At 54.6% G+C, this 55,783-nt stretch carries 58 protein-coding genes, 2 tRNA genes, 3 pseudogenes and 1 riboswitch (1 of these 64 cut by a window edge); of the genes and pseudogenes, 36 read left to right on the top strand and 27 right to left on the bottom strand.

What is annotated here, in order from left to right; genetic code table 11:
• The 3 genes from RDY34_RS05810 to ilvE form a co-directional block, all read left to right on the top strand.
• Nucleotides 1-94: the 3' end of an NTP transferase domain-containing protein gene (locus RDY34_RS05810; RefSeq protein ID WP_308074605.1), read on the top strand. It extends 599 nt beyond the left edge of the window; the window shows 94 of its 693 coding nt (coding positions 600-693); its start codon lies off the left edge, out of view; it ends in the stop codon at nucleotides 92-94.
• A 110-nt stretch (nucleotides 95-204) separates the two neighbouring features.
• Nucleotides 205-1,008, top strand: coding sequence for a LicD family protein (locus RDY34_RS05805; RefSeq protein WP_308074606.1), 804 nt, complete (start codon nucleotides 205-207; stop codon nucleotides 1,006-1,008).
• A gap of 85 nt (nucleotides 1,009-1,093) precedes the next feature.
• Nucleotides 1,094-2,092, top strand: coding sequence for a branched-chain-amino-acid transaminase (ilvE, locus tag RDY34_RS05800; RefSeq protein WP_308074614.1), 999 nt, complete (start codon nucleotides 1,094-1,096; stop codon nucleotides 2,090-2,092).
• A 243-nt stretch (nucleotides 2,093-2,335) separates the two neighbouring features.
• Here ilvE and fabI read toward each other — a convergent pair whose 3' ends face one another.
• The 4 genes from fabI to pgi all read right to left on the bottom strand — a co-directional run bounded on the left by fabI (nucleotide 2,336) and on the right by pgi (nucleotide 5,950).
• Entirely contained in the window at nucleotides 2,336-3,121 is a 786-nt protein-coding gene (gene fabI / locus RDY34_RS05795) for an enoyl-ACP reductase FabI (protein ID WP_002223367.1), read from the bottom strand.
• A gap of 154 nt (nucleotides 3,122-3,275) precedes the next feature.
• Nucleotides 3,276-4,097, bottom strand: coding sequence for a 2,3,4,5-tetrahydropyridine-2,6-dicarboxylate N-succinyltransferase (gene dapD / locus RDY34_RS05790; protein ID WP_002224875.1), 822 nt, complete (start codon nucleotides 4,095-4,097; stop codon nucleotides 3,276-3,278).
• Between the two features lie 9 nt (nucleotides 4,098-4,106).
• Nucleotides 4,107-4,337, bottom strand: a complete 231-nt coding sequence (locus RDY34_RS05785) for a hypothetical protein (protein WP_025458514.1) — start codon at nucleotides 4,335-4,337, stop codon at nucleotides 4,107-4,109.
• Nucleotides 4,307-5,950 (bottom strand): glucose-6-phosphate isomerase, encoded by a 1,644-nt coding sequence (pgi, locus tag RDY34_RS05780; protein ID WP_308074607.1) that lies wholly within the window; start codon nucleotides 5,948-5,950, stop codon nucleotides 4,307-4,309. The genes RDY34_RS05785 and pgi overlap by 31 nt, the downstream gene beginning before the upstream one ends.
• 317 nt (nucleotides 5,951-6,267) lie before the next feature.
• Between pgi and RDY34_RS05775 the strand changes: the two genes are divergently transcribed.
• The 5 genes from RDY34_RS05775 (at nucleotide 6,268) to RDY34_RS05755 (ending at nucleotide 10,832) form a co-directional block, all read left to right on the top strand.
• Complete coding sequence (locus RDY34_RS05775; protein ID WP_025456642.1) at nucleotides 6,268-7,587, top strand: MFS transporter; 1,320 nt, start codon at nucleotides 6,268-6,270, stop codon at nucleotides 7,585-7,587.
• A 242-nt stretch (nucleotides 7,588-7,829) separates the two neighbouring features.
• Nucleotides 7,830-9,062 (top strand): type 4 pilus assembly protein PilG, encoded by a 1,233-nt coding sequence (pilG, locus tag RDY34_RS05770; RefSeq protein WP_096109151.1) that lies wholly within the window; start codon nucleotides 7,830-7,832, stop codon nucleotides 9,060-9,062.
• Nucleotides 9,063-9,135: 73 nt separating this feature from the next.
• The gene (locus tag RDY34_RS05765; RefSeq protein ID WP_308073240.1) at nucleotides 9,136-9,996 is read left to right on the top strand and encodes a prepilin peptidase; all 861 of its coding nucleotides are present in this window, start codon (nucleotides 9,136-9,138) and stop codon (nucleotides 9,994-9,996) included.
• Between the two features lies 1 nt (nucleotide 9,997).
• A complete protein-coding gene (gene coaE, locus RDY34_RS05760) occupies nucleotides 9,998-10,630 on the top strand; it encodes a dephospho-CoA kinase (RefSeq protein WP_308073239.1) in 633 nt (210 codons plus the stop codon).
• A complete protein-coding gene (locus RDY34_RS05755) occupies nucleotides 10,623-10,832 on the top strand; it encodes a DNA gyrase inhibitor YacG (protein ID WP_002247322.1) in 210 nt (69 codons plus the stop codon). Before coaE ends, RDY34_RS05755 begins: the two co-directional genes overlap by 8 nt.
• A gap of 84 nt (nucleotides 10,833-10,916) precedes the next feature.
• Here RDY34_RS05755 and pilB read toward each other — a convergent pair whose 3' ends face one another.
• The 4 genes from pilB to ispB form a co-directional block, all read right to left on the bottom strand.
• Nucleotides 10,917-12,593: a type IV-A pilus assembly ATPase PilB gene (pilB, locus tag RDY34_RS05750; RefSeq protein ID WP_308073238.1), complete on the bottom strand. Its 1,677-nt coding sequence runs from the start codon at nucleotides 12,591-12,593 to the stop codon at nucleotides 10,917-10,919.
• 246 nt (nucleotides 12,594-12,839) lie between these two features.
• Nucleotides 12,840-12,911: transfer RNA gene (locus RDY34_RS05745), tRNA-Arg, on the bottom strand.
• A gap of 20 nt (nucleotides 12,912-12,931) precedes the next feature.
• Nucleotides 12,932-13,378 (bottom strand): DUF441 domain-containing protein, encoded by a 447-nt coding sequence (locus tag RDY34_RS05740; RefSeq protein ID WP_003750326.1) that lies wholly within the window; start codon nucleotides 13,376-13,378, stop codon nucleotides 12,932-12,934.
• Nucleotides 13,379-13,381: 3 nt separating this feature from the next.
• Complete coding sequence (ispB, locus tag RDY34_RS05735) at nucleotides 13,382-14,356, bottom strand: octaprenyl diphosphate synthase (RefSeq protein WP_003750327.1); 975 nt, start codon at nucleotides 14,354-14,356, stop codon at nucleotides 13,382-13,384.
• A 223-nt stretch (nucleotides 14,357-14,579) separates the two neighbouring features.
• On the opposite strand from ispB, the gene rplU reads away from it, so the two are divergent.
• The 4 genes and pseudogenes from rplU to RDY34_RS10645 all read left to right on the top strand — a co-directional run.
• Nucleotides 14,580-14,888 (top strand): 50S ribosomal protein L21, encoded by a 309-nt coding sequence (rplU, locus tag RDY34_RS05730; RefSeq protein ID WP_002216394.1) that lies wholly within the window; start codon nucleotides 14,580-14,582, stop codon nucleotides 14,886-14,888.
• A gap of 24 nt (nucleotides 14,889-14,912) precedes the next feature.
• Nucleotides 14,913-15,185 carry a 50S ribosomal protein L27 gene (gene rpmA, locus RDY34_RS05725; RefSeq protein ID WP_003689821.1) on the top strand — a complete coding sequence of 91 codons (273 nt, stop codon included), beginning with the start codon at nucleotides 14,913-14,915 and terminating at the stop codon, nucleotides 15,183-15,185.
• 234 nt (nucleotides 15,186-15,419) lie between these two features.
• On the top strand, nucleotides 15,420-16,604 hold the full coding sequence (ubiM, locus tag RDY34_RS05720; protein ID WP_025456643.1) for a 5-demethoxyubiquinol-8 5-hydroxylase UbiM: 1,185 nt from the start codon (nucleotides 15,420-15,422) through the stop codon (nucleotides 16,602-16,604).
• A gap of 54 nt (nucleotides 16,605-16,658) precedes the next feature.
• A pseudogene (locus tag RDY34_RS10645) lies at nucleotides 16,659-16,855 on the top strand (hypothetical protein); the annotation flags it as partial.
• Between the two features lie 99 nt (nucleotides 16,856-16,954).
• Here RDY34_RS10645 and rpmG read toward each other — a convergent pair.
• The 4 genes from rpmG to RDY34_RS05700 all read right to left on the bottom strand — a co-directional run bounded on the left by rpmG (nucleotide 16,955) and on the right by RDY34_RS05700 (nucleotide 20,347).
• Nucleotides 16,955-17,110, bottom strand: coding sequence for a 50S ribosomal protein L33 (gene rpmG / locus RDY34_RS05715; protein WP_002212306.1), 156 nt, complete (start codon nucleotides 17,108-17,110; stop codon nucleotides 16,955-16,957).
• Nucleotides 17,111-17,141: 31 nt separating this feature from the next.
• Nucleotides 17,142-17,375 carry a 50S ribosomal protein L28 gene (rpmB, locus tag RDY34_RS05710; protein WP_002216391.1) on the bottom strand — a complete coding sequence of 78 codons (234 nt, stop codon included), beginning with the start codon at nucleotides 17,373-17,375 and terminating at the stop codon, nucleotides 17,142-17,144.
• A 249-nt stretch (nucleotides 17,376-17,624) separates the two neighbouring features.
• Nucleotides 17,625-19,151: a fatty acid resistance MFS efflux transporter permease subunit FarB gene (gene farB / locus RDY34_RS05705; protein ID WP_025456603.1), complete on the bottom strand. Its 1,527-nt coding sequence runs from the start codon at nucleotides 19,149-19,151 to the stop codon at nucleotides 17,625-17,627.
• A gap of 23 nt (nucleotides 19,152-19,174) precedes the next feature.
• Nucleotides 19,175-20,347: an HlyD family secretion protein gene (locus RDY34_RS05700; protein WP_003749982.1), complete on the bottom strand. Its 1,173-nt coding sequence runs from the start codon at nucleotides 20,345-20,347 to the stop codon at nucleotides 19,175-19,177.
• 231 nt (nucleotides 20,348-20,578) lie between these two features.
• A riboswitch (PreQ1 riboswitch) is annotated at nucleotides 20,579-20,623 on the top strand.
• 3 nt (nucleotides 20,624-20,626) lie between these two features.
• On the opposite strand from RDY34_RS05700, the gene queF reads away from it, so the two are divergent.
• Nucleotides 20,627-21,100 (top strand): preQ(1) synthase, encoded by a 474-nt coding sequence (gene queF, locus RDY34_RS05695; RefSeq protein WP_002224865.1) that lies wholly within the window; start codon nucleotides 20,627-20,629, stop codon nucleotides 21,098-21,100.
• Between the two features lie 74 nt (nucleotides 21,101-21,174).
• Complete coding sequence (locus RDY34_RS05690) at nucleotides 21,175-21,861, top strand: 7-cyano-7-deazaguanine/7-aminomethyl-7-deazaguanine transporter (protein WP_003749978.1); 687 nt, start codon at nucleotides 21,175-21,177, stop codon at nucleotides 21,859-21,861.
• Nucleotides 21,862-22,402: 541 nt separating this feature from the next.
• Here the strand turns inward: RDY34_RS05690 and RDY34_RS05685 are convergent.
• A complete protein-coding gene (locus RDY34_RS05685; RefSeq protein ID WP_025456602.1) occupies nucleotides 22,403-23,695 on the bottom strand; it encodes a DD-carboxypeptidase/endopeptidase Mpg in 1,293 nt (430 codons plus the stop codon).
• A 77-nt stretch (nucleotides 23,696-23,772) separates the two neighbouring features.
• Between RDY34_RS05685 and RDY34_RS05680 the strand changes: the two genes are divergently transcribed.
• A complete protein-coding gene (locus RDY34_RS05680; RefSeq protein ID WP_308074514.1) occupies nucleotides 23,773-24,741 on the top strand; it encodes a hypothetical protein in 969 nt (322 codons plus the stop codon).
• A gap of 72 nt (nucleotides 24,742-24,813) precedes the next feature.
• On the opposite strand, the gene dxs is transcribed toward RDY34_RS05680, so the two are convergent.
• Together dxs and xerC are read right to left on the bottom strand one after the other, a co-directional pair.
• Nucleotides 24,814-26,718: a 1-deoxy-D-xylulose-5-phosphate synthase gene (dxs, locus tag RDY34_RS05675; protein WP_308074513.1), complete on the bottom strand. Its 1,905-nt coding sequence runs from the start codon at nucleotides 26,716-26,718 to the stop codon at nucleotides 24,814-24,816.
• A gap of 82 nt (nucleotides 26,719-26,800) precedes the next feature.
• Nucleotides 26,801-27,718 carry a tyrosine recombinase XerC gene (gene xerC / locus RDY34_RS05670; protein ID WP_308184491.1) on the bottom strand — a complete coding sequence of 306 codons (918 nt, stop codon included), beginning with the start codon at nucleotides 27,716-27,718 and terminating at the stop codon, nucleotides 26,801-26,803.
• Between the two features lie 183 nt (nucleotides 27,719-27,901).
• Here xerC and fba point away from each other — a divergent pair, with 183 nt between their 5' ends.
• From fba to RDY34_RS05625, 9 genes are all read left to right on the top strand, one after another.
• Nucleotides 27,902-28,966 (top strand): class II fructose-bisphosphate aldolase, encoded by a 1,065-nt coding sequence (fba, locus tag RDY34_RS05665; RefSeq protein WP_061370366.1) that lies wholly within the window; start codon nucleotides 27,902-27,904, stop codon nucleotides 28,964-28,966.
• Nucleotides 28,967-29,122: 156 nt separating this feature from the next.
• Nucleotides 29,123-29,962 (top strand): factor H-binding protein, encoded by an 840-nt coding sequence (locus RDY34_RS05660; protein WP_308184484.1) that lies wholly within the window; start codon nucleotides 29,123-29,125, stop codon nucleotides 29,960-29,962.
• 138 nt (nucleotides 29,963-30,100) lie between these two features.
• The gene (tsaB, locus tag RDY34_RS05655; protein ID WP_308184483.1) at nucleotides 30,101-30,778 is read left to right on the top strand and encodes a tRNA (adenosine(37)-N6)-threonylcarbamoyltransferase complex dimerization subunit type 1 TsaB; all 678 of its coding nucleotides are present in this window, start codon (nucleotides 30,101-30,103) and stop codon (nucleotides 30,776-30,778) included.
• Complete coding sequence (rimI, locus tag RDY34_RS05650; protein ID WP_308184482.1) at nucleotides 30,775-31,215, top strand: ribosomal protein S18-alanine N-acetyltransferase; 441 nt, start codon at nucleotides 30,775-30,777, stop codon at nucleotides 31,213-31,215. The genes tsaB and rimI overlap by 4 nt, the downstream gene beginning before the upstream one ends.
• Nucleotides 31,209-31,949 carry a uracil-DNA glycosylase family protein gene (locus RDY34_RS05645; RefSeq protein WP_308184481.1) on the top strand — a complete coding sequence of 247 codons (741 nt, stop codon included), beginning with the start codon at nucleotides 31,209-31,211 and terminating at the stop codon, nucleotides 31,947-31,949. The genes rimI and RDY34_RS05645 overlap by 7 nt, the downstream gene beginning before the upstream one ends.
• A gap of 61 nt (nucleotides 31,950-32,010) precedes the next feature.
• A complete protein-coding gene (pyrE, locus tag RDY34_RS05640) occupies nucleotides 32,011-32,652 on the top strand; it encodes an orotate phosphoribosyltransferase (protein ID WP_002223035.1) in 642 nt (213 codons plus the stop codon).
• 73 nt (nucleotides 32,653-32,725) lie between these two features.
• On the top strand, nucleotides 32,726-33,160 hold the full coding sequence (locus tag RDY34_RS05635; protein WP_003708290.1) for an MJ0042-type zinc finger domain-containing protein: 435 nt from the start codon (nucleotides 32,726-32,728) through the stop codon (nucleotides 33,158-33,160).
• The gene (gene argA, locus RDY34_RS05630) at nucleotides 33,157-34,467 is read left to right on the top strand and encodes an amino-acid N-acetyltransferase (RefSeq protein ID WP_118811086.1); all 1,311 of its coding nucleotides are present in this window, start codon (nucleotides 33,157-33,159) and stop codon (nucleotides 34,465-34,467) included. The genes RDY34_RS05635 and argA overlap by 4 nt, the downstream gene beginning before the upstream one ends.
• 95 nt (nucleotides 34,468-34,562) lie before the next feature.
• Complete coding sequence (locus tag RDY34_RS05625; RefSeq protein ID WP_003708292.1) at nucleotides 34,563-36,581, top strand: prolyl oligopeptidase family serine peptidase; 2,019 nt, start codon at nucleotides 34,563-34,565, stop codon at nucleotides 36,579-36,581.
• 56 nt (nucleotides 36,582-36,637) lie between these two features.
• Here the strand turns inward: RDY34_RS05625 and RDY34_RS05620 are convergent, their stop codons facing one another.
• The 3 genes from RDY34_RS05620 to msrC form a co-directional block, all read right to left on the bottom strand.
• A complete protein-coding gene (locus RDY34_RS05620) occupies nucleotides 36,638-36,964 on the bottom strand; it encodes a rhodanese-like domain-containing protein (RefSeq protein WP_308073229.1) in 327 nt (108 codons plus the stop codon).
• Between the two features lie 79 nt (nucleotides 36,965-37,043).
• On the bottom strand, nucleotides 37,044-37,700 hold the full coding sequence (locus RDY34_RS05615; protein ID WP_308073228.1) for a protein-L-isoaspartate O-methyltransferase family protein: 657 nt from the start codon (nucleotides 37,698-37,700) through the stop codon (nucleotides 37,044-37,046).
• 101 nt (nucleotides 37,701-37,801) lie between these two features.
• Complete coding sequence (gene msrC / locus RDY34_RS05610; protein WP_308074507.1) at nucleotides 37,802-38,305, bottom strand: free L-methionine (R)-S-oxide reductase MsrC; 504 nt, start codon at nucleotides 38,303-38,305, stop codon at nucleotides 37,802-37,804.
• Nucleotides 38,306-38,488: 183 nt separating this feature from the next.
• On the opposite strand from msrC, the gene tpiA reads away from it, so the two are divergent.
• From tpiA to RDY34_RS05590, 4 genes are all read left to right on the top strand, one after another.
• Nucleotides 38,489-39,262 (top strand): triose-phosphate isomerase, encoded by a 774-nt coding sequence (gene tpiA, locus RDY34_RS05605; protein ID WP_003752859.1) that lies wholly within the window; start codon nucleotides 38,489-38,491, stop codon nucleotides 39,260-39,262.
• Nucleotides 39,263-39,268: 6 nt separating this feature from the next.
• A complete protein-coding gene (secG, locus tag RDY34_RS05600; protein WP_003708304.1) occupies nucleotides 39,269-39,631 on the top strand; it encodes a preprotein translocase subunit SecG in 363 nt (120 codons plus the stop codon).
• A gap of 13 nt (nucleotides 39,632-39,644) precedes the next feature.
• A tRNA-Leu gene (locus RDY34_RS05595) sits at nucleotides 39,645-39,730 on the top strand.
• A 99-nt stretch (nucleotides 39,731-39,829) separates the two neighbouring features.
• Complete coding sequence (locus RDY34_RS05590) at nucleotides 39,830-40,153, top strand: propanediol utilization protein (protein ID WP_308074506.1); 324 nt, start codon at nucleotides 39,830-39,832, stop codon at nucleotides 40,151-40,153.
• A gap of 269 nt (nucleotides 40,154-40,422) precedes the next feature.
• Here the strand turns inward: RDY34_RS05590 and RDY34_RS05585 are convergent, their stop codons facing one another.
• From RDY34_RS05585 to leuS, 5 genes and pseudogenes are all read right to left on the bottom strand, one after another.
• Nucleotides 40,423-41,157, bottom strand: coding sequence for a M48 family metallopeptidase (locus tag RDY34_RS05585; protein WP_003712641.1), 735 nt, complete (start codon nucleotides 41,155-41,157; stop codon nucleotides 40,423-40,425).
• A 236-nt stretch (nucleotides 41,158-41,393) separates the two neighbouring features.
• A pseudogene (locus RDY34_RS05580) lies at nucleotides 41,394-41,504 on the bottom strand (leucyl-tRNA synthetase); the annotation flags it as partial.
• A gap of 13 nt (nucleotides 41,505-41,517) precedes the next feature.
• Nucleotides 41,518-41,694, bottom strand: a pseudogene (locus tag RDY34_RS05575) (DNA adenine methylase); the annotation flags it as partial.
• Nucleotides 41,658-42,449, bottom strand: coding sequence for a DpnI domain-containing protein (locus RDY34_RS05570; RefSeq protein ID WP_003712643.1), 792 nt, complete (start codon nucleotides 42,447-42,449; stop codon nucleotides 41,658-41,660). The gene RDY34_RS05570 and the pseudogene RDY34_RS05575, both read right to left, overlap by 37 nt.
• Nucleotides 42,450-42,585: 136 nt before the next feature.
• On the bottom strand, nucleotides 42,586-45,216 hold the full coding sequence (leuS, locus tag RDY34_RS05565) for a leucine--tRNA ligase (RefSeq protein ID WP_308074517.1): 2,631 nt from the start codon (nucleotides 45,214-45,216) through the stop codon (nucleotides 42,586-42,588).
• Between the two features lie 272 nt (nucleotides 45,217-45,488).
• Here leuS and RDY34_RS05560 point away from each other — a divergent pair, with 272 nt between their 5' ends.
• From RDY34_RS05560 to RDY34_RS05545, 4 genes are all read left to right on the top strand, one after another.
• A complete protein-coding gene (locus RDY34_RS05560; protein WP_308073831.1) occupies nucleotides 45,489-46,004 on the top strand; it encodes an outer membrane protein assembly factor BamE in 516 nt (171 codons plus the stop codon).
• A gap of 6 nt (nucleotides 46,005-46,010) precedes the next feature.
• The gene (locus tag RDY34_RS05555) at nucleotides 46,011-46,454 is read left to right on the top strand and encodes a hypothetical protein (RefSeq protein WP_003751571.1); all 444 of its coding nucleotides are present in this window, start codon (nucleotides 46,011-46,013) and stop codon (nucleotides 46,452-46,454) included.
• Nucleotides 46,455-46,622: 168 nt separating this feature from the next.
• A complete protein-coding gene (gene ppk1, locus RDY34_RS05550) occupies nucleotides 46,623-48,680 on the top strand; it encodes a polyphosphate kinase 1 (RefSeq protein ID WP_025456747.1) in 2,058 nt (685 codons plus the stop codon).
• A gap of 24 nt (nucleotides 48,681-48,704) precedes the next feature.
• On the top strand, nucleotides 48,705-48,974 hold the full coding sequence (locus tag RDY34_RS05545; protein WP_081456195.1) for a hypothetical protein: 270 nt from the start codon (nucleotides 48,705-48,707) through the stop codon (nucleotides 48,972-48,974).
• On the opposite strand, the gene dnaN is transcribed toward RDY34_RS05545, so the two are convergent.
• Both dnaN and dnaA read right to left on the bottom strand, forming a co-directional pair.
• Entirely contained in the window at nucleotides 48,943-50,046 is a 1,104-nt protein-coding gene (gene dnaN / locus RDY34_RS05540) for a DNA polymerase III subunit beta (RefSeq protein WP_003751565.1), read from the bottom strand. The genes RDY34_RS05545 and dnaN overlap by 32 nt on opposite strands.
• Nucleotides 50,047-50,125: 79 nt before the next feature.
• Nucleotides 50,126-51,682, bottom strand: coding sequence for a chromosomal replication initiator protein DnaA (gene dnaA / locus RDY34_RS05535; protein ID WP_003751562.1), 1,557 nt, complete (start codon nucleotides 51,680-51,682; stop codon nucleotides 50,126-50,128).
• Between the two features lie 291 nt (nucleotides 51,683-51,973).
• Here dnaA and rpmH point away from each other — a divergent pair, with 291 nt between their 5' ends.
• The 4 genes from rpmH to yidC all read left to right on the top strand — a co-directional run bounded on the left by rpmH (nucleotide 51,974) and on the right by yidC (nucleotide 54,565).
• Nucleotides 51,974-52,108 carry a 50S ribosomal protein L34 gene (gene rpmH / locus RDY34_RS05530; RefSeq protein WP_002214728.1) on the top strand — a complete coding sequence of 45 codons (135 nt, stop codon included), beginning with the start codon at nucleotides 51,974-51,976 and terminating at the stop codon, nucleotides 52,106-52,108.
• 2 nt (nucleotides 52,109-52,110) lie between these two features.
• Entirely contained in the window at nucleotides 52,111-52,476 is a 366-nt protein-coding gene (gene rnpA / locus RDY34_RS05525; protein ID WP_308073835.1) for a ribonuclease P protein component, read from the top strand.
• 49 nt (nucleotides 52,477-52,525) lie between these two features.
• The gene (gene yidD / locus RDY34_RS05520; protein WP_003676181.1) at nucleotides 52,526-52,747 is read left to right on the top strand and encodes a membrane protein insertion efficiency factor YidD; all 222 of its coding nucleotides are present in this window, start codon (nucleotides 52,526-52,528) and stop codon (nucleotides 52,745-52,747) included.
• A gap of 171 nt (nucleotides 52,748-52,918) precedes the next feature.
• Nucleotides 52,919-54,565: a membrane protein insertase YidC gene (gene yidC / locus RDY34_RS05515; RefSeq protein WP_308030714.1), complete on the top strand. Its 1,647-nt coding sequence runs from the start codon at nucleotides 52,919-52,921 to the stop codon at nucleotides 54,563-54,565.
• An 80-nt stretch (nucleotides 54,566-54,645) separates the two neighbouring features.
• Here yidC and RDY34_RS05510 read toward each other — a convergent pair whose 3' ends face one another.
• Nucleotides 54,646-55,356, bottom strand: a complete 711-nt coding sequence (locus RDY34_RS05510; RefSeq protein ID WP_115178344.1) for an SAM-dependent methyltransferase — start codon at nucleotides 55,354-55,356, stop codon at nucleotides 54,646-54,648.
• Nucleotides 55,357-55,418: 62 nt separating this feature from the next.
• A partial coding sequence (locus RDY34_RS05505) for a Maf family protein (RefSeq protein ID WP_308184480.1) occupies nucleotides 55,419-55,783 on the bottom strand: 365 nt, incomplete at its 5' end.

The raw sequence follows: 55,783 nt of genomic DNA, 5'->3' as shown, positions 1-55,783 counted from the left end.
CATCCGCACCGAGCTGCTCGGCAGCGGCGACATATTTGAAATGGATGACCAAGAAGACTACCGCGCCATCTTGCGGCAGCTCGCCCCCCCTTAAAGAGCGGCAATGCCCCGACGCGCAAGGCGGTGCATAAAACGCGCCCCTGCCGTATTGCCCGACGGGTTTGCCGCTGAGGCCGGCGGCGTTTCAACCGGAAAGGAATTTAGATGAACAAACTGACACTCAGAGAACAACAGCTTGTCTGCCTCGACATTTTGGACGATTTCCACGCCCTGTGCGAACGGCACGGCATCCGCTATTCGCTCGGCGGCGGCACACTGATCGGCGCGATACGCCACCAAGGCTTCATCCCTTGGGACGACGACATCGACGTTTATATGCACTTCGACGAATACCAAAAATTTGTCGATGCTTGGCAAAAAACCGCGCACCCGCACTATTTTTTGGAAACCATCGAAGACATACGCGCCCGGCACAGCGGCGAAATGGCAAAAATCTTCGATCCCCGTGCGGAACTCATCGACGCATACGGCAAAAAAAGCCCTTTATTTATCGACATTTTCATTTATGACGGCGTACCTGACGAACCAAAAACCATTTTCCGTATGATGAAAAGACACCGCCGCATCAAGCTGCGTTTTTCTTCCTGCAAAAAAAGGTGGCTGAGGGCAAAAGAAGGCAGCCTGAAACACAAAATTTTTGCCGTTTTAAGTCGTTTCCTGTTTGACAAAATGACAAAAAACCTTCAGCAATTTCGAGCCGCCTATCCCATTCGGGAATGCGGTTTCATCGGCTTGGTTTTGTCCGATTACGGCGGCTGGCGGAAATCCTATATGCCCAAAAAATATTTCGACAACGTCGTCTATAAAACATTCGAGGGCAGGCAGTTTCAAGTGATGAACGGCTACCACGAACACCTGACGCAATATTACGGCGACTATATGCGGCTGCCGCCCGAAGAAGAACGGAAACCGCACCATACGTCCGAAGCATACCTGTTGTCCGAATGAGCGCGGGCGGCGGGCAGATTGTCATCCGTCCCCGATACGGATTAAAATGTCCGAGTACATATCCGAACAAGAAAGGCTTTACATCATGAGCAGACCCGTACCCGCCGTATTCGGCAGCGTTTTTCACAGTCAAATGCCCGTTCTCGCCTACCGCGAAGGCAAATGGCAGGCTGCCGAATGGCAATCCTCGCAAGACCTCACCCTCGCACCCGGCGCGCACGCCCTGCACTACGGCAGCGAATGCTTTGAAGGTTTGAAGGCCTTCCGTCAGGCAGACGACAAAATCGTGCTGTTCCGTCCGACTGCCAATATCGCGCGCATGCAGCAAAGTGCGGACATTTTGCACCTGCCGCGCCCCGAAACCCAAGCTTATCTCGACGCACTAATCGAATTAGTCAAACGTGCGGCAGACGAGATTCCCGATGCGCCTGCCGCCCTGTACCTGCGTCCGACCTTAATCGGTATCGATCCCATTATCGGCAAGGCCGGTTCTCCTTCCGAAACCGCCCTGCTGTATATTTTGGCTTCCCCCGTCGGCGACTATTTCAAAGTCGGCTCGCCCGTTAAAATCTTGGTGGAAACCGAACACATCCGCTGCGCCCCGCATATGGGCCGCGTCAAATGCGGCGGTAACTACGCTTCCGCCATGCACTGGGTGCTGAAGGCGAAAGCCGAATACGGCGCAAATCAGGTTCTGTTCTGCCCGAACGGCGACGTACAAGAAACCGGCGCGTCCAACTTTATCTTGATTAACGGCGATGAAATCATTACCAAACCGCTGACTGACGAGTTTTTGCACGGCGTTACCCGCGATTCCGTACTGACGGTCGCCAAAGATTTGGGCTATACCGTCAGCGAACGCAATTTCACGGTTGATGAACTGAAAGCTGCGGTGGAAAACGGTGCGGAAGCCATTTTGACCGGTACGGCCGCGGTCATTTCCCCGGTAACTTCTTTCGTGATTGATGGCAAAGAAATCGAAGTGAAAAGCCAAGAACGCGGCTATGCCATCCGTAAGGCGATTACCGACATCCAGTATGGTTTGGCGGAAGACAAATACGGCTGGCTGGTCGAAGTGTGCTGATGCTTTAAATAAAAAATGCCGTCTGAAACCCGTTTGGCGTTTCAGACGGCATTTTCGCGTTCGGACCATTTCCGCCGCACCTGCAGCAAGTCGGCACAAAGGCAATCGGTTAAAACAAGCGTCCGCATTTCCCATCCCGCCTGCCGCAAGTCGGGCATTTCCCTGGAAATACGCTTCAGACGGCAAAACGCCGCCCGAAACCGATACGCGGTACGGACGGCGCACGAATTTGAAAACGGCGGATTATCCCTCGGTGCTCAAGGCATTGATGCTGTAACCGCCGTCAACGTAAGTGATTTCGCCGGTAATGCCGGACGACAGGTCGGACAGCAGGAAGGCGGCGGTATTGCCGACTTCTTCGATGGTAACGTTGCGGCGGAGCGGGTTGTGGGCGGCGACGTGTCCCAAGAGTTTGCCGAAATCGGCGATGCCGGAGGCGGCGAGTGTTTTGATCGGACCGGCGGAAATGCCGTTGCAGCGGATGCCTTCTTTGCCCAAACAGGCGGCGGTAAAACGGATGCCCGCCTCAAGGCTGGCTTTTGCCATACCCATCACGTTGTAATTCGGAATCGCGCGTACCGCGCCCAAGTAGCTCAGGGCGACGATGGCGGAATTTCTGCCGCGCATCATCGGACGGGCGGCTTTTGCCAATGCGGGCAGGCTGTATGCGGAAATTTCGTGTGCGGTGTTGAACGCTTCGCGGCTGATGCTGTCGAGGAAGTCGCCGCTCAAGGCTTCTTTCGGTGCGAAGCCGATGGAATGCACCAAACCGTCCAAGCCGTCCCAATGCTTGCCCAAGTCGGCGAACACTTGGTTGATTTCGTCATCGCTGGCGACATCGCAGCGGAATACGAGTTCGGAATCCAATTCCGCCGCCATTTTGCGGACGCGCTCTTCCAGTTTGTCCACAACGTAGGTAAACGCCAGTTCCGCACCTTGTTCGCGGCAGGCTTTGGCGATGCCGTAAGCGATGGAACGCTCGGAAATCATGCCGGTAATCAGAATTTTTTTGCCTTGCAGAAAACCCATTTTGTATCCTTCAAATAGTGTTCGGTTCGTTCTAAACCGTTGATTATAGCAAATTGTCCCTGTTTCTGTGTTTTCACATTGCAGCGTGCAAACGGCAATGCCGTCTGAAGCGGATTTCAGACGGCATTGGACGTTTCAAATACGGTTTAAGGCATCAGATGCCGCGCAACAATTCGTTCACGCTGGTTTTGGCGCGTGTTTGCGCGTCCACGCGTTTGACGATGACGGCGCAGTAAAGGCTGTGGCTGCCGTCTTTGGAAGGCATACTGCCGGACACGACGACCGAACCTGCAGGTACGCGTCCTTGATAAATTTCGCCGGTAGTGCGGTCGAAGATTTTGGTGGATTGACCGATGAACACGCCCATCGAAATCACGCTGCCTTCTTCGACAATCACGCCCTCAACGATTTCAGAACGCGCACCGATGAAGCAGTTGTCTTCAATGATGGTGGGGGCGGCTTGCAGGGGTTCGAGTACGCCGCCGATGCCGACGCCGCCGCTCAAGTGGACGTTTTTACCGATTTGCGCGCAAGAGCCGACGGTCGCCCAAGTATCGACCATCGCACCTTCGTCAACGTATGCGCCGATGTTGACGTAAGACGGCATCAGCACGACATTTTTCGCCACAAAGCTGCCGCGTCGGGCAACCGCACCCGGAACTGCGCGGAAGCCTGCGTTTTTGAACTCGTCTTCAGACCAATCGGCAAACTTGGTCGGCACTTTGTCGAAGTATTTATTCACGCCGTCGTTGAGGACTTCGTTGTCTTGGATGCGGAAGGACAGCAACACGGCTTTTTTCGCCCATTCGTTGACTTTCCACTCGCCCACGCCCAAACGCTCGGCAACGCGCAGTTTGCCGGAATCGAGTTGGCGGATGGTTTCCAACACGGCTTCTTTAACTTCGGGAGTAACGGTGGTCGGGGTGATGTCCGCGCGGTTTTCAAAGGCGGTTTCGATGATGTTTTGCAAAGACATAAAGTTTCCTTATGTGAGATGTTTCGTGGGACGTTTGCCGGTATTTTCGGGCAGTATGTTCATTTGAAATGAATGCGCTATTGTGCCACGCAAACGCATATTCGTCAGCAATACGCGGGCGGTTGCCGAACATTGGCGTTTCGGAATCGGGCGGGCGGCAGGTATTGCCTTTTCCGCACCCGAATCAATACAGAACGGCGGCGGCACTTTTATGCCGCGCCGCCGCCTTTCAGACGGCATTCGCGGTAAAACGCCATCAGCCCTTCGGTCGAGGCATCGTGTACGGACGTGCCGCCTTCCAGTTCGCCGATGATGGTTTTCGCCAACTGTTTACCGTATTCCACACCCCACTGATCGAAGGGGTTGATGTCCCAAATTACACCCTGCACAAAGGTTTTGTGTTCGTAAGCCGCCATCAGCATACCCAGATTGTAGGGCGTGAGGCGGTCGAGCAGGATGCTGTTGCTGGGGCGGTTGCCGGGGAACTCTTTGTGCGGCGCGAGGCGTTCACGTTCCGTTTCAGGCAAATCTGCCAGTTCGGCGCGTGCTTCGTCCAAGGTTTTGCCCTTCATCAGAGCTTCCGCTTGGGCAAAGGCGTTGGCAACGGTAAAACGGCTGCGTCCGTCCTCCACACCCTGCGCCGTCATCGGGACGATAAAGTCGCAGGGAATCAGGCGTGTGCCTTGGTGGAGCAGTTGGAAATAGGCGTGCTGGCAGTTGACCCCTTCCCCGCCGAACACGATGCCGCCCGTTTTGCACGCGGCGGGGCTGCCGTCTGAAGCGTGGCTCTTGCCCAAACTCTCCATATCGAGCTGGTTCAGCCACGCCGGCAGCAGGCGCAGGTTGTGGCTGTACGGAACGGCGGTCTGCCCGTCCGCGTGTTGGAAATTGTTGTACCACACGGCAATCAGCGCCATCAGAACGGGAATGTTGCGGCGCAGCGGCGTGTGGAAAAAATGCCTGTCCATCGCGTGCGCCCCCGCCAACAACTCGCGGAAACGCGCCCCGCCGACCGCAACCATCACGGGCAGACCGACGGGCGACCAGACGGAATAGCGTCCGCCCACCCAGTCGTACATCGCAAACACACGTTCCGCCGCAATGCCGAAACTTTGCGCCGCTTCCGTATCGGCAGACACCGCGCAAAAATGGCGCGCCGTTTCGGATTCCGAAAACCCCGCACCGCGATACCACGCCTTGACCGCCTGTGCATTGAGCAGGGTTTCCGGTGTTTTAAAGGACTTGCTGGCAACGCAAAACACCGTCGTTTCGGGGTTCAGACGGCATAAAACCGCATCCAGGCAGGCAGGGTCGGCGTTGGCGGCAAAATGGACGGCGATATGCCGTCTGAACGGCTCAAGTGCCTGCACGCACATTGCCGGCCCGAGGTCGGATCCGCCTATGCCGATGTGGACAAAATCCGTAATCCGTTTTCCGGTTATCCCCTGATACGAACCGTCGTCCAAACTGTGTGCAAACTTCAACGCACGATTTAACTCGCGGCGGATTTCGGGCAACACGTCCCTGCCGTCCGCATAAACGGCATCCGCACCGTCGGGCAGGCGCAAAGCCGTATGCAGCGCGGCACGCCCCTCGCTGCCGTTGACTTTCGCACCCGTCCGCAAATCATGCATTTTCCGTCCGAGCCCTGCCGCATCTGCAAGGTTACAGAGCAGTTGCAGCGTATCTTCCCCAAGCCGGTTCTTGCTGTAATCGAACAACATGCCGCCCAGCCGTTCGTGCATACGGTCAAAGCGGTCCGGTTCGCAGGCAAAGCGGTCGCGCAAAAGGACATAACGCGTATCCTGATTGTGGCGTTCAAGAGCATGCCATGCACGGGTAAAAGCATCCATCTGTTTTCCTTGATTTTTCAGAACCGGATTAAAATGTAGCAGAATGTAGTTTAACAAACGGCAGCGGCTTTGGCGAATTACGGAAACACTACTCCCCGCTTTCAGACGGCAGCAGAATTGATTTTTATCAAGCAGGATACCGATGAAGGTGCAGGATGCAAAAGACTTGTGCTATTCTTTGTAATCGAATGAAAGACGGGGGTTATCGTCTGTAAGATACCTACAAGATGCCGCACGACGGCACGGTTGGCAAAAGAAAGCGGCACACCGCTTCGCAAATTGTTGTTTCTTCCCATTTTCCTCAGGAGCAGGTCGATATGAAGGTTTCCCCACAAACGGCAATGACGCTTCGCCAAATCATGCTGATGAACTTCGGATTCTTCGGCATCCAATACAGCTTCGGTTTGCAGCAGACCGCCATCAACCCCATCTTCAGCTTTCTTCAGGCCGACCCCGCACAACTGCCCGTCCTCAATATGGCCGGCCCGATTACCGGACTGCTCGTGCAGCCCATCATCGGCGCAATGTCCGACCGCACTTGGATACCCGGCCTGGGTCGCCGCCGTCCGTATTTCCTCATCGGCGCAATCGGGTGCAGCCTCTGCCTCTTCATCTATCCGCACGTTACCGCCCTGTGGGTCGCCGTCATGCTGCTCTGGCTGCTCGACATCAGCAACAACACCGCCATGGAACCCTTCCGCGCCTTCGTTGCCGACACCGTTCCCGAGAAACAGCAGCCTACCGGCTTTCTGATGCAGTCCGTGTTTACCGGATTGGGCATCACGCTGGCAAACGTCTCCCTCTACATCTTCCAACAAATCGGCTGGCTCAAACAAACCTCCGAAGCAGGCATCCCCTACTGGGTATTCGGTTCCTTCTACATCGGCGCGGCCTGTTCCATCGGCTCGGTGCTCATTACCATCCTCTCCACGCAGGAAAAAATGCCTACAGGCAAAGAAGCCGCCGAGTTGAAAGCCAAAACGGGCAATCCCTTGGGGGCAGTCAAAGACATCTTCGCCGCCATCAAAGAAATGCCCAAAACCCTGTGGCAGCTCGCCCTTGTGTACCTCTTCCAGTGGTACGCCCTCTTCATCTACTGGCAATACATCTCCCACAGCATCGTCCAATCCGTCTGGCACTCGACCGCCGCCAACAAAGCCGCCTACGAACAGGCAGTCGCCTGGACGGGTCTGGTCAACGGTTTCTACAACATCGTAACCTTCGTTTCCGCGTTTGGACTGATGTGGCTCGCACGCAAATACGCCGCCAAATACGTCCACGCCTTCGCCGTTTCCCTTGCTGCCGCCGCACTATTGGCAATTCCCCATATTTCCGACAAATACCTCATGTTCGCACCCATGATCGGTTTCGGTGTAGGTTGGGCAAGCATGATGGGCGTGCCGTTCATGATTGTCGTCAACTCCATCCCCAAAGCGCGTTACGGCGTGTACATGGGCATCGTCAACATGATGATCGTCATCCCCATGCTGATCGAAACCGTAACCTTCGGTTGGGTTTACAACACCTTTCTCGGCGCGGATCCCGCCAACGCCATGACCTTTGCCGGCATTTTCCTCGCCGTCGCCGCCGTCCTGACGCTGGGCATCAAAATCAAAGGCAAACTGTCCGAATCCTGACGAATCCCGCCCCTGCCGTGCCGTCTGAAGGCAGCCGCCCTGCAAACGGCAGCCGGCCGGATTAATTACAGGCGAATAAATGCCGGACAGCCGCCTAATAAGGTATAATCGCACCCGATTCCGTCCCGTTTGCCGCCCGCAGGCGGGATGTCGGCGGCCTCCGCCTTGCCGGGAACACGCCGATACTGTTTTTTAACGATATTTCTTACATCTTAATTCCAATTACTTTACGGGGCTAGAATATGGCTAAAAATGGGGGATTTTCTTTGTTCGCAAAGAAAGAAAAACGCTTTATCTTTGAAGGCAGGCATTCCGCCTCCGACAAACTGGTCAACGGCGAAGTATCCGCGTTTACCGAAGAAGAGGCGCGCAAAAAACTGGCAAAACGCGGCATCCGCCCGCTGCAGGTTACCCGTGTGAAAACAAGCTCCAAGCGCAAAATCACACAAGAAGACATCACCGTCTTCACCCGCCAGCTGTCCACTATGATCAAGGCGGGCCTGCCGCTGATGCAGGCATTTGAAATCGTGGCGCGCGGACACGGCAACCCGTCTATGACGGAAATGCTGATGGAAATCCGCAGCAATGTGGAACAGGGCAGCACGTTGAGCCGCGCATTCTCGAACCACCCTAAATATTTCGACCGCTTCTACTGCAACCTGGTTGCGGCGGGCGAAACGGGCGGCGTGTTGGAAAGCCTGTTGGACAAATTGGCGGTTTACAAGGAAAAAACCCAGGCCATCCGCAAAAAGGTAAAAACCGCGCTGACCTATCCGGTATCCGTCATCGCCGTCGCCATCGGTTTGGTATTCGTGATGATGATTTTCGTGCTGCCCGCCTTTAAAGAGGTTTACGCCAATATGGGCGCGGAGCTTCCCGCACTGACCCAAACAGTGATGGATATGTCCGACTTTTTCGTCTCATACGGCTGGATGGTGCTGATCGCACTGGGCTTTGCCATATACGGCTTCCTCAAATTGAAGGCGCGTTCGATTAAAATCCAACGGCGTATGGATGCCATACTGCTGCGTATGCCGATTTTCGGAGACATTGTCCGCAAAGGGACGATTGCCCGCTGGGGCAGGACGACGGCGACACTGATTGCGGCAGGCGTGCCTTTGGTCGATGTATTGGACTCCACCGCAGGCGCGGCGGGCAATTTAATCTATGAAGAAGCCACCCGGGAAATCCGTACGCGCGTCATCCAAGGCCTGTCTATGACTTCGGGGATGCGTGCGACGGAACTGTTCCCCAATATGATGGTGCAAATGTCCTCCATCGGCGAGGAATCGGGTTCTTTGGACGATATGCTCAACAAAGCCGCCGAATTTTACGAAGACGAGGTGGATAATGCGGTCGGCCGACTGTCCGCTATGATGGAGCCGATTATTATTGTGATTTTGGGCTTGGTCATCGGTACGCTTCTGGTCGCTATGTATCTGCCGCTGTTTAATTTGGGCAACGTGGTCGGCTGACCCGTCATACGGATCCGGCGCGGATTGGTTCTGCGCCGGTTTGTTTTTGCTTTGAATATATCGAGGGCAAAATATGTTTGCTTTGTCTATACTGCCTCCGTTTGCCGTACCTTTGGCAGCGGTGTTGGGACTGCTGGTCGGCAGTTTCCTGAATGTCGTCATTTACCGCGTACCCGTGATGATGGAGCGCGGTTGGACGGTATTTGCCAAAGAACATTTAAACCTGCCGCTGACCGAAGAGGAAAGCCGTACCTTCAACCTGATGAAGCCGGATTCCTGCTGTCCGAAATGCCGTGTGCCGATACGCGCGTGGCAGAACATCCCGATTGTCAGCTACCTGCTCCTGCGCGGCAAATGCGCCTCCTGCCAAACCAAAATCAGCATACGCTACCCCTCTATCGAGCTGCTGACCGGCGTATTGTTCGGGCTGGTCGCCTGGCAATACGGCTGGTCTTGGATTACGCTGGGCGGATTGGTACTGACCGCGTTTCTGATTTCCCTGACCTTTATCGATGCGGACACCCAATACCTGCCCGACTCGATGACACTGCCCTTGATTTGGCTGGGGCTGATATTTAATTTGGACGGCGGCTTCGTGCCTTTGCAGTCTGCCGTTTTAGGTGCGGTTGCCGGCTATGGTTCGATATGGCTTTTATGCGCGGCATATAAACTGATTAAAGGCGAAATCGGTATGGGCAACGGAGATTTCAAACTGATTGCCGCATTGGGCGCGTGGCTCGGCATATCCGCATTGCCCGTGCTGATTTTTGTTTCCTCGCTGATCGGTTTGGTCGCGGCAATCGTTATGCGCGTCGCCAAGGGGCAGCATTTTGCCTTCGGCCCCGCACTGACAGTTTCAGGCTGGATAATTTTTACGGCAAACGATTCCGTATGGCGGGCGGTCAACTGGTGGCTGACCCATCCGGTGCTGTAAGATGACGGTATGGGTCGGACTGACCGGCGGAATCGGCAGCGGCAAATCGGCAGCCGCGCAATGTTTTGCCGATTTGGGCGTGCCGCGCATCGATGCGGACGCGGCGGCGCACTCGCTGACGGCTTCAGACGGCATCGCCCTGCCGGAAATCAGGCGGCTGTTCGGCGATACCGTTTTCGACACACAGGGTTTGTTGCGGCGCGACATATTGCGTAAAGAAGTCTTTGCCTCCCCATCGCGAAAAGCCTTGCTCGAATCCGTGATGTTGCCGCTGATTTTCTTAGAAATCAAAAAGCAGCAAGAAACCTTTACCGATGCGGCCTACGGCATTGTCGAAATTCCGCTGCTGACGGAAAAGCGTCAATTTATCAGCCTGATACGGCGTGTCCTGACCATAAGCGCACCTTTGGAAAAACGTATCCGCAGGGTGATGGCCCGCAGCGGGCTGACGCGCGGCGAGGTGGAAACCATCATCAGCCATCAGGCATCCGAATCCGAACGCCTGCTGCTTGCAGACGATGTGCTGCTCAATGACGGCAGCCTCAAAAGCCTGCGTGAGAAAACAATGCGCCTGCACGCGTTTTATTCAGGGATTTTCGCCTCAAAACCAACACAAGGAAAACACAATGACTGAATCGCGGCAAACACGCCTTCAAGTCAAATGTCCGACCTGTCAAACAGCAGTAGTATGGGAACCCGAAAACGCATTCCGCCCCTTCTGTTCGCAACGCTGCAAACTGATCGACTTGGGCGGATGGGCAGACGGGAAATATACGGTTTCCGACCAAACGGAAAGTTTGCCGGAAATATCCGAACCCGACGGAGCATACCGCTGACCGCCCCGCCTTCCCGGCAAACACCCTGAAAGTCAAATGCCGTCTGAAACAAATACGCTTCAGACGGCATTTTCATTCTCAAACCTAATCGTTGGTATTTGCCGTTACCTCTTCCAATGAAGTAATGCCCTGCATAACTTTCAAAATACCGGCCCGGCGCAAATCCACCATACCCTCCTTATAGGCAACGTCCAAAATATCCACTTCCGTACCGTTGTTCATAATCACACGCTGCATTTCTTCGCTGATGGGCATAACCTCATACACGCCCGCACGCCCCTTGTAACCCTGACCCCGGCAACGGTCGCAACCGACGGCATGGTAAAGTTTCCAATCTTTTGCAAGATCCTCATCGGTGAAGCCGATTTCCTTCAGAGCAGAAGCAGACGGGCGTTCCACTTCCTGTTTGCAGCTCGAACACAACCTGCGTAAAAGACGCTGCGCCATAATCAGGCTGACCGAACTGGCAATATTAAACGGCGCGACACCCATATTCAGCATACGCGACAACGTCGCCGGCGCATTATTGGTGTGCAGGGTGGAAAACACCATATGCCCTGTTTGTGCCGCCTTAATCGCAATATCGGCAGTTTCCAAATCACGAATCTCACCGACCATAATGATGTCCGGATCCTGACGCAGGAAAGACTTTAAAGCAGCGGCAAAAGTCAGACCCTGCTTCTCATTGACGTTGACCTGATTGATGCCTGGCAGGTTAATCTCGGCAGGGTCTTCCGCCGTTGCAATATTTACCGACTCCGTATTCAAAATATTCAAACAGGTATAGAGCGACACCGTCTTACCCGAACCCGTCGGACCGGTTACCAGCACCATCCCGTAAGGACGGTGAATCGCCTCCAACAACAATTTTTTCTGAAACGGCTCAAAACCGAGCTGGTCGATGTTCAAAGACGCGGCATCGGAATTCAAAATCCGCATCACAACCTTTTCGCCAAACAGCGTTGGCAATGTGCTGACACGGAAATCGACAGGCTTGCCGCCCTTTTGAAAGGTCAGCTGCATCCTGCCGTCCTGCGGTATCCGTTTTTCGGAAATGTCCAAACGCGACATTACCTTAATCCGGGAAGCAAGCTGCCCCCTTACCGCAATGGGCGGCTGAACCACCTCGCGGAGCTGCCCGTCCACACGGAAACGGATACGGGCATTGTGTTCGTAAAACTCAAAATGGATGTCTGATGCCCCGCTGCGCAAGGCATCAGACAAAGTTTTATGTATAAACCTCGGAACAGGGCCGTCCTCAGCCTCCTCATTGTCGATATACAGGGTGTGGCTTTCCTCTTCCTCCTGCTCCTCCCCAAGCTCCTGAAGCAGCGATGTCGAACGCGAACCCACCCAATCGAGCAAACCCGCCAACTGGTCATCCTCGACAATGACCAACTCAACCTCAATCCCTGCGGCAGAAACGGTTTTCTGAATTTGCGGCATCTGTGTCGGGTCGGAAACCGCAAAAAATACTTTGTTGCCCCGACGGAAAACCGGCACACAGTGGAACTCCACCATCTGCTCCTCCGTCAACACCCCCATCAGCACCCTGTGGCGCGGATAGTAGCGCAAATCGAAAACCGAATAACTGAACACCCTTGCAATCAATGCCGCAAGCGACTTGGGCGAAATGACGCCGTCTGAAAACAGTATCGGCAACACTTCCTTACCCGCCTGCGACTCCTTGTAGTAATGCTCGGCCTGCTCAACAGTAACCACCTGGTTTTGAACCAGAATCCTCAGCAAACCTACGCTCATACGACCTTATCCCCAAATTTATTCATTGTTATACCTGTACAGCTTTTATCATAAAACAACAGATTTCCAAACCGGAACATCTTTATACGGAACCTGAAAATCATTTCATGATTCTACCGTCCTAAAGGTCGGTTTTTCAAGCAGGAAGAAAAAGTTTTCAGATGGCAAAAAAGCCTTCCAACACTGAAAGGCCTTATATCGGAAACTTCCCGCAACACGAGAAACAGACAAATGCAAATCGTCAAACCTCGCCAACAGGAATCGAACCTGTATTTTACGCTTAGGAGGCATACGTTCTATCCGTTGAACTATGGCGAGCCGAAATGAAAGTGGGGATTTTAACCCTTTCCGACGACAAAAGACAAGATGCCGGCCGCAATCAGCGGACCGACAGGGATACCGCCCATAAATGCCACCCCGATGACCGTACCGATCAGCAAGCCCGTTACCAATACCGGCTGCTGTCCCATCAAAGGCACGCCGCGTCCCGCCAGCCAAGCCACGAAAATACCGATAAAAACGGCGGATATCATTTTAAAATTCAAAAATTCGGCAACAGAAGGCACCTGCGCCTTTCCTGAAACCAACGGACTCAAAACCCCTATGGTCAAAAGAATGATACCGAGATTCAACCCATGCTTCTCGACCAACGGGACAAACTGTACCAATGCCGTCTGCTGCATCAGCAGCAATATGGTTGCCGAGACGGTAATCGAATTGTTGTTGCTGACCACCCCCAACAGAATCAGCGTAACCAAAAACAGGGGAACAAAACTGAAATTCATCGGTTACGACACCCTGACCAAAGATTCCTTCGCCAGCTGAATCATGGCATCCTTCACTTCGCTGTCGGGCAGGGCATCCAACGCGGCAACGGCACAATCGACTGCTTTGCGCGCCTCACCTATCGAATATGCCAAAGCATCCGAACGGACGACATAATTGTGGATTTTCTCAAAATAGCTGCGATCTGCATTCTCCAAAGCAGTACGCACATCGTTCGCAACCTGTTCGGAACCCTGACGCATCAGATAAATCAAAGGCAAAGTCGGTTTTCCTTCCGCCAAATCGTCGCCGACGTTTTTGCCGGTTTCTTCGGTTTCGCCAGAATAGTCCAGCACATCGTCAATAATTTGGAATGCCGTGCCGACGTACATACCGTAGTCTTTCAACGCCTGTTCGTGTTCGGGGGAAGCCTTGCCCAAAATTGCGCCGACTTGAGCGGCAGCTTCAAACAATTTTGCCGTTTTATATTGGATGACTTGGATATATTGTTCTTCGGTAATGTCCGTATTGCCGATGTTCATCAGCTGCATGACTTCGCCCTCGGCAATAATGTTGGTTGCATCCGCCATCACTTCCAAAACGCGCATACTGTCCGAGTCAACCATCAGTTGAAAGGCGCGCGTGTATAAAAAGTCGCCAACCAACACTGCCGCCGCATTGCCGAACAGATTGTTTGCCGTTGCCCGTCCACGGCGCAAATCGCTTTCATCGACCACATCATCATGCAGCAGCGTCGAAGTGTGGATAAATTCGACCATCGCCGCCAGCGAATACAGTTTCCCGTCATCATAACCGACCGCCTTACCCGCCAAAATCGTCATAATCGGACGCAGGCGTTTGCCGCCCGCGCTGATGATATATGTACCGATTTGCGAAATCAGTGCGACATCGGATTGCACCGCACGGTTGATGACTTCATTGACTTTGGCAAGGTCTTCAGGCAGATGTCGCTGGAAATAGGGCAGATTCTCGAGCATGGCAGACTCTCAGGTTTACGTTTCCGTCAAACGGCAGATACCGCTTGAAAGCTGATTCAAATAGCGGGCAATTATATCAGCAAAGCCATCAGGGTACATCTTTTCAGACGGCATATGGTTATCCGAACCGCGCAAACTTTGACAAAACAGGCAAATAACAATACAATGCCAAATTTCGCACAATGGTGTGCGGATATTAACCATAACCCTTATGGAGTTGAGTATGTACGCGGTCGTAAAAACCGGCGGCAAACAGTATAAAGTTTCCGTCGGCGAAAAATTGAAAGTAGAACAGATACCAGCCGAACTCGACAGCCAAATCGAACTGACCGAAGTTTTGATGATTGCTGACGGCGAATCTGTAAAAGTTGGCGCACCTTTTATCGAAGGTGCGAAAGTAACGGCTAAAGTAGTGGCACACGGTCGTGGCGAGAAAGTCCGCATCTTCAAAATGCGCCGCCGCAAACACTACCAAAAACGCCAAGGCCACCGCCAAAATTTCACCCAAATCGAAATCGTGGCAATCGCCTAACCTTAAAACTTAGGAGCATTACAAATGGCAAGTAAAAAAGCAGGCGGCAGCACCCGCAACGGTCGCGATTCAGAAGCCAAACGCTTGGGCGTTAAAGCCTACGGCAACGAGCTGATTCCCGCAGGTTCCATCATCGTACGCCAACGCGGTACCAAATTCCACGCAGGCGACAACGTAGGCATGGGCAAAGATCACACTTTGTTCGCCAAAATTGACGGTTATGTCGAATTCAAAACCAAAGGCGCGCTGAACCGTAAAACTGTCAGCATCCGTCCTTACACCGGTTCTGAAGAATAATCCAACCGATACCTGAAGCCGCATCTTTTCACGATGCGGCTTTTTACATACCCCACACCCGATTTGATACACATTAAGCTGAAAGTAAAAATCCGCATACACCCTCCCCTGCATATTTCTTCAACAGCGGGTTTTGATATAATCGCCTATCTATTACAGATAGTTCAAACGGCATTCAACCCCTTACAAATGCCGTCTGAAATCATCGGCATCCGCCTATGCAAAGGATATTTTATGAGTTTACACAGCGACATCCTCGTCGTCGGCGCAGGCCCGGCGGGTTTAAGTTTTGCAGCCGAACTTGCCGGCAGCGGTTTGAAAGTTACCCTGATCGAACGCAGCCCACTGACTGTTCTGCAAAATCCTCCATATGACGGACGCGAAATCGCCCTGACCCATTTTTCCCGCGAAATCATGCAGCGTTTGGGTATGTGGGACAAAATTCCCGAAAACGAAATCTACCCTTTGCGCGATGCCAAAGTGCTGAACGGACGTTCCGACTACCAGCTCCACTTTCCCCAACCGACTGAAGCGCGCGGCGAACCTGCCGACTGTTTGGGCTATCTGATTTCCAACCACAATATCCGCCGCGCCGCCTATGAAGTCGTATCACAACTCGACAATGTCAGCATTCTGACCGATACGGTTGTCAAAGAAGTCAAAACATCTGACAACGAAGCACAAGTCATTTTGGAAAACGGCAAAATCCTGACTGCACGCCTGCTTTTGGCGGCAGACAGCCGCTTCTCGCAAACCCGTCGACAACTCGGTATCTCCTCCGATATGCACGATTACAGCCGAACCATGTTCGTCTGCCGTATGAAACATACCCTTTCCAACCAACATACCGCTTACGAATGCTTCCATTACGGACGCACCATCGCACTGCTGCCGCTGGAAGAGCACCTGACCAATACCGTCATTACCGTCGATACCGATAAAATCAACAGCGTTCAAAACCTTTCGCCCGAAGAATTGGCTGCAAGCGTAAAAGAACAGCTCAAGGGCAGGCTCGGCGATATGGAACTGGTCAGCAGCATCCACCATTACCCCCTTGTCGGTATGATTGCCAAACGTTTCTACGGCAAACGCAGCGCGCTGATCGGCGATGCCGCCGTCGGTATGCACCCCGTAACGGCACACGGCTTCAACCTCGGGCTTTCCAGCGCGGATATTCTGGCAAAACTGATACTCGAAGCCGAACAGCGCGGTCAGGACATCGGCGCGGCTTCCTTGTTGAAAAAATACAGCAGCAAACATATGTTGCACGCCCATCCGCTTTATCACGGCACCAACATGATGCTGAAGCTGTTTACCAACGAAACCGCACCTGCAAAACTGCTGCGCGGTTTGGTATTGCGAGCCGGCAACAACTTCCCGCCGCTGAAAAAGCTGATTACCAAACAACTGACCGGTTAAAATCATATATATAAAAAATGCCGTCTGAAACATGTTCAGACGGCATTTTTGTATTATAGTGGATTAAATTTAAATCAGGACAAGGCAACGAAGCCGCAGACAGTACAAATAGTACGGAACCGATTCACTTGGTGCTTCAGCACCTTAGAGAATCGTTCTCTTTGAACTAAGGCGAGGCAACGCCGTACTGGTTTAAAGTTAATCCACTATATGAACCGTTTTGCGGTTTCCATATCCCTGGCAGACGGTTTGCAGCAGATTCGCATACGGCAGATGTTTCAAGCAGAAAGGAAACACGATAAAAATAAAAAAGCCTCCGAACAATCGGAGGCTTTGCTTTCAAACTGAAATTATTTCAGTTTGGTTTCTTTGTACACTACGTGTTTGCGGGCAACTGGGTCAAATTTTTTAATTTCCAGTTTGCCGGGCATAGTGCGTTTGTTTTTGGTAGTGGTGTAGAAGTGACCAGTACCTGCACTGGATTCCAGTTTGATTTTATCGCGCATTGCAGTAATCCTTAATTAAATAGTGTTTAAATTAAGCTTCGCCGCGAGCACGCAAATCAGCCAATACGACATCAATGCCTACTTTGTCGATGGTACGCAATGCAGCGTTGGAAACGCGCAGGCGGACCCAGCGGTTTTCACTTTCTACCCAAAAACGACGTGATTGCAAGTTGGGCAAAAAACGGCGTTTGGTTTTGTTGTTGGCGTGCGATACGTTGTTGCCGGACATCGGGCGTTTGCCGGTCACTTTGCAAACTCGTGCCATAATCAGTCTCCAAACTTCTAAAATAGTAAAACGCGATTTATACCACGAAAAACAATACCGTTTCAAGTGTTTTAAAGAAAAACAGATGTTTTGCGCGGGTAAGCCGCCCGAGTGTCGCATCTGCGGAACGTTTGCAGGTGCGAAACAGATGGGGCGCGATTATAGCGGATTTCGGGAACTGCTGCATTCAAAATGCCGTCCGAACATATTTCCAGTATTTTCATACGGTATTTCAAGTTTTCAAATCTCTCAATGTCCACCACCGCCACTGCTGTGGAACGGCGGTTTTGCCAGCCATATGACAGGAATCATGATGATGAACAGCAGGCTGCCTGCCATAAAGATTTCATTCGATCCGATGATGAAGCCCTGTTGCGTGATGGTGTTGTTGATGATGCCTAGGGTTTGACTGTCGGAAATGCCTTGTTGAGACAAATGCGCCGCCGTTTCGTGCAATGTTGTGGAATAGGGCGTGATGTGTTCGGCAAAACGCGTGTGGTGCAACGCTTCGCGCCGTTCCCACAGGGTGCTGACGACGGATACGCCGACACCGCCCATCAGCACGCGCAGGAAATTCGACAGGCTGCCGGCGGCGGCAATCTGCCCGCCCTTCATGTGCGACAGTGTGATGGTGGTCAGCGGCAGGAAGAACATGGCAACGCCTACCCCCTGCCAAAACTGAGGCCAGATGACGTTGCCGATATCCATGTCGGCATAAAAATCGGTGCGCCAATAAAAAGTGAAGGCAAAGGTCAGGAAGCTGGCGGTTACGAGCAGGCGCATATCGATTTTATTGCCGAACCTGCCGATTAACGGAGACAGGAAAACTGGGAGGATGCCGACGGGCGCGGCGGCAAGCCCCGCCCACGTGGAGGTATAGCCCAGGTTGGTCTGCAACACTAACGGCAGCAGGGTCAGCGTCCCCATATACACCATAAAACCCAACGAGGTGGCAATTACGCCGACGGTAAAATTCCGATCTTTAAACAGCGACAAATCGACAATCGGATATTTTTCTCCCAATTCCCAAACAATAAAATACGACAAACACACCAGTGCGGTTACGCCCAAGGTAATGATTTCTCCAGAGGCGAACCAGTCGAGTTCCTTACCCCTGTCCAGCATCATCTGTAACGCGCCGATACCGACTACCATCAATGTAAGCCCGACATAGTCGGTCGGCATTTTAACGGTTTCCGTTTCCCGACATTTCAAATGTTTCCATGTAATCCATGCCGATATGATACCGATAGGGATATTAATGAAGAAAATCCAACCCCAATGCCAGTTTCCGGAAATCCAGCCGCCGAGTATCGGCCCGAGAACAGGGGCGACAACGACGGTCATTGCCCACAATGCCAGTGCCAGCGTCCGTTTTGCGGGCGGATAGGATGCCATTAACAAACTTTGCGACAGGGGAATCAGCGGCCCGGCGATAAAGCCCTGCAAAATGCGGAAAACAACCAGCGACTGAAGGTTGGGCGCAATGCCGCACAGCCACGATGTGACGACGAAACCGACGGCGGCGGCGGTAAACAATTTGACCTCGCCGATACGTTTTGCCAAAAATCCCGTTAACGGCACGGAAACGGCGTTTGCCACAGCAAAAGAAGTAATGACCCACGTCCCCTGAGTGGTTGCCGCACCGAGGTTGCCGGCGATAACGGGAACGGCGACATTGGCGATAGTCGTATCTAAAACTTCCATAAATACGGCAAGCCCCAAAGACAGCGTAATCCATACCAATGCCGCACCTTTAAGCGGTGGATAATCCATTGTGTTCTCCGTTTCAGACGGCATCAATGCGCGTATTGCTCAAGAATTTCGTCCACCAGTCTGTCGGCTTCCGACCAATCCGTGCCTTCGGTTTCCGGTAACACGGCATCCGGCGTTTTTGAAACAGGCGCGCCTGCGGCGGAAATATCCACTTTTACCGTCATCGACAAACCAATACGCAACGGATGCCTGTCTACATCTTCACGGTTCAATTCGATACGGACAGGGACACGCTGCACCACTTTAATCCAGTTACCCGTGGCATTTTGCGCCGGAATCAGCGAAAACGCGCTGCCCGTACCTGCCGAAAACCCTGCCACCCTGCCGCGATAAACAATTTGTTTACCGTATAAATCGGACACCAGCTCGGCAGGCTGTCCGATTTTCATATGCCGCAACTGCGTCTCTTTAAAATTGGCATCAACCCACACATCCGACAACGGCACCACCGCCATCAGCGGCGCACCGGCCGCCACCTGCTGTCCAACCTGTACCGAACGCTTTGCCACCTGACCGTCCACCGGCGCGCGGATTTGCGTCCGCTGAAGGTTCAACCACGCATCTTTCAACCTGCTGACTGCCGTCTGAACCGCCGGCTGTTCGCGCAAAGCGACCTGACCACCCAAAGCCGCACGCGCCGAAGATTCTTCCGCCAAAGCCGCCTTAACTGCCGCCTGAGCCTGAGACACTGCCGCACGGGCATGTGCCAGCTCTTCGGCGGACACGGCTCCCGATTCCGCCAAAGCAGACCGGCGGCGTAAATCATCCTGCGCACGTGCCAAATCCGCTCGGTGCAAAGCAACCTGCGCCCCCGCCTGAGAAGTGGCGGCATTTTGCTGGCGGTTTTGCCGCACCGCCTGAATCAGCTCGTTTTTTGCCCGTTCATACGCCAACACATAATTGCCGTCGTCCAATACGGCCAACACATCGCCTTTCTTCACAACATCCGTATCATCATGCAACACCTTCCGCACCATACCGCCCGTTTGCGGCGTAATCTGAACCACGCGTCCGACAACATAAGCGTCTTCCGTTTCCTCTTCGTGCTGCCACCATAAAAAAAACGCCGACCCGGCGGCTACGGCGGCAAGCGCGAACAGCAGCGTCAATGCCGTCAGGCGGCGTTTGCGTTTGGTTTTTGCGCTATCGGCTTCTTGTCTGTTTTGAATTTTCACTTCGTCTCCGTGTGTTGCCATTATTCAAATTCCGAATATTTTTAATACGATATAAATAAAGCCGATTAAAGGCAGCTCGGATTCTATACCCTGGCAATAACCCAATCAAGTTAATGATTTAGAATGAATATTCAAATAAACCGCCGCATCCGTGTTCCGCAAAATTAATTTATGTTCAAAAATAATCGGATAAGCGCGCCACCCCTGCCGGACAGGGAAGCTACACAGATACCGCCGCTTATATTACAATCGCCGCCCGTGGTTCGAAAACCTCCCACACTAAAAAACTAAGGAAACCCTATGTCCCGCAACAACGAAGAACTGCAAGGCATCTCGCTTTTGGGCAATCAAAAAACCCAATATCCGACTGGCTACGCGCCTGAAATTCTCGAAGCATTCGACAACAAACATCCCGACAACGACTATTTCGTCAAATTCGTCTGCCCCGAGTTCACCAGCCTCTGCCCCATGACCGGGCAGCCCGACTTCGCCACTATCTACATCCGCTACATTCCGCACATCAAAATGGTGGAAAGCAAATCCCTGAAACTCTACCTCTTCAGCTTCCGCAACCACGGCGATTTTCATGAAGACTGCGTCAACATCATCATGAAAGACCTCATTGCCCTGATGGATCCGAAATACATCGAAGTATTCGGCGAGTTCACACCGCGCGGCGGCATCGCCATTCATCCTTTCGCCAATTACGGCAAAGCAGGCACCGAGTTCGAAACATTGGCGCGTAAACGCCTGTTTGAGCACGACGCACAATAAACCATCCTTCCCATATTTCAGACGGCATTCCTTCGATACGATATGCCGTCTGAACGCCTTTCCGAAAGATTTTTATGTACGCATTTACTGCCGCACAGCAACAGAAGGCACTCTTCTGGCTGGTGCTTTTCCATATCCTCATCATCGCCGCCAGCAACTATCTGGTGCAGTTCCCCTTCCAAATTTTCGGCATCCACACCACTTGGGGTGCGTTTTCCTTCCCCTTCATCTTCCTCGCCACCGACCTGACCGTCCGCATTTTCGGTTCGCACTTGGCACGGCGGATTATCTTTTGGGTGATGTTCCCCGCCCTTTTGCTTTCCTACGTCTTTTCCGTTTTGTTCCACAACGGCAGTTGGACAGGCTTGGGCACACTGTCCGAATTCAACACCTTTGTCGGACGCATCGCCTTGGCCAGCTTTGCCGCCTACGCGCTCGGACAAATCCTTGATATTTTTGTGTTCAACAAATTACGTCGTCTGAAAGCGTGGTGGATTGCACCGACCGCATCAACCGTCATCGGCAACGCCTTGGATACGCTGGTATTTTTCGCCGTTGCCTTCTACGCAAGCAGCGATGGATTTATGGCGGCAAACTGGCAGGGCATCGCTTTTGTCGATTACCTGTTCAAACTTACCGTCTGCACCCTCTTCTTCCTGCCCGCCTACGGCGTGATTCTGAATCTGCTGACGAAAAAACTGACAACCCTGCAAACCAAACAGGCGCAAGACCGCCCCGCGCCCTCGCTGCAAAATCCGTAAACAGCCCTGCCGGGAATCGGGACGGTTGGGTTTTCTTTTATAGTGGATTAAATTTAAATCAGGACAAGGCGACGAAGCCGCAGACAGTACAAATAGTACGGAACCGATTCACTTGGTGCTTCAGCACCTTAGAGAGTCGTTCTCTTTGAGCTAAGGCGAGGCAACGCCGTACTGGTTTAAATTTAATCCACTATATTTGCAAACACTGCCGGAACGGATAAATCCGGATTCCCACCCACTTCGTCATTCCCGACGCGCACGCCGCTTTCCTGCCCACTTCGTCATTCCCGCGAAAGTGGGAATCCGGTGCGTTGGGTTTCCGTCATTCCCGATAAACTCCTGCCGTGTTGTATTTCCAGATTCCCGCTTTCGCGGGAATGACGGCGGATGGGTTTCCGTGCCGTGGTGTCCGGATTCCCGCCGGTACGGGAATGACGGCAGCGCTTCCTTGGCTTAGTTTTATTTTAAGCCACTATAAATGCCGTCTGAAAACCTGTTTGCAGATTTTCAGACGGCATTGTTTTCGTCGCCGGTTCAAACTTCAATCCGATTGCGACACGGTAACCGGTATGCCGCGCAAGCGCGCAAGCAGCGCGTCCGCCTTCTGTTTCTGCGCGGCAAACGCCGCCTTGTCCGCCTGCGTCAATTCCGGTGTCGGCAATGCGACCGAAACAGGATTGACGGGCTGCCCGTTGATGCGCGCCTCGTAATGCAGGTGCGGCCCGGTCGAACGCCCGGTCGAACCGACAAAACCAATGACCTCGCCGCCGCGCACATTGCCTTCTGCCTGAGAAAACGCGCTCAAGTGCGCATACAGCGTTTCCACACCGTTGGCGTGGCGTATCATCACCGCGTTGCCGTATCCGCCCTTCCGGCCTTTAAAGGTAATCACGCCGTCGGCGGAAGCCCTGACCGGCGTTCCCTGCGGTGCGGCATAATCGATGCCCGTGTGCAGCCGCCAAGTGTGCAGGATGGGGTGCATACGGTAGCCGAACGGCGAAGAAATGCGCGTATAGACCAGCGGCTCGATGTTGAAGCCGCCTTTTTCCTGCAACACCCTGCCGTCTTCATCATAATAATTGCCGCCCCCTCCGCCTTCCTTGTCCGAACGGTAATAGAACGCCCGATAGCTTGTGCCGCCCTTGACGACTTCCGCCGCCAGAATATCGCCCGCCGCCACCTGCTGCCCGTGGAAATACAGGCTGTCGTAAAGCAGGCGCACGGCATCGCCTTCCTTCAAACCGTCAAGGCTGAAGCGGCCGGCGAAAATCCCACTTAAGGATTCGCGGATTTCGACGGGCACTTCCGCCCGCGCCAGCGAACCGCGCGCCGACGTCTTAACCACGACCGAACGCAGCGTCGGCAAAACCTTCATATCCGCCTCAGAAGCCGACCGCCGCCATATGCCGCCTTTCTTTTCCAAAGCGACCAAATTGCGCTCGCCGTCTTCGTCGGTAAAAAACTGCACTTCGCGCGCGCCGCCGTCGCCGCCGACCAAAACATGAACCGACTGGTCGGCACGCAAATGCCGCAAATCGGCTTCGCCGCCATATTTTTCCGTGATTCGGGCAATCTCGTCCCGCGCCATACCCGAACGCGCCAGCACGTCCGCCAGCGAGTCGCCCGGCTGCACCGCCTCCTGCACCCAATATGCCGTCTGAACACCGCTGCCGCCCCAAGACAGCGGCGGCAGATTTTGTTCCACGCGCTGCGGTCTGACGCGCTCCGTCCTCTCTGTCGAAGCAATGTATGCCGCCGACACCAAAATAATCGAAACGGCAAGCGCACGCAGCGCGTATTTCCGATGTTTTGCCGAAAGTGGGAAGACAGCCATATTGTTCCTTTTTGACGGCGTTTGCGCCGAATCCTCTATAATGTTGCGCCTGACCTGCATTTCTGAAACGCCAAACGATGAAACTCACCCTCGCCATTCCCTCGCTCAATTTGGATGAAGACGAAATCCGAATACCTCTATGCCTGCACGCTTTCAACAAAATCCTGCAATACGGCTCGCTGCACCGCCAAAGCTGCACGGCTTCGGCATTTTACGCGCGTTATTTGTGGTGCGGCAGACTGGCGGAACGCGCGGCACAAAGCCTGAATATGCCGTCTGAAGCCGTCGCGCTCGCCACGCCCGTCTGGCAAAAGATGGGGATGCATCAGGCAAATGTGCTAACGGCGGAATATCTGAACGTCGGTACGGATGAAGCGGAACGGCTCTGCCGCGATCTGTCGGCGTTTTACGGCGATATTCCGTGGCGTTTCGTTCCCGTCCTGCCCGAATTATGGCTGGTTTCCCTTCCCCGCGCGTACCGCTGGGGCGCGAAGCCCGTTTTGGACTTGGGCGGACTGTTGGGTGCGGACGATCAACCGGACGGGGAAGACGCGTTGGAATGGCTGCGCGTCCAAACCGAAATCCAAATGTGGCTGGCGGCGCACCCCGTCAACCATAACCGCAAGAAACGCGGGCTGCCCGAGTTGAACGGCTTATGGCTTTGGGACAGTCTGCACGGAAGCAGTCAAGGCGGCACGCTTTTCGCCGATACGGTTTGGAGCCGTTTCCACCCCGACCGCCGCGCATTGCCCGACAACTTCCGCGCCTATGAAGAAACGGCGGCACACCTGCCCGACACGCACCATATCCTGTTTATGGACGATTTGCGCCTGACCGCCCTGACGGGAGACAGGGAGCGGTATGCATCGGTTTTACAGCAGTGGGAAGAACACTGGTTCGCACCGATCTACGAAGCCGTCCGTACCGGCAAAATCAAACGGCTGGACATCACCACGGACGGACAACACGGCGGTACGCTGACCTTCAAACCCGCCGACAGGTGGAAATTTTGGCGCGGCGCGAAAACCTTTGACGGAATCTGGTGAACCCGCCTGCCGCAACCGCGACAATGCCGTCTGAAGCCCGAATCGGGTTTCAGACGGCATTTCCGTATCCGTTCAGACCTGACGTGCCGACCAACCATTCACACGCCGTTCCACCGCTTCGGCACTCAAACCCAAATCGTCTAAAAGTTTTTTCGGGTCGCCGTGTTCGGTTACGGTATCGGCAACGCCCAAAAGCAAGACGGGTTTGCAGATGCCGTGTTTCGCCAATACTTCCAGCACCGCACTGCCTGCGCCGCCCTGTTCGGCGTTTTCTTCAAGGGTAGCGATGCGGTCGTGGCTTCGGGCAAGGCGGACAATCAACTCTTCGTCTATCGGTTTGACAAAGCGCATATCGGCGACGGTGGCGTTCAGTTTTTCGGCAACCGCCAATGCGGGGGCGACCATGCTGCCAAAGGCAATGAAGGCGGTTTTCTCACCTTTGCGGCGGATAATGCCCTTGCCGATTTCTACGGTTTCCATGCCGTCTGAAACCGGCGCGCCCGTACCCGTGCCGCGCGGATAACGGACGGCGGATGGTGAATTTGCCTGATAGCAGGTCGAAAGCAGCAGGCGACATTCGTTTTCATCGCTCGGCGCGGCAACAATCATGTTTGGCACGCAGCGCAAGAAGCTCAAATCGTACAAACCGGCATGGGTCGGGCCATCCGCGCCGACGATGCCCGCACGGTCAACGGCAAATAAAACGGGCAGGTTTTGCAGGGCGATGTCGTGCACCAGTTGGTCGTAGGCGCGCTGGAGGAAGGTGGAATAAATGGCGACGACGGGCTTCATCCCTTCGCAAGCCAAACCGCCGGCAAAGGTAACGGCGTGCTGCTCGGCAATGCCGACGTCGAAATAGCGGTCGGGGAATCGTTGTTCGAATTCAACCAGTCCGCTGCCTTCGCGCATGGCGGGGGTAATCGCCGCCAATCGGGAATCTGCCGCCGCCTGGTCGCACAGCCATTTGCCGAACACTTGCGTATAGGTAGGTTTGGCTGCGGGTTTGTTTTCAGACGGCATAGGGGTTTCCGCAGTACTGTCTTTGGGCAGGTTGGCAACGGCGTGGTATTTGACGGGGTCGTTTTCGGCGAGTTTGTAGCCGTTGCCTTTTTTGGTGATGACGTGCAGCAGTTGCGGGCCTTTGCGGCTGCGCAAGTCTTTCAATACGTCAACCAGATGTTCGACGTTATGACCGTCCACGGGGCCGGTGTAGCGGAAGCCGAAGTTTTCAAACAAAGATAGAGACTGCCTTGCATGTTCGGCTTCACCCGCCAGCGTTTTGATTTTGTGTTCGACTTTTTGGGCAAACTCCATCGCGCCGGGCAATTTGTCCAATACTTTGCTCGATTGGGCTTTGATGGTGCTCAACAGGCCGTGCATATCGCGCACGACGTTGCTGGCAAGGTATTTCGGCAGTGCGCCGACATTGGGGGAAATCGACATTTCGTTGTCGTTAAGGATGACCAGCAGGTTCACATCCATGTCGCCTGCGCAGTTCAAGGCTTCAAATGCCTGACCCGCCGTCATCGCGCCGTCGCCGATGATGGCGACGCTGCGGCGGTCGCTGCCCAAGAGTTTGTCCGCCGCCGCCATGCCCAACGCCGCGCCGATGGAGGTGGACGAATGCCCCACGCCGAACGCGTCGTATTCCGACTCGCAACGTTTCGGAAAACCCGCCAAGCCGCCGTATTGGCGCATCGTGTGCATTTGGTTTTTGCGGCCGGTGAGGATTTTGTGCGGATAGCTTTGGTGTCCGACATCCCACACCAGCTTGTCTTCGGGCGTGTCGTATACATAGTGCAGGGCGATGGTCAGCTCGACCGCGCCCAGATTGCTGGCGAAATGACCGCCGGTCTGCCCGACGGATTCCAGCAGAAACTCTCGCAACTCGGCGGCGACTTGGGGCAACTGTTTTTTATCCAGGCGGCGCAAATCTTGCGGGCTGTCAATCAGGTCGAGTAGGGGGCTTGGGTTCATGATGTGTCTTTTTTATATCGTCCGAGTGCAACGGCTAATTATATATCAAGCACGCGGGGCTGACGGCTGATTTTGTCTGGGATTATTTTTCCTGCCGTTTGGCGCGCGGATGAGCTTCGTCATACAGGCGGGCGATGTGGTCGAAATCGAGTTTGGTGTAAATCTGCGTGGTTGAAAGGCTGCTGTGCCCGAGCAGCTCCTGTACCGCCCTGATGTCGCGCGAGGACTGCAACAGATGGCTGGCGTAGCTGTGCCTCATCATGTGCGGAGAAATGTGCCTGCCGTCGCCGTTTTGCGCCGCCCATGATTCGAGGCGTTTTTGGATTTGGCGTTGGCTCAGGCGCGTACCGTTCCTGCCGGTAAACAGGGCTTTGCCGTCCGATGCCGTCTGACGCAGCGACAAATAGTTTTTCAAGGCTTCCACGCTTTTGCCGGTCAGCGGAACCTGGCGTTGTTTTCTTCCTTTGCCGGTTACGCGCACCCAGCCTTCGTCCAACCACACATCGCCTGTATCCAGGCCGTGTATCTCGCTCAGGCGCAAACCGCTGCCGTACATCAGCTCGAACAGCGCGTGGTCGCGCACCGCCAGAGGGTCGCCGCCGTCCACGGGCAAATCCAGCATCCGGTTCAACCATTCCTGGGGCAGCGCCTTAGGGATGCGTTGCGGCTGCTTCGGCGGACTGATGCCGGCGGTCGGATCGGTGCGCATCAGCCCGCGTTTGACCAGCCAGGCGCAATACTGCCGCCAAGACGACAGCTTGCGCGCCAGCGTCCGCGCATTCAAACCGCGCTGCGACAGCCGCCGCAACGCCGCCGTAAAATCGCGCCGCGACAAGTCCTGCGGCACGCCGCCTTCAGCTTCAGACGGCATTTGTGCCAACAACGCAAACAGTTCTTCCAAATCGCGCCGGTATGCGGCAACCGTATGCTCCGATTTACCCTCGCGCACGATATTTTCCAAATAAGCGTCCAAGTATGCCGCAAGTCCGTCCAAACCCATTCCCACACCTAAAATAACATTAGAAACATTATCATAAATCGGAATATCCGAATCCCGAAACGTCAAAACCCGACAAACCTGCATACTGGCATCGTTAATATAAAATCAATAGGCCGTTTATGGTTTTTTGCCGTAAAAAACATTATAATCCGCCTTATTTACCTATTGCCCAAGGAGACATAAATGGCACTCGTATCCATGCGCCAACTGCTTGATCATGCTGCCGAAAACAGCTACGGTCTGCCCGCGTTCAACGTCAACAACCTCGAACAGATGCGCGCCATCATGGAGGCTGCAGACCAAGTCGACGCCCCCGTCATCGTACAGGCGAGTGCCGGTGCGCGCAAATATGCGGGTGCGCCGTTTTTACGCCACCTGATTCTGGCGGCTGTCGAAGAATTTCCGCACATCCCCGTCGTCATGCACCAAGACCACGGCGCATCGCCCGACGTGTGCCAACGCTCCATCCAACTGGGCTTCTCCTCCGTGATGATGGACGGCTCGCTGATGGAAGACGGCAAAACCCCTTCTTCTTACGAATACAACGTCAACGCCACCCGTACCGTGGTTAACTTCTCCCACGCTTGCGGCGTATCCGTTGAAGGCGAAATCGGCGTATTGGGCAACCTCGAAACCGGCGAAGCAGGCGAAGAAGACGGCGTGGGTGCGGCAGGAAAACTCTCACACGACCAAATGCTGACCAGCGTTGAAGATGCCGTACGTTTCGTTAAAGATACCGGCGTTGACGCATTGGCTATTGCCGTCGGTACCAGCCACGGCGCGTACAAATTCACCCGTCCGCCCACAGGCGACGTATTGCGTATCGACCGCATCAAAGAAATCCACCAAGCCCTGCCCAATACACACATCGTGATGCACGGCTCCAGCTCCGTTCCGCAAGAATGGCTGAAAGTCATCAACGAATACGGCGGCAATATCGGCGAAACCTACGGCGTGCCGGTTGAAGAAATCGTCGAAGGCATCAAACACGGCGTGCGCAAAGTCAACATCGACACCGACCTGCGCCTTGCTTCCACCGGCGCGGTACGTCGCTACCTTGCCGAAAACCCGTCCGACTTTGACCCGCGCAAATACCTGAGCAAAACCATTGAAGCGATGAAACAAATCTGCCTCGACCGTTATCTTGCGTTCGGCTGCGAAGGTCAGGCAGGCAAAATCAAACCGGTTTCCTTGGAAAAAATGGCAAGCCGTTATGCCAAGGGCGAATTGAACCAAATCGTCAAATAACAGGTTGCTTGTAAACAAAATGCCGTCTGAACCGCCGTTCGGACGGCATTTGATTTTTGCTTCTTTAACCTGCCTCATTGATGCAGTATGCAAAAAAGATACCATAACCAAAATGTTTATATATTATCTATTCTGCGTATGACTAGGAGCAAACCTGTGAACCGAACTACCTTTTTCTGCCTTTCTCTGACCGCCGCCCTGATTCTGACCGCCTGCAGTAGCGGAGGCGGCGGAAGCGGAGGCGGCGGTGTCGCCGCCGACATCGGCGCGGGGCTTGCCGATGCACTAACCGCACCGCTCGACCATAAAGACAAAGGTTTGCAGTCTTTGACGCTGGATCAGTCCGTCAGGAAAAACGAGAAACTGAAGCTGGCGGCACAAGGTGCGGAAAAAACTTATGGAAACGGCGACAGCCTCAACACAGGCAAACTGAAGAACGACAAAATCAGCCGCTTCGACTTTATCCGTCAAATCGAAGTGGACGGGCAGCTCATTACCTTGGAGAGCGGAGAGTTCCAAGTGTACAAACAAAGCCATTCCGCCTTAACCGCCCTTCAGACTGAGCAAGTACAAGACTCGGAGGATTCCGGGAAGATGGTTGCGAAACGCCAGTTCAGAATCGGCGACATAGCGGGCGAACATACATCTTTTGACAAGCTTCCCGAAAGCGGCAGTGCGACATATCGCGGGACGGCGTTCGGTTCAGACGATGCTGGCGGAAAACTGACCTATATCATAGGTTTCGCCGCCAAACAGGGACACGGCAAAATCGAACATTTGAAATCGCCCGAACTCAATGTCGAGCTTGCCACCGCCTATATCAAGCCGGATGAAAAACGCCATGCCGTTATCAGCGGTTCCGTCCTTTACAACCAAGACGAGAAAGGCAGTTACTCCCTCGGTATCTTTGGCGGGCAAGCCCAGGAAGTTGCTGGCAGCGCGGAAGTGGAAACCGCAAACGGCATACACCATATCGGCCTTGCCGCCAAGCAGTAACCATTGTGAAAATGCCGTCCGAACACGATAATTTACCGTTCGGACGGCATTTTTGCGCCATACCGCCCTAGGACACGACGGCACGGCAGGCAAGCCGGTTTCACTATATAATGCCGTCTGAACCAACGAGAGAATGCCATGCAAGCTGATTTTAACCGCCCCGTCCTCGCCGTCGATACCGGAACTTCCTATTTGTCGCTCGCGCTGCGCGCCGACGGCGAAACCCGTCTGTTCCATCAGGAGGCCGGCAGCCGCCAGTCCGCACTGATTCTGCCGGAAATCCGCACCCTGTTCCGTGATGCAGGCATTACCGCCGCTGATTTGGGGGCGATTGTTTATGCGAAAGGCCCTGGCGCGTTTACGGGACTGCGTATCGGCATTGGCGTGGCGCAAGGTTTGGCAACGCCGTTTGATACCCCTTTAATCGGCGTACCCTCGCTCGCTGCCGCCGCCTCGCTGCCGCCGCCGCAAAGCTGCATCCTTGCCGCTATGGACGCTCGTATGGGCGAAGTGTTTTATGCATGGTTCGATACGCTGAACTGCCGCCGTTTGAGCGATTATCAGGTCGGGCGGGCGGCAGACATCCGGCTGCCGGAAGGATGCGCCTTTTCAGACGGCATCGGCAATGCGTTCGCGCTGGAAAACCGTCCGCCCTTCTCAGGCAAACCCGATATGCCGACCGCTGCCGACTTCCTCAATCTGGCGGCGGATGGCGGTTTTCCCGCCGTCGCTGCGGCACACGCCGAGCTGCTCTACGTCCGCAACAAAATCGCCCTGACCGCCAAAGAACAGGCGGAACGGAGGGCGCGTCCGTGAACATCCGCCGCGCCGTTTATGCCGATTGCGAGGAGCTGGCCGCACTCGATGCCGTCTGCAACCCGTCCGCGTGGACGCAACGCCAATTTGAGTCCGCACTGGTTTCGCCGTCCGAACAGGTTTTCCTTGCGGAAAAAGACGGCAGGTTGGCCGCCTTTATCGTTTGGCAGAACCTGCCCGACGAATCCGAACTGCACCTGATTGCCACCGCTTTGGAATACCGCCGCCGGGGTGTCGCGTCCGCCCTGCTCGAATATTGGTTCGCCAACCTGCCCGAAGGCACGCAACGCCTGCTGCTCGAAGTCCGCGCGGGCAATATCGGCGCGCAGGCGCTGTACGCGGCACACGGCTTTACCGATGTGGGCAGGCGGAAAAACTATTACCGTACAGCCGACGGTAAAACCGAAGATGCCGTCTTAATGGAGAAAATATGTTAAGCGCGCGCTACCTCCACCTGCACGAAGCCTTGGGTTTGGGCCCGATGTGGTTGAAGCGGGGAGCCGTCGTCCTGCCGTCCGCAACATTGCCGGAAAGCCCGACACAAATCCGCCCGCAAAAGCAAACCGTCCTCAGCATTCCGCAGCGTCCGTCCGAACAGCATACCGGTCAGGCACGGCTCGAAACGATGAAAGCGTTGGAAACAACCGCCGTACATACGCGCAAACCCGCGCCTGAAACCGAAACGCCTCTGTCCGGCGTTTCAGACGGCATCGCCCCCGTTTCCGCCGCTTCGGGCATCACCAGACTTGCCGTCGTCAGCTTGTGTCCGCCGACCGAGGATATGGTTTACGGGCAACTGTTCCACGGCAAAGCGGGTGTCCTGCTTGACAACATACTCAAAGCCGTAGGACTGGATGCCGCTTATGTACACAAGACCAGCTGGGTGAAAACCGCCGCCGTCGGCAGCCCGATGCCGTCTGAACAGGCCATCGCGAATGCGCTGGGTCAAATCGCCAGGGAACTCGACGGCTGCCGCGCCCCGGCCGTCCTTTTCCTCGGGCAGGCTTTTGTCCAGCCTGAACGGCAAACGATGATTGAAACTTTGTGCGACAGCCGTCCCTTCTTCATCATCGACCATCCCGCCCGACTTTTACGCCAACCCGAACTTAAAGCCCGAAACTGGCAGGTGTTGAAACAGTTGAAACACGCCTTGCAGGCAGGCGGCAGTTGAAGCAGGCCGCACGGGGCGGTAGAATCACAACTGCATCGCAATACCTGACAGAAAGCAAAAAATGACCGATTTCCGCCAAGATTTCCTTAAATTCTCCCTCGCCCAAAACGTCTTAAAATTCGGCGAATTTACCACCAAGGCAGGACGGCAGTCGCCTTACTTCTTCAATGCCGGTCTCTTTAACGACGGCTTGTCCACGCTGCAACTGGCAAAATTCTATGCACAATCCATCATTGAAAGCGGCATCCAATTCGATATGCTGTTCGGCCCCGCCTACAAAGGCATTATTTTGGCGGCGGCAACCGCGATGATGCTGGCGGAAAAAGGCGTGAACGTCCCGTTTGCCTACAACCGCAAAGAAGCCAAAGACCACGGCGAAGGCGGCGTGTTGGTCGGTGCGCCGCTTAAAGGCCGCGTGCTGATTATCGACGACGTGATTTCCGCCGGCACATCCGTGCGCGAATCGATCAAATTGATTGAAGCGGAGGGTGCAACCCCCGCCGGTGTCGCCATCGCGCTCGACCGTATGGAAAAAGGCACGGGTGAATTGAGCGCGGTTCAGGAAGTGGAAAAACAATACGGCCTGCCCGTCGCCCCCATCGCCAGCCTGAACGATTTGTTTATCCTGTTGCAAAACAACCCCGAATTCGGACAGTTCCTCGAACCCGTCCGAGCCTACCGTCGGCAGTACGGCGTAGAATAAAAACAAAGCATATGCCGTCTGAACCGCCTTACGCCTCAGACGGCATCAAACCTGACACACACGAGGAAATACCATGCCCGCCTGTTTCTGTCCGCACTGCAAAACCCGCCTTTGGGTCAAAGAAACCCAGCTCAATGTCGCCCAAGGCTTCGTCGTCTGCCAAAAATGCGAAGGGCTGTTTAAAGCCAAAGACCATCTGGCAAGCACGAAAGAACCTATATTCAACGATTTGCCCGAGGCTGTTTCGGATGTCAAACTCGTTCACCGTATCGGCACGCACGCCATTGGCAAGAAACAGATTTCCCGTGACGAAATCGCCGGCATCCTCAACGGCGGTACAACCCTGCACGATACGCCGCCTGCGCCTGCCGCCGCGCCTGCTGCCGCACCGCAGGTTACCGTACCGCCCGCCGCGCCCGCCCGTCAGGAAGGGTTCAACTGGACTATTGCCGCCCTGTTTGCCCTTATCGTCCTCATTATGCAGCTTTCCTACCTCGTCATCCTATGAGCGCGCCCGACCTCTTTGTCGCCCACTTCCGCGAAGCCGCCCCCTATATCCGCCAAATGCGCGGCAAAACGCTGGTCGCCGGCATAGACGACCGCCTGCTCGAAGGCGATACCTTAAACAAGCTCGCCGCCGACATCGGGCTGTTGTCGCAACTGGGCATCAGGCTCGTCCTCATCCACGGCACGCGCCACTTCCTCGACCGCCACGCCGCCGCGCAAGGCCGCACGCCGCATTATTGCCGGGGCTTGCGCGTTACCGACGAAACCTCGCTCGAACAGGCGCAGCAGTTTGCCGGCACCGTCCGCAGCCGTTTTGAAGCCGCATTGTGCGGCAGCGTTTCCGGGTTCGCGCGCGCGCCTTCCATCCCGCTCGTATCGGGCAACTTCCTGACCGCCCGTCCGATAGGTGTGATTGACGGAACCGATATGGAATACGCGGGCGTTATCCGCAAAACCGACACCGCCGCCCTCCGTTTCCAACTCGACGCGGGCAATATCGTCTGGCTGCCGCCGCTCGGACATTCCTACGGCGGCAAGACCTTCCATCTCGATATGCTTCAAACCGCCGCCTCCGCCGCCGTCTCGCTTCAGGCCGAAAAACTCGTTTACCTGACCCTTTCAGACGGCATTGCCCGCCCCGACGGCACGCTCGCCGAAACCCTCTCGGCGCAGGAAGCGCAATCGCTGGCGGAACACGCCGACGGCGAAACGCGACGGCTGATTTCGTCCGCCGTTGCCGCGCTCGAAGGCGGCGTGCATCGCGTCCAAATCCTCAACGGGGCCGCCGACGGCAGCCTGCTGCAAGAACTCTTCACCCGCAACGGCATCGGCACGTCCATTGCCAAAGAGGCCTTCGTCTCCATCCGGCAGGCGCACAGCGGCGACATCCCGCACATTGCCGCCCTCATCCGCCCGCTGGAAGAACAGGGCATCCTGCTGCACCGCAGCCGCGAATACCTCGAAAACCACATTTCCGAATTTTCCATCCTCGAACACGACGGCAACCTGTACGGTTGCGCCGCCCTAAAAACCTTTACCGAAGCCGATTGCGGCGAAATCGCCTGCCTTGCCGTCTCGCCGCAGGCACAGGACGGCGGCTACGGCGAACGCCTGCTTGCCCACATTATCGATAAGGCGCGCGGCATAGGCATAAGCAGGCTGTTCGCACTGTCCACAAATACCGGCGAATGGTTTGCCGAACGCGGCTTTCAGACGGCATCGGAAGACGAGTTGCCCGAAACGCGGCGCAAAGACTACCGCAGCAACGGACGGAACTCGCATATTCTGGTACGTCGCCTGCACCGCTGACCGCAACGGAAAGCCGCCGCAGAAATGCCGTCTGAACCCCGTTTCAGACGGCATTTCCCCGATTATAAAGACCTGCCCAACCATCAAGGACCCCGATGAAATCCTACCCCGACCCCTACCGCCATTTTGAAAACCTCGATTCCGCCGAAACGCAAAACTTCGCTGCTGAAGCGAATGCCGAAACGCGCGCGCGTTTTTTAAACAACGACAAGGCGCGCGCGCTTTCAGACGGCATTTTGAATCAAATGCAGGACACGCGGCAGATTCCGTTTTGTCAGGAACACCGCGCGCGGATGTACCATTTCCATCAGGACGCGGAATATCCGAAGGGCGTGTACCGCGTGTGCACGGCGGCGACTTACCGTTCCGGCTATCCGGAGTGGAAAATCCTATTTTCAGTGGCGGACTTCGACGAATTGCTCGGTGACGATGTATATTTGGGCGGCGTGTCGCACTTGGTGGAAAAGCCCGACCGCGCGTTGTTAACGCTGAGCAAGTCGGGCGGCGATACGGCGTACACGCTGGAAGTGGATTTGGAAGCAGGGGAGTTGGTCGAAGGCGGTTTTCACTTTCCGGCAGGCAAAAACCAAGTGTCGTGGCGCGATGAAAACAGCGTGTGGGTGTGTCCGGCTTGGGACGAACGCCAGTTGACCGAATCGGGCTATCCGCGCGAAGTATGGCTGGTTGAACGCGGCAAAAGTTTCGAGGAAAGCCTGCCGGTGTATCAAATTGCCGAAGACGGCATGATGGTGAACGCGTGGCGTTACCTCGATCCGCAGGGTTCGCCCATTGATTTAATTGAAGCATCGGACGGTTTTTACACCAAAACCTATTTGCAGGTGTCGGCCGAAGGCGAGGCGAAACCGTTAAATCTGCCCAACGATTGCGATGTGGTCGGCTATCTGGCGGGACATCTTTTGCTGACGCTGCGCAAAGACTGGAACCGCGCGAACCAAAGCTATCCGAGCGGCGCGCTGGTGGCGGTGAAGCTGAATCGGGGCGAACTCGGGGCGGCGCAGCTTTTGTTTGCGCCTGATGAAACGCAGGCATTGGAAAGCGTGGAAACGACCAAGCGTTTTGTGGTGGCGAGCCTGCTGGAAAACGTACAAGGCCGTCTGAAAGCGTGGCGTTTTGCCGACGGCAAATGGCAGGAAGCCGAACTGCCGCGCCTGCCTTCGGGCGCGTTGGAAATGACCGACCAGCCTTGGGGCGGCGACGTGGTTTACCTTGCCGCCGGCGATTTCACTACGCCGCTGACGTTATTTGCGCTGGATTTGAACGTGATGGAACTGACCGTCATGCGCCGCCAACCGCAGCAGTTCGATTCATACGGCATCAACGTGCGGCAGTTTTGGACGACTTCGGCCGACGGCGAACGCATCCCTTATTTCCACGTTGGCAAAAACGCCGCGCCCGATACGCCGACGCTGGTTTATGCTTACGGCGGTTTCGGCGTGCCCGAGCTGCCGCATTATCTGGGCAGCATCGGCAAATATTGGCTGGAAGAGGGCAACGCCTTTGTGTTGGCGAACATACGCGGCGGCGGCGAGTTCGGCCCGCGCTGGCATCAGGCGGCGCAGGGCATCAGCAAACACAAAAGCGTCGATGATTTGCTTGCCGTCGTGCGCGATTTGTCCGAACGCGGCATCAGTTCGCCCGAACACATCGGTTTGCAGGGCGGCAGCAACGGCGGCCTGATTACCGCCGCCGCCTTCGTGCGCGAACCGCAAAGCATCGGCGCGCTGGTGTGCGAAGTACCGCTGACCGATATGATCCGGTATCCGCTGCTGTCCGCCGGCGCAAGCTGGACGGACGAATACGGCAATCCGCAAAAATACGAAGTCTGCAAACGCCGGTTGGGCGAATTGTCGCCGTATCATAATCTTTCAGACGGCATCGATTATCCGCCCGCACTCATCACCACCAGCCTCAGCGACGACCGCGTCCATCCCGCCCACGCGCTCAAGTTCTACGCCAAACTGCGCGAAACCTCGCCGCAATCTTGGCTCTACTCGCCTGACGGCGGCGGTCATACCGGTAACGGCACGCAACGCGAATCCGCCGACGAAATGGCGTGCGTCTTATTGTTTCTCAAAGAATTTTTGGCATCATAAATCAAGACGGCATTCCGTACCGTATCCGATAAGGAATGCCGTCTGAAATATCCACCTCAATAACGCATCATGTTGCCGTCAATCTCAACCGCCCATGCATCGATGCCGCCCTGAAGGTTGTACAGGTTTTCAAACCCAGCATCGGCCAAATACATCGCTGTATGCAGGCTGCGGATACCGTGATGGCAATACACTACAAGCGGCACGCCGTCGTCCGGCAGCTCGTTCTGCCGCAGCGGAATCAGATTCATCGGGATATGCAGCGCATTTGGCAGCGAACAAACCGCCGTTTCTTCATCCGTACGCACGTCCAACAAACAAAACATCCGCCCTTCGTCCATCCACGCCTTCAATTCCGCCGGCCCAAGTTGCACAATATCCATCGCAAAAATCCCAAAAAACCAAGCAAAATGCCGTCTGAAGCCCCAAACCCGCTTTCAGACGGCATGACCTGTCAACATCTTAAAAATCGAAACCGCCAAACGGATCGGCATCCTTATCGTCCAAATGCGCCACCAAGGTATCGAACAGCACCTTCTCTTCAAACACATCGCCTTGGCGCGTAATCAAAAGAGCACGTTGAACAGGCTTGCGTCCTACGATAACCACCATGCGTCCGCCATCTTTTAACTGTTGTTTCAACACATCAGGTACAATATTGACCGCACCGCCGACGTAAACCGCATCAAACGGCGCACCTGCGGAAAGTTCGGTCAGCCCGTTGTTTTGCACATAATCGATATTGTCCAAACCCAAGCCGTCCAACACCACTTTGGCGCGGTTTTGCTGTTCCGCATCGATATCGTCCGAAATTACCCTGCCCGCCAATTTTGCCAACAGCGCGGTCGCATAGCCCGAACCCGTGCCGATTTCCAAAACCGTATCGTTTTTCGTCAGCTTCAAGCCCTGCGCCAGCCGCGCCACAACTTTCGGCTCGAGCATCTTATGCCCGTTGGCAAGCGGCAGCGCCATATCCGCATACGCCAAACCCTGCAAGTCCTCATCGACAAAAAGCTCGCGCGGAATCTCCTCCAAAGCGTCCAAAACGTCAAAATCCAATACATCCCAAGGACGGATTTGCTGTTCGACCATATTGAACCGCGCTTTTTCAAAATCCATTTAGTGCTCCGTCAAATAATTGTTTCAACAATAGCAGGCATTATAAAACCACACTCCCGCCGCGCCAACTTCGGCACGCGCCGCCCGCCCCTTTCCATCACTCAAGCCGCCTGACGCGAAGCCTCAAACCGCTTCTCCAAAATCTTCGCCAGTTCGCCCAAATACAAAGCATCTGTCTCATCAAACTGCGCCAAATGTTCGCTGTCCGCGTCCAACACGCCGATACAGCGGCCGTCTGAAAACAGCGGCACGACAATCTCCGAACGCGACAAAGACGAACAGGCAATATGGTCGGGATGCGCGTTGACATCCCCGACGACCACCGTCTCTCCCTTCGCCCAAGCCTGACCGCACACCCCGCGACCGAACGGAATCCGCGTACACGCCAAAGGCCCCTGAAACGGTGTCAAAACCAATTCGTCCGAACGCGTATCGACCAAATAAAAACCCACCCAAAACCAACCGAACGCCTCCTTCAAAACCGCCGCCGTGTTCGCCAAATTCGCCACCCAATCCGCCTCGTCCGCCACCACAGACTCAATCTGCGGCAACACCTCCCGATAAAGCGCGGCCTTGTCCGAAGCCGAAAAATGAAGCGCGTGCATCACATCTCCTATATTTGCATACATATCAGGCGACCATTATAAAACAACCTGCCCGAAACAACATTCCAAACCGCCCCCGCAGCCGCCCGCCCCAAGTTGCGAACCCGCCGCATATCCACTAAACTTCACATTGCAACGCGCCACACGCGGCAGACAGAAAAAACACGACACGGAGCAAAAAAGATGTATCACCAAATCGGAATGTGGGATCAAAAATGGGTCATCGGCAACTGGAAAATGAACGGCCGGCTCCAAAACAACAACGCACTGATGCACCGCTTCCGCATCCTCCCCACCGCCGAACGCGTCCTCATCGGACTCGCCGCCCCGACCGTTTACCTGCTGCAACTGCACAACGCCATGCAAATCGTCTTAAACAACCGCATCCTTACCTGCGCCCAAGACGTGAGCCGCTTCCCCAACAACGGCGCGTACACCGGCGAAGTGTCCGCCGAAATGCTCGCCGACACCGGCACAGACATCGTCCTCATCGGTCACTCCGAACGCAGCCTTTATTTCGGCGAAAAAAACGAAATCCAACGCCGCAAAATGGAAAACGTCCTTAACGTCGGACTCATCCCATTATTGTGCGTCGGCGAAAGCCTCGAAGAGCGCGAAGCCGGCAAAGAACACGAAGTCATCGCCCATCAGCTTTCCATCCTGCAAGGACTGGACACCAAAAACATCGCCGTCGCCTACGAACCCGTCTGGGCGATCGGCACCGGCAAAGTCGCCACCGTCGAACAGATTGCCGACATGCACGCATTCATCTACAAAGAAATCTTGTCTTTGTGCGGAAGCGATGTTAAAATCCGCGTCCTTTACGGCGGAAGTGTGAAGGCGGACAACGCGGCCGACATCTTCGCAGTGCCTTATGTGGACGGCGCACTCGTCGGCGGCGCATCATTGTCATACGACTCCTTTACCGCCATCATCAGTGCCGCACAAAATGCGTAGAGAAATATGGAAGCCTTCAAAACCCTTATTTGGATTATTAATATCATTTCCGCCTTGGCCGTCATCGTGTTAGTATTGCTCCAACACGGCAAAGGCGCGGATGCAGGCGCGACCTTCGGATCGGGAAGCGGCAGCGCGCAAGGCGTTTTCGGCTCTGCCGGCAACGCCAACTTCCTCAGCCGTTCGACCGCCGTTGCAGCAACATTTTTCTTTGCAAGCTGTATGGCTATGGTGTATATTCACACCCACACGACAAAACACGGTTTGGACTTCAGTAACGTACAACAAACCAAGCAGGCACCTAAGCCCGCCGCTCCCGCTGAAAACCAACCCGCACCTGCTGCCCCCGCTCCTCAGCAGCAGAAATAACAGTTTTTCAAATGCCGACATGGTGAAATTGGTAGACACGCTATCTTGAGGGGGTAGTGGCCGTAGGCTGTGCGAGTTCAAATCTCGCTGTCGGCACCAACATACAAAAACGCTTAGAAATTCTAGGCGTTTTTTTTCGTTTAACAATCCGTCTCACTGGCAGAAACACGCATCATTAAAGAATCTGTCTGAAGCCGGTTGGACGACTTTATCGGACAATACGCCGATTCCGTACGCTTTACCGAATGGAGCATCAAAGACACCGCCATTATTCCGGCAGGCGGCAAAGGCAAAGGACACGCAGGCTATAAAGTGCAGGTTGGCGGCAATGACGAGTTTTACATCTTGCCGATAGTGTTTAAGGAAGAAATCGCCCAATCGTTCCCGCTTAATACCGTATGTAGGGTGCTGACGGAAAAAGGACGCTTGAAGCCGTCCAAAAACGGGGATCAGCACCAAATCAAAGTGAACAAGAAGCCGATACGGCATTATGTGGTTATTGAGAAATTAGAATTTGATTGATACAGAGAGCCGCCGATAATGGCGGCTTTTTTATTATACCGCGCAAAAACTGCCGAAACGACCGCCTAAAAAGGGGCGCGAAACCCGAAACATCCCCGGTCGCAAGGCACGGGGATTTTTTGCGCCCGTTGCAAGAGGGGATTGGATTTAAGCGGCGCAGGCTTGAAGGCAAAACGGGCGGGGCTCAGAACTGTTTAAATGCCGTCTGAATCTCAAACGGATTCAGACGGCATTTTGGAACAACGGCTCAAATTCTCGATCCCCTTCCCTTAACGCCGACGGTTTTTATTAACGCGCCCCTTATTTCTGACACTTTGCTCATAAACCGGCATAACGGTCGGTAACAACCGTTTTAGATTTTCTATACGGGCATTGTTTGTCGGATGAGTAGAGGTAATAGCAGAAATAAAGCCGTTTTGGTCGTTTTCCTGATTCATTTTTTCCCAAACCCTGACAGCGGCCGCCGGATGATAGCCTGCCTGCGCCATCAACATCATTCCCCCCTCATCGGCTTCTTCTTCCAAGCTGCGGCTATAAGGCAAGGTAATGCCGTACTCCCCCAAAATATCCATACCCAATCCGACCAATTCCGGATTAGTGTCCGGTTTTTTGTCTAATATAATCTGAGTGCCTATCTGCGCCGCCATATTAGTCAAGATTTTCTGCCCGACCTTATTTTTACCGTGTTCATGCAGGGCGTGCGTCATTTCATGCCCCATAATGGCGGCAATTTCGCCATCGGTCAGCTTAAGTTTATCGACTATCCCCGTATAAAACGCCATTTTCCCGCCGGGCATTGCCCACGCGTTCAGCTCATCGTTTTTGAAAACCGTCATTTTCCAGTCAAACTTATGGCCGGTATTATTTGCCGCATCGGCATAAGGCAACATACGTCGAAATACTGCCTGCACCCTACGGGCTGTTTTGGATGTAGTATCGACATTGCCGGCAGACTTGTACAACTCAACCGTTTTCATATAATCTTCGGCAGCCGCAGCATTCATTGTGGCGGAATCCTGACCGTAAACATCGGCAACGACCGTACAAGCCCCCAATACCGAGATTACTGCCGACAGGCAGAGTATCCGTTTAAAGGAAGGAAGGAAGGAAGGAAGGAAGGAAGGAAGGAAATTTCATATTTAGGTTTACTCCTTAAAAAATTAAATTTCAAAAAATGCCGTCTGAATCCAAAACGGATTTCGGACGGCATCTTAACATTGTTTAATGTTTTTAAAAAGATTTACACCACGATGTTCGCCAGTCTGCCCGGTACGGCGATGATTTTCTTGGCAGGCTTGCCGTCTATGAATTTCACCGCGCCTTCAGCGGCGTATTCGGCAGCTTCTTCAGCCGGTTTGTCGAAATCACGCATAAATTGCCAATAATTCTCCAACTTTTTTACGGCTGCTGCTGCCTTTTGCGGCAATATTGCGCTGAACTTCAACTGTTTTCAGAATAGCAAAAGAATAAATATCCCTTGTGAATTCAGTATCATGATTTGAAATTAAAACGCCTTGGGAGTCGGACGCAATTTGTCGATTTTTTTGTAAAGTCCGCGACCAATGAATTCGATCGTATTTTGGTCGCGCAAAATTTGCAACTGTTGGCGGATTTTGTCTCTGATATGGTTGTTTTGGGGAAATTGGATGGATAGTTTGTTTCCAAATCCATACATTTGCGACAATGTGAATTCTTCGGGGAGTTGGTCGATACATTTCATAACAGCCAAAAGCCAGCCTTTGCGCTCCGCATTTTGGTTGCGTAAAAACAAATTGGATTGCCATTTTTTCAGAACGGTTTCGGGTTCGATAATGCGGGAATTGTCTATTAAGAATATTTTGCCGCTTTCAGGCAAAGGGGCGAGATTGATGGAACACATAATGTGGTTCGGCCGGTTTTTAATGCCTTTATTTCTGGGAATAATCATATCCGGCGTGATGAAATGTTTGGGTACAAGCACCAATTGCCGTATGGAGTAATCCGCTTTTTTATATGCAAGAAAGAAAAAGTTGGGGTTGGTATCTGACCGGATGCGCTCCAACATGGTGTGATATGCACCGTCAGGCACACTGTTACCTATGGTTTTTTGATTTTTACTCTTTAATTCATATTGCTCGTGGCAATTTGGGCAAAAGAGGTCTGCAACAGGTTTGTTATTGGCAAATCTCTGCATCGGCTTGCTTCCGCAACAGGGGCAGTAGCCGTTTTTTTCCAACCAAGCCTCGCTCATTACACGGATTTTGTGGGTTGCTTCATTTTGTTGCTTTCCCAATTCAGTATCGAAAAATAAATTCATGTTTTGGATTTTGAGATTTCAGTTATTCGGGGTTCGTCATGCAGACAACCCAATCTGCCTTAAAAAGGCCGTCTGAAAACCCTGTTTCCCAGTTTTCAGACGGCCTTTATCCGTATGGCTAAACCTTAAAAGCGGTTTAGACAACAATATTCACCAAGCGTCCGGGCACGACGATGATTTTCTTCGCGGGCCTGCCTTCCATGAATTTCACCGCGCCTTCGGTGGCGAGTGCGGCGGCTTCGAGGTCGGCTTTGGATGCGTCGGCGGCGACGGTGATTTTGCCGCGCAGTTTGCCGTTGACTTGAACCATGACTTCGATTTCGGATTTGACCAATGCGGCTTCGTCGACTGTCGGCCAGCCTGCTTCCCACAGTTTCGCGCCGTTCAATTCGCTCCACAGGGTTTCGCAGATGTGCGGCACGATGGGCCACAACAGGCGTACGGCGGCTTCCAATACTTCTTGGGCGACGGCGCGGCCTTGTTCGCCGCCGGTGTCGGTTTTGTCGTATTGGTTGAGCAATTCCATCACGGCGGCGATGGCGGTGTTGAACTGCTGGCGGCGGCCGTAGTCGTCGCTGACTTTGGCGATGGTGGAATGCAGTTTGTGGCGCAGGTCTTTGAGTTCTTTAGACAAACCGTCTTGGCTGCCTGCAAACGCTTTGACCGCGCCGCCTTGTTTCAGGTATTCGTAAACGGTACGCCACAGGCGGCGCAGGAAGCGGTGCGCGCCTTCGACACCGCTGTCGCTCCATTCGAGGGATTGCTCGGGCGGTGCGGCAAACATCATGAACAGGCGGGCGGTGTCCGCGCCGTAGGCGTTAATCAGCTCTTGCGGATCGACGCCGTTGTTTTTGGACTTGGACATTTTTTCCGTGCCGCTGATGACGACGGGCAGTCCGTCGGCTTTGAGGACGGCGGAAACGGGGCGACCTTTGTCGTCAAAAGTCAGCTCGACATCGGCAGGGTTGATCCAGTCTTTGCCGCCTTTGTCGTTTTCGCGGTAGTAGGTTTCGCAAACGACCATACCTTGCGTCAGCAGGCGTTCGAACGGTTCGCCAACATTGACCAAACCTTCGTCGCGCATCAGTTTGGTGAAGAAACGCGCGTACAGGAGGTGCAAAATGGCGTGTTCGATACCGCCGATGTATTGGTCGACCGCGCCCCAGTATTTCGCGGCTTCCGCCGATACCATGCCGTCTGAAAACTTGGGCGACATATAGCGGAAGAAATACCAGCTCGATTCCATGAAGGTGTCCATGGTGTCTGTTTCGCGTTTCGCCGCGCCGCCGCAGCACGGGCAGGCAGTTTCGTAAAACTCGGGCATTTTTGCCAGCGGCGAACCCATACCGTCAGGTACGACGTTTTCGGGCAGAACGACGGGCAGTTGGTCGGCAGGGACGGGTACGTCGCCGCATTGTTCGCAATGGACGATGGGAATCGGGCAGCCCCAGTAGCGTTGGCGGGAAATGCCCCAGTCGCGCAGGCGGTATTGGGTTTTCGGTTCGCCCGCGCTTTGGCTTTGCAGCTTGGCGGCAACGGCATCGAATGCCGTCTGAAAATCCAAGCCGTCCAAGTCGCCGCTGTTGACCAATACGCCGTTTTCTTTGTCGCCGTACCATTCTTGCCATCGGTTTGCGTCGAATGTGTTGTCGCCGACGGCAATGACTTGTTTTTTCGGCAGATTGTATTTAGTGGCGAACTCGAAATCGCGTTCGTCGTGCGCCGGAACCGCCATCACCGCGCCGTCGCCGTAGCCCCACAATACATAGTTGGCAATCCACACTTCCAGCTTGTCGCCGTTGAGCGGGTTGACGACGTAGCGGCCGGTCGGCACACCTTTTTTCTCCATCGTCGCCATATCGGCTTCGGCAACCGAGCCGGCTTTGCATTCGGCGATAAATGCCTGCAATTCGGGTTTGTCGGCCGCTGCGGCGGCTGCCAGCGGATGCTCGGCGGCAACGGCGATATAAGTCGCACCCATCAGCGTGTCGGGGCGGGTGGTATAAACTTGCAGGAATTTCGCGTAATCGCCTTCCAAGCCTTGTTTGCTGTCGTCTGAAACGGCGAAGCGCACGGTCATACCGCGAGATTTGCCGATCCAGTTGCGCTGCATGGTTTTGACTTGTTCCGGCCAGTGTTCCAGTTTGTCCAAGTCGTTGAGCAGCTCTTCGGCGTAATCGGTGATTTTGAAGTAATACATCGGGATTTCGCGTTTTTCGATCAATGCGCCGGAACGCCAGCCGCGTCCGTCGATGACTTGCTCGTTGGCAAGGACGGTTTGGTCGACCGGATCCCAGTTTACCGTGCCGTTTTTGCGATAAACGATGCCTTTTTCAAACAGCTTGGTAAACAGCCATTGTTCCCAGCGGTAGTATTCGGGTTTGCAGGTTGCGGTTTCGCGTTCCCAGTCAATCGCAAAACCTAGGCTTTTGAGCTGGGTTTTCATATATTCGATGTTGTCGTAGGTCCAAGCGGCGGGGGCGACGTTGTGTTTCATCGCCGCGTTTTCCGCCGGCATACCGAACGCGTCCCAACCCATAGGCTGCATGACGTTGAAGCCGTTTAAGCGTTTGAAGCGGCTCAATACGTCGCCGATGGTGTAGTTGCGCACGTGCCCCATATGCAGCTTGCCGCTGGGATAGGGGAACATAGAGAGGCAGTAGTATTTGGGTTTGGAAGCGTCTTCGGAGACGTTGAAAATACGGGCATCATCCCATTTTTTCTGCGCCGCAGGCTCAATGGCGGCGGGCCGGTATTGTTCTTGCATAGTCATTCTGTTTTCGCTTAAAAACGTTGGAAAAATAAAGTCGGCATCAATTATAACAGGTTGCCGGAAGCGGCGAATCGGCAGATTGCCGGCAGGAGGCGGGCGGCACGGCAAACCCTTCGCCCCGTATGCCGCACAAATACGCCGAACCTGCTGATACGCCCGTTGTTTTATGCTACCATTAAAAATCAAAATCAAATATTTAAAACCATCCTGAAGCGGCTCTTCCGAACAAAAGGCAGACGGGCATCGGGTAAAAAAGGATTCTGCATATGAAAATCAAACAAATCGTCAAACCGGGCCTGGCAGTATTGGCGGCGGGCATCCTGTCTGCCTGCGCGGTCAAAAGCAACGTCAAAGCCGACGGCACGACCGACAATCCGGTCTTCCCTAAACCCTATTCCGTAACGTTCGACAACAAGCGCGGCACATTCCCGACTTATGACGAACTGAATCAGATGCGCCCCGGCCTGACCAAAGACGACATCTACAAAATCCTGGGCCGCCCGCATTACGACGAAGGTATGTACGGCGTGCGCGAATGGGATTACCTGTTCCACTTCCACACCCCCGGCGTAGGTATCGACCCTGAAAACACTTCCGGCGTGGAAGATGTTACTACCTGCCAATACAAAGTGATTTTCGATAAAGACAAATTTGCCCGCAGCTTCTACTGGAACCCCGTCTTCCCGAAAGATGCCGCCTGCCCGCCGCCAGCACCCAAAGCCGAGCCGCAAGTCATCATCCGCGAAATCGTGCCGGCAAAACCGAAACGTATCCGCCAATAAGCCGCTATGCCGCCCCGCCTGCTTTCAGGGATATTGTGCTGCCTGCTGACGGCTGCCCCCGTATTCGCACAGGGGCAGCCGGATGCGGTCAATGCCTATATCCAAAAGAAAAAAGTCATCGTCGACACATCCAAAGCGGAACTCTGTTTTGCCGATGACCATCAGTGCCATCCCGTCCTTATCGGTGTTGCCACGCCCAAGGGGACGTTCGGGCTGACGCTGAACAGTACCGACAAGCCCGGATACGGCGGCGAAGTCATCGGTTTCAAGCAGGAGGGCGATTTTCTTTTCGCCCTGCACCGCGTTTGGAATCAGATACCGTCGGAAAGGCGGAACGAACGCATCGCCTCCCCGTCCGTGTCCGACAGGATTATGACCAACGGCTGCATCAACGTCAGCGATGCGGTGTACGAAAAACTGCGTCATTATTTTGTGTTGGAAGTGATTTGAAACAGACGGATACCGCACGCGCCGGTATCCGTTTTCACATTGCCCCGATGCCTGAAACAGACCGTCCGCCACGTCATGCCGTCTGAAACCGGCGCAGATGCCGCCAAGCCTTCAGACGGCATTGTCCGCCCGCTCCGGCCGGACAACAACCATCTTTGGGAGAGCCTTATGCCCGAACAAAACCGCATCCTCTGCCGCGAACTGAGCCTGCTGGCATTCAACCGCCGCGTGTTGGCGCAGGCGGAAGACAGAAACGTCCCCCTTTTGGAACGTCTGCGCTTCCTGTGCATCGTGTCGTCCAATCTTGACGAATTTTTTGAAGTCCGCATGGCGTGGCTCAAACGTGAAAACAAGCTGCACCCCCGGCGCAGGCTGGACAACGGCAAAATGCTGTCTGAAACCATCGCCGACGTTACCGAAGCGGCGCGCTCCCTGATACGGCACCAGTACGACCTGTTCAACAACGTCCTTCAGCCCGAGCTGGCGCGGGAAGGCATCCATTTTTACCGCCGCCGCAACTGGACGGGCACGCAGAAAAAGTGGATCGAAGACTATTTCGACCGCGAACTGCTGCCGATTCTGACCCCCATCGGCCTTGACCCCTCCCACCCGTTCCCACGCCCGCTGAACAAATCGCTGAACTTTGCCGTAGAACTCGACGGCACAGACGCATTCGGCAGACCTTCGGGTATGGCGATTGTCCAGGCACCGCGCATCCTGCCGCGCGTTGTTCCCCTGCCGTCCGAACTGTGTGGCGGCGGACACGGCTTCGTCTTCCTGTCGTCCATCCTGCACACCCACGTCGGCAAACTCTTCCCGGGCATGAACGTCAAAGGCTGCCACCAATTCCGCCTCACCCGCGACAGCGATTTGAACGTCGATGAAGAAGACGTACAAAACCTCCGCGCCTCCATTCAAAACGAACTGCACGACCGCGAATACGGCGACGGCGTGCGGCTCGAAGTTGCCGACACCTGTCCCGCCTACATCCGCGACTTTCTGCTCGCGCAATTCAAACTGACCGCCGCCGAACTCTATCAGGTCAAAGGCCCTGTCAACCTCGTGCGCCTCAACGCCGTCCCCGACCTAGTCAACCGCCCCGATTTGAAATTCCCACCGCACACGCCGGGCCGTCTGAAAGCCTTGGGCAAAACCGCGTCCATATTCGATTTGGTGCGCCAATCGCCCATCCTGCTGCACCACCCCTACCAATCCTTCGACCCCGTTGTCGAAATGATGCGCGAAGCCGCCGCCGACCCCGCCGTGCTTGCCGTCAAAATGACGATTTACCGCACCGGCACGCGCTCCGAACTCGTCCGCGCCCTGATGAAGGCGGCACTCGCCGGCAAACAAGTAACCGTCGTCGTCGAACTGATGGCGCGTTTTGACGAAGCCAACAACGTCAACTGGGCGAAGCAGCTCGAAGAGGCGGGCGCGCACGTCGTGTACGGCGTGTTCGGCTACAAAGTCCACGCCAAGATGGCACTGATCATCCGCCGCGAAGACGGCGTACTCAAGCGTTACGCCCACCTCGGCACGGGTAACTACCACCAAGGCACATCGCGCATCTACACCGACTTCGGCCTCATCACAGCCGACGAACAAATCACCGCCGATGTGAACACATTGTTTATGGAAATCACAGGCTTGGGCAAACCCGGGCGGCTGAACAAACTCTACCAAAGTCCGTTTACCCTGCACAAAATGGTTATCGACCGCATCGCTCGCGAAACCGAACACGCAAAAGTCGGCAAACCGGCGCGGATTACCGCCAAGATGAATTCGCTCATTGAACCGACCGTCATCGAAGCCCTGTATCGGGCAAGCGCGGCAGGCGTGCAAATCGATTTGATTGTGCGCGGTATGTGCACCTTGCGCCCGGGTGTAAAAGGCTTGTCCGAAAACATCCGCGTCCGCTCCATCGTCGGCAGGCAGCTCGAACATGCGCGCGTGTATTGCTTCCACAACAACGGCGCGGACGATACCTTTATCTCCAGCGCGGATTGGATGGGGCGCAACTTCTTCCGCCGCATCGAAACCGCCGCGCCGATTGCTGCGCCCGAACTCAAAAAACGCGTCATCCGCGAAGGTTTGGAGATGGCACTGGCAGACAATACGCACGCGTGGCTGATGCAGCCCGACGGCGGCTATATCCGCGCCGCGCCTGCCGAAGGCGAGTCCGAAGCCGATCTGCAAAACGATTTGTGGGCACTGCTCGGAAGATGACCCGCACCGTCCCGATCAAAAACCATGCCGTCTGAAACCTTTCCGTTTCAGACGGCATGGTTTTACAGCAATCCAAACAGGGCGAACTGGAATCAAAAACACACCTTCGCCATTCCCGCACAAGCACTTCCCCTATACACTCCCAACCCCAATCCGCCGCATTCCAGACGACATTGCCTTTCCGACAGCCGAACAAAACCCCGAATCCGTCTGCACGGTTCGGGGCATATCTCCAATACGGGCATCGTGCTCCGGAAAACCGTCAAATCCGCATCGGCATCACAATATATTTGAAATTCGGATTGTTCGGCACGGTAAACAGCGTCGAGCGGTTGGCATCGCCGAAGGCAAGCTGCATATCGTCGGAATGGATGTTGCGCAACACGTCCATCAGATAGCCGATATTGAAACCGACTTCCAATTCCCCGCCCTGATAGGCGATTTCGATTTCTTCGCGCGCTTCTTCCTGCTCGTTGTTGCTGCACACGACGCTCAACAGGCCGGGTTGCAGGAACAGGCGCGCGCCACGGAATTTTTCGTTGGCAAGAATGGACACACGTTCCAGCGCGCCCAAAAGTTCGGCACGGGACAAAACGAAAATCTTGTCGTTGTCCAAAGGAATCACGCGGTTGAAATCGGGGAATTTGCCGTCGATGACCTTGCTGACGATGGTCGTGCCGTTGCATTGGAAACGCACCTGTTTGTCCAGCAGCTCGATTTGAATCGGATCGTCGGGGTTGTTCAACAGTTTGAACAGTTCCAGCACCGTTTTGCGCGGCAAAATCACTTCGGCGCGCGGCAAATCCGCATCAATCGCGCAGGCTGCATAGGCAAGGCGGTGTCCGTCGGTCGCCACAAGGCGCAACTGGCTGCCCTCAACCTGCATCAGCAGACCGTTGAGATAATAGCGGATGTCCTGCACCGCCATGCTGTACTGCACTTGCGACAGCATGGTTTTGAAACGCTCCTGCTCCAGCGAGAAAGTCGCGCTGATGTCCTCGCCGACATTCATCATCGGAAAATCGGCGGCAGGCAGGGTCTGCAGGGCAAAACGCGATTTGCCCGCTTTCAGCATCAGACGGCTGTCGTCCCAATCCAGCGACACCAGCGCACCGGCAGGCAGTGCCCGTAAAATATCCTGAAATTTCTTGGCATTGGTGGTGATGCGGAAGTCGCCCGCGCCGCCCTCGGGACCCGCAGTGTCGATTTGGATTTCCAAATCGGTTGCCAAGAGTTTGGTCTGACCGCCTTTTCCCTCAATCAGGACGTTGGACAGGATGGGCAGGGTGTGGCGGCGTTCGACGATGCCGGTAACGGCTTGCAGCGGCTTGAGCAGGCTGTCGCGCTCGGCTTGTAAAATCAACATTTTCGCTCCTTAAATCGGTTGGATTTCTTACCCTTCGGACGGCATGGGCAATATCATGCCGTCTGAAAGGCGTGTCCGGTCAGTTTTGAATCAGAATCAGCAGTTTCTCGTAATCCTGCGCCAACTCGGGGTCTTCCTCGCGCAGTTTCGCCACCGCCCTGATGCCGTGCATGACGGTCGTATGGTCGCGTCCGCCGAACGAGTCGCCGATAGACGGCAGGCTCAAAGTGGTCAGTTCTTTGGTCAGGCTCATGGCAACCTGACGCGGACGGGCAATGTTGCGCGTGCGTTTTTTGCCGAGTACGTCGCTGATTTTGATGCGGTAATATTTCGCCACCGCATCGATGATGATGTCGGCGGTAATGACTTTGTGCTTCTCGGCAATAATGTCCTGCAAAGCGGTACGCGCCAAATCGATGTCGATGACGGGACGATTCATAAAGCGGCTGCTCGCTCCGACGCGGTTGAACGCGCCTTCAAGCTCACGCACGTTGGAACGGATCAGATTGGCAATGAACAGCGCGGCTTCGTCTTCGATACTGATGCCCGCCGCTTCCGCCTTTTTCTGCAAAATGGCGATACGCATTTCCAATTCGGGCGGCTCGAGCTCCAAAGTCAGTCCCCATGAAAAACGGGATTTGAGGCGGTCGTCCATACCTTCGATTTTGGCGGGTAAAACATCGCAAGTGAGGATGAGCTGTTTTTTCTCGTTGTGGAAATGGTTGTACAGATAGAAAAATTCTTCCATCGTACGGTCTTTGCCTTTGATGAACTGGATGTCGTCGATAATCAGCAGGTCGTATTGCTTGTATTGCTGCTTGAACACGTCGTAGGTATTGTTGCGAACCGCCTTCATAAAGCTGCGGATATAGTCGTCCGAATGCATATAGCGCACTTTGGCATCGGGACGGTTTTTCAAAAGCTCGTTGCCGACCGCCTGCACAAGGTGGGTTTTGCCCAAACCCGTGCTGCCGTACAGGAAAAACGGGTTGTAGCTCTGCCCCGGGCTTTCCGCAATCGCCTGCGCCGCAGCCGCCGCAAGGCGGTTGCCCTTGCCTTCGACCAATGTGTCGAACGTATAGTCCGGCGACAGATTGGTCTGCTCGTAACGCGCCTCTTCCGCATCGCGCTGTGCATCCGTCCGTGCTTTGGCAACTGCCGCCGATTCCGGTCGGGAAGCAGACCCGGCAGCCTGACGCGGCTCGTGCGGCAGGTTTTTCATACGTTCTGCCAAAATATCCGCCGCCGTTTTCGACACAGCGGGTTTGACAGGCTCTTCAGACTGCAGCTCGTCCAACAGAACCTCCTGCACGGGCATTCCCTCCGACACCGCGTGCAAGGACGGCTCGGCAGGTTCGACAGCACCTTCAACCGCCGCCATCTCATAACGTACGCCTTCTCCCGGTTTGAATACGAAGGCGGAACGGCCGGCAGCCAACTCTTCCCTCACCGCTTCTATTTTTCCGGCAAACTGGCTCTTGAGCATATTGCAGGCAAACTGATTCTTGCCGTACACCACCCATACGCCACCCTCCTCACCGACGGTAAGGGGCGCAATCCATTGCGCAAACTGCCCCGGAGGCAACATATCGTGAAGACGGCGGAGGCACAGCGGCCAAAACTCTGCTAGTGTCATAGATAAGCTCGAATCGGTAAAAATGAAATCGAAAACAAAGAAAATATAATATTTTCAAAAAGAAAACAAATCTGTTGAACACACATCGGTTCAAAATGCAGCGAACCGATTATACCGACTCGCCGATATTTTATCCACAACCCGTGCAAAAATTTATCCACAGAAAGGCGGCAGAAATCCGCAGGTAATCGGGCAATCCTCCGGCAAAGTTTCTATATTGATTGACAAAAGCAGCAAATTAGAGTGTAATTCACGGTTTAATTATCTACCCATTCTATTTTAGGAAACATCATGAAACGCACTTATCAACCTTCCGTTACCAAACGCAAACGCACCCACGGCTTCCTGGTGCGCTCCAAAACACGCGGCGGCCGCGCAGTATTGGCTGCACGCCGCGCCAAAGGCCGCAAACGCCTGGCGGTATAATTTTGGACTACCGCTTCGGAAGGCAGTACCGCTTGTTAAAAACGGATGATTTTTCATCCGTTTTTGCATTCAGGAAACGCCGCAGCCGAGACCTTCTGCAAGTCTCCCGTTCAGACGGCAACGGACTGGGGCACCCCCGCCTCGGGCTGGTCGTCGGTAAAAAAACAGCCAAACGGGCCAACGAACGGAATTACATGAAACGCGTTATCCGCGACTGGTTCAGATTAAATAAAAACAAGCTGCCGCCGCAAGATTTCGTTGTCCGCGCCCATCAGAAATTCGGCAGGGACGCTGCGGCACAGGCACGGGAAGAGCTGGCGCAGCTCATGCTGGGCGGTTCGGATCCAAACTACAAAAAACAGGCATAAATCGGGCGATACGGCATGCGCCGGCGGGTTTACACATAAGGCATCCTCCATGAACTTTCTGTTATCCAAACTGCTGCTGGTTCTGATAAGGTTCTACCAATACTGCATCAGCCCGCTGATTCCGCCCCGCTGCCGCTATACGCCGACCTGTTCGCAATACGCGGTGGAAGCCGTGAAAAAATACGGCGCATTCAAAGGCGGGCTGCTTGCAGCAAAGCGCATCGCCCGATGCCACCCCCTCGGCGGACACGGACACGACCCCGTCCCCTGAACCGCCCCGCCGCCCGAACTGCACGCTTTCCTTTTATTTCCCATCGGTTTCTATATAATGCCGTCTGAAACTTCGGGCAGGCGGCACGACCGCCGGGTATAAAGCCTGCCGTAATCCCCCGCCTATCGGAACCCGCGTACTGCGGCGTTTCCGACCATTCAGGAAACTCTTATGGATTTTAAAAGACTCACCGCGTTCTTCGCCATCGCGCTGGCGATTATGATCGGCTGGGAAAAAATGTTCCCCGCCCCCCAAACCGCGCCCGCGCCCGGACAGGCCGCACAGCAACAGCGGCAAACCGTCGCAACCGCTTCCGCCGAAGCCGCACTCGCCTCCGCAACGCCGATTACCGTAACGACCGATGCGGTTCAAGCCGTCATTGATGAAAAAAGCGGCGACCTGCGCCGGCTGACCCTGCTCAAATACAAAGCAACCGGCGACGAACACAAACCCTTCGTCCTATTTGGCGACGGCAAAGAATACACCTACGTCGCCCAATCCGAGCTTTTGGACGCACAAGGCAACAACGTTCTGAAAGGCATCGGCTTTACCGCTCCGCAAAAACAATACAGCCTCAACGGCGACAAAGTCGAAGTCCGCCTGAGTGCGCCCGAAACAAACGGACTGAAAATCGACAAAGTTTATACTTTTACCAAAGGCAGCTACTTGGTTAACGTCCGCTTCGACATTGCCAACACCGGCGGCAAGCCCGCCAACCTGAGCGCGGACTACCGCATCGTCCGCGACCGCAGCCAACCCGAAGGCCAAGGCTACTTCACCCGTTCCTACCTCGGCCCGGTGGTTTACACCCCTGAAGGCGGCTTCCAAAAAGTCAGCTTCTCCGATTTGGACGACGATGCCAAATCCGGCAAATCCGAAGCCGAATACATCCGCAAAACCCCGACCGGTTGGCTCGGTATGATCGAACACCACTTTATGTCCGCTTGGATTTTGCAGCCTAAAGGCGGACAAAGCGTTTGCGCCGCAGGCGAATGCGGCATCGACATCAAACGCCGCAACGACAAGCTGTACAGCGCAAGCGTCGGCGTGCCTTTAGCCGCCATCCCGGCCGGCGCGAAAGCCGAAACCGCCGTCAACCTGTATGCCGGCCCGCAAACCACTTCCGTCATCGCCGGCATCGCCGACAAACTGCAACTGGCAAAAGACTACGGCAAAGTACACTGGTTCGCCTCCCCACTCTTCTGGCTCTTGAACCAACTGCACAACATCATCGGCAACTGGGGCTGGGCAATCATCGTTTTGACCATCATCGTCAAAGCCGTACTGTACCCATTGACCAACGCCTCTTACCGCTCTATGGCGAAAATGCGCGCCGCCGCACCCAAGCTGCAAGCCATCAAAGAGAAATACGGCGACGACCGTATGGCGCAGCAACAAGCGATGATGCAGCTTTACAAAGACGAAAAAATCAATCCGCTGGGCGGCTGTCTGCCTATGCTGTTGCAAATCCCCGTATTCATCGGCTTGTACTGGGCATTGTTCGCCTCCGTAGAATTGCGCCAGGCACCTTGGCTGGGCTGGATTACCGACCTCAGCCGTTCCGACCCCTACTACATCCTGCCCATCATTATGGCGGCAACGATGTTCGCCCAAACCTATCTGAACCCGCCGCCGACCGACCCGATGCAGGCGAAAATGATGAAAATCATGCCTTTGATTTTCTCCGTTATGTTCTTCTTCTTCCCTGCCGGTCTGGTATTGTACTGGGTGGTCAACAACCTCCTAACCATCGCCCAGCAATGGCACATCAACCGCAGCATCGAAAAACAACGCGCCCAAGGCGAAGTCGTTTCCTAAATGCCGCAGCATGAAAAATGCCGTCTGAAACCTGTTCAGACGGCATTTTTATTGTTCACCCCCTATTAGGGCGGAAATCTTCAACCCGCATACATCACAAAAATCGTCGGACGTTTTTTCAAATTCGGCATTTCTTTCCTTTTCCGCCACTGCGCGATTGTCCGGCTGATGATTTCCTGTGTCGGCAAGGTCAAATCCGCAGCTACACACAAGCGCGTTTCAGGATGCAGGTTTTCCACCGCATCGGCAAGCAGCGCATCATTGCGGTAAGGCGTTTCAATAAAAATCTGCGTCTCACCGCACTGCCGCGAACGTTGCTCCAAAGCCTTCAAACTCTGAATGCGCTCATTTTTTTCAGACGGCAGATAACCCTTAAACGCAAAGTTCTGCCCGTTCGCGCCCGAAGCCATCAGCGCCAGCAGCAGGCTGGACGGCCCGACCAGCGGACGCACTTCAAAACCGTGTTTATGCGCCAATGCCACCAAATTCGCGCCCGGATCAGCCACAGCCGGGCAACCCGCCTCACTGACAATGCCCATACTGCGCCCTTCCTGCAAAGGTTTCAGCAATTCCGGTAAAGCCTTCAAATCCGTGTGTTCATTCAATGTTTGCAGATTCAGCTCGCGGATGGGTGCAGTTACGCCCAAATGTTTCAAATGCGCGCGCGCCGTTTTTTCCGCCTCTACGACAAAATCCGTCAGTCCGACAACCGCCTGTTGTTCGTGCGGCAACAGGCACGGCGTGTCAGGCGTACCCAAAGGCGTAGGAATCAAATACAAAACAGCAGCCATCACTCCCCCCACTCATCGGTTAAAAATGCCGTCTGAACCCTTCAGACGGCATAAACGGACGATTACAAAACATCCACGCCCTCATTTTTCAAGAAATCGACCAGACGGAAAACCGGCAAACCGATTAAAGCATTCGGATCAGTACTCTCAATCCGTTCGATCAACAATGCACCCAAATCCTCACTCTTCAACGCACACGAGCAATAAACCGCATCAGGCTCGCGCTCCAAATAGCGGAGGATGTGCAGCTCGTCCAACTGCCTCATCACGACCACCGTCTTATCGATATGCCGCTGCATCGTGCCCGTAACCGTATTCAACAGCACGACCGCGCTGTAAAACTCAATCTCCCTGCCGCTCAAATGCATCAACATCTTTTGCGCGTTGGCAAGGTTCATCGGCTTGCCCCACTGCCTGCCGTCGCACC

Source organism: Neisseria polysaccharea (assembly GCF_963392925.1).
GTDB classification, from domain to species: domain Bacteria; phylum Pseudomonadota; class Gammaproteobacteria; order Burkholderiales; family Neisseriaceae; genus Neisseria; species Neisseria polysaccharea.
This window is presented reverse-complemented; position numbering and strand designations above follow the sequence as displayed.

Bases quoted from the DNA above. Each gene is read 5' to 3' on its own strand.
- rpmH (WP_002214728.1), top strand. From the start codon at position 51,974: ATGAAACGCACTTATCAACCTTCCGTTACCAAACGCAAACGCACCCAC.
- rplU (WP_002216394.1), top strand. From the start codon at position 14,580: ATGTACGCGGTCGTAAAAACCGGCGGCAAACAGTATAAAGTTTCCGTC.
- rpmB (WP_002216391.1), bottom strand. From the start codon at position 17,375: ATGGCACGAGTTTGCAAAGTGACCGGCAAACGCCCGATGTCCGGCAAC.
- queF (WP_002224865.1), top strand. From the start codon at position 20,627: ATGTCCCGCAACAACGAAGAACTGCAAGGCATCTCGCTTTTGGGCAAT.
- RDY34_RS05680 (WP_308074514.1), top strand. From the start codon at position 23,773: ATGAAACTCACCCTCGCCATTCCCTCGCTCAATTTGGATGAAGACGAA.
- dxs (WP_308074513.1), bottom strand. From the start codon at position 26,718: ATGAACCCAAGCCCCCTACTCGACCTGATTGACAGCCCGCAAGATTTG.
- ubiM (WP_025456643.1), top strand. From the start codon at position 15,420: ATGAGTTTACACAGCGACATCCTCGTCGTCGGCGCAGGCCCGGCGGGT.
- ilvE (WP_308074614.1), top strand. From the start codon at position 1,094: ATGAGCAGACCCGTACCCGCCGTATTCGGCAGCGTTTTTCACAGTCAA.
- RDY34_RS05700 (WP_003749982.1), bottom strand. From the start codon at position 20,347: ATGGCAACACACGGAGACGAAGTGAAAATTCAAAACAGACAAGAAGCC.
- RDY34_RS05685 (WP_025456602.1), bottom strand. From the start codon at position 23,695: ATGGCTGTCTTCCCACTTTCGGCAAAACATCGGAAATACGCGCTGCGT.
- pyrE (WP_002223035.1), top strand. From the start codon at position 32,011: ATGACCGATTTCCGCCAAGATTTCCTTAAATTCTCCCTCGCCCAAAAC.
- farB (WP_025456603.1), bottom strand. From the start codon at position 19,151: ATGGATTATCCACCGCTTAAAGGTGCGGCATTGGTATGGATTACGCTG.
- RDY34_RS05585 (WP_003712641.1), bottom strand. From the start codon at position 41,157: ATGAATGCTGCGGCTGCCGAAGATTATATGAAAACGGTTGAGTTGTAC.
- RDY34_RS05775 (WP_025456642.1), top strand. From the start codon at position 6,268: ATGAAGGTTTCCCCACAAACGGCAATGACGCTTCGCCAAATCATGCTG.
- secG (WP_003708304.1), top strand. From the start codon at position 39,269: ATGGAAGCCTTCAAAACCCTTATTTGGATTATTAATATCATTTCCGCC.
- dnaN (WP_003751565.1), bottom strand. From the start codon at position 50,046: ATGTTGATTTTACAAGCCGAGCGCGACAGCCTGCTCAAGCCGCTGCAA.
- RDY34_RS05785 (WP_025458514.1), bottom strand. From the start codon at position 4,337: ATGCCGTCTGAAAGGCGGCGGCGCGGCATAAAAGTGCCGCCGCCGTTC.
- RDY34_RS05510 (WP_115178344.1), bottom strand. From the start codon at position 55,356: ATGGCTGCTGTTTTGTATTTGATTCCTACGCCTTTGGGTACGCCTGAC.
- RDY34_RS05740 (WP_003750326.1), bottom strand. From the start codon at position 13,378: ATGAATTTCAGTTTTGTTCCCCTGTTTTTGGTTACGCTGATTCTGTTG.
- RDY34_RS05545 (WP_081456195.1), top strand. From the start codon at position 48,705: ATGCCGTCTGAAACCTTTCCGTTTCAGACGGCATGGTTTTACAGCAAT.
- yidC (WP_308030714.1), top strand. From the start codon at position 52,919: ATGGATTTTAAAAGACTCACCGCGTTCTTCGCCATCGCGCTGGCGATT.
- RDY34_RS05555 (WP_003751571.1), top strand. From the start codon at position 46,011: ATGCCGCCCCGCCTGCTTTCAGGGATATTGTGCTGCCTGCTGACGGCT.
- argA (WP_118811086.1), top strand. From the start codon at position 33,157: ATGAGCGCGCCCGACCTCTTTGTCGCCCACTTCCGCGAAGCCGCCCCC.
- pilB (WP_308073238.1), bottom strand. From the start codon at position 12,593: ATGAGCGTAGGTTTGCTGAGGATTCTGGTTCAAAACCAGGTGGTTACT.
- tpiA (WP_003752859.1), top strand. From the start codon at position 38,489: ATGTATCACCAAATCGGAATGTGGGATCAAAAATGGGTCATCGGCAAC.
- RDY34_RS05625 (WP_003708292.1), top strand. From the start codon at position 34,563: ATGAAATCCTACCCCGACCCCTACCGCCATTTTGAAAACCTCGATTCC.
- RDY34_RS05690 (WP_003749978.1), top strand. From the start codon at position 21,175: ATGTACGCATTTACTGCCGCACAGCAACAGAAGGCACTCTTCTGGCTG.
- RDY34_RS05805 (WP_308074606.1), top strand. From the start codon at position 205: ATGAACAAACTGACACTCAGAGAACAACAGCTTGTCTGCCTCGACATT.
- dapD (WP_002224875.1), bottom strand. From the start codon at position 4,097: ATGTCTTTGCAAAACATCATCGAAACCGCCTTTGAAAACCGCGCGGAC.
- fba (WP_061370366.1), top strand. From the start codon at position 27,902: ATGGCACTCGTATCCATGCGCCAACTGCTTGATCATGCTGCCGAAAAC.
- ispB (WP_003750327.1), bottom strand. From the start codon at position 14,356: ATGCTCGAGAATCTGCCCTATTTCCAGCGACATCTGCCTGAAGACCTT.
- rpmG (WP_002212306.1), bottom strand. From the start codon at position 17,110: ATGCGCGATAAAATCAAACTGGAATCCAGTGCAGGTACTGGTCACTTC.
- RDY34_RS05570 (WP_003712643.1), bottom strand. From the start codon at position 42,449: ATGAATTTATTTTTCGATACTGAATTGGGAAAGCAACAAAATGAAGCA.
- RDY34_RS05560 (WP_308073831.1), top strand. From the start codon at position 45,489: ATGAAAATCAAACAAATCGTCAAACCGGGCCTGGCAGTATTGGCGGCG.
- RDY34_RS05765 (WP_308073240.1), top strand. From the start codon at position 9,136: ATGTTTGCTTTGTCTATACTGCCTCCGTTTGCCGTACCTTTGGCAGCG.
- xerC (WP_308184491.1), bottom strand. From the start codon at position 27,718: ATGGGTTTGGACGGACTTGCGGCATACTTGGACGCTTATTTGGAAAAT.
- pgi (WP_308074607.1), bottom strand. From the start codon at position 5,950: ATGGATGCTTTTACCCGTGCATGGCATGCTCTTGAACGCCACAATCAG.
- pilG (WP_096109151.1), top strand. From the start codon at position 7,830: ATGGCTAAAAATGGGGGATTTTCTTTGTTCGCAAAGAAAGAAAAACGC.
- rpmA (WP_003689821.1), top strand. From the start codon at position 14,913: ATGGCAAGTAAAAAAGCAGGCGGCAGCACCCGCAACGGTCGCGATTCA.
- RDY34_RS05755 (WP_002247322.1), top strand. From the start codon at position 10,623: ATGACTGAATCGCGGCAAACACGCCTTCAAGTCAAATGTCCGACCTGT.
- dnaA (WP_003751562.1), bottom strand. From the start codon at position 51,682: ATGACACTAGCAGAGTTTTGGCCGCTGTGCCTCCGCCGTCTTCACGAT.
- msrC (WP_308074507.1), bottom strand. From the start codon at position 38,305: ATGCACGCGCTTCATTTTTCGGCTTCGGACAAGGCCGCGCTTTATCGG.
- fabI (WP_002223367.1), bottom strand. From the start codon at position 3,121: ATGGGTTTTCTGCAAGGCAAAAAAATTCTGATTACCGGCATGATTTCC.
- RDY34_RS05645 (WP_308184481.1), top strand. From the start codon at position 31,209: ATGTTAAGCGCGCGCTACCTCCACCTGCACGAAGCCTTGGGTTTGGGC.
- tsaB (WP_308184483.1), top strand. From the start codon at position 30,101: ATGCAAGCTGATTTTAACCGCCCCGTCCTCGCCGTCGATACCGGAACT.
- yidD (WP_003676181.1), top strand. From the start codon at position 52,526: ATGAACTTTCTGTTATCCAAACTGCTGCTGGTTCTGATAAGGTTCTAC.
- leuS (WP_308074517.1), bottom strand. From the start codon at position 45,216: ATGCAAGAACAATACCGGCCCGCCGCCATTGAGCCTGCGGCGCAGAAA.
- coaE (WP_308073239.1), top strand. From the start codon at position 9,998: ATGACGGTATGGGTCGGACTGACCGGCGGAATCGGCAGCGGCAAATCG.
- RDY34_RS05615 (WP_308073228.1), bottom strand. From the start codon at position 37,700: ATGGATTTTGAAAAAGCGCGGTTCAATATGGTCGAACAGCAAATCCGT.
- RDY34_RS05620 (WP_308073229.1), bottom strand. From the start codon at position 36,964: ATGGATATTGTGCAACTTGGGCCGGCGGAATTGAAGGCGTGGATGGAC.
- RDY34_RS05635 (WP_003708290.1), top strand. From the start codon at position 32,726: ATGCCCGCCTGTTTCTGTCCGCACTGCAAAACCCGCCTTTGGGTCAAA.
- ppk1 (WP_025456747.1), top strand. From the start codon at position 46,623: ATGCCCGAACAAAACCGCATCCTCTGCCGCGAACTGAGCCTGCTGGCA.